This window comes from Actinoallomurus acanthiterrae, assembly GCF_054775715.1.
In genome coordinates, this window is record NZ_BAAHCO010000001.1 from 7080959 (window position 1) to 7138629 (window position 57671).

52 protein-coding genes and 3 pseudogenes (2 of these 55 running past the window's edge) are annotated in these 57671 nt (G+C 67.2%); 44 read left to right on the forward strand and 11 right to left on the reverse strand.

The genetic code is table 11. From position 1 onward, the window contains the following. A protein-coding gene (locus ACYVF7_RS33380) for an ADP-ribosylglycohydrolase family protein (protein WP_460348542.1) crosses the window boundary here: on the forward strand, positions 1-728 show its 3' portion. 88 nt of this gene lie to the left of the window's left edge; 728 of the gene's 816 nt are visible here — the last part of the coding sequence; its start codon lies beyond the left edge, outside the window; the stop codon is at positions 726-728. A gap of 400 nt (positions 729-1128) precedes the next feature. Here the strand turns inward: ACYVF7_RS33380 and ACYVF7_RS33385 are convergent, their stop codons facing one another. The 8 genes and pseudogenes from ACYVF7_RS33385 to ACYVF7_RS33420 form a co-directional block, all read right to left on the reverse strand. After that, on the reverse strand, positions 1129-1863 hold the full coding sequence (locus ACYVF7_RS33385; protein ID WP_460348544.1) for a hypothetical protein: 735 nt from the start codon (positions 1861-1863) through the stop codon (positions 1129-1131). Between the two features lie 43 nt (positions 1864-1906). Continuing rightward, positions 1907-3001 carry a 3-deoxy-7-phosphoheptulonate synthase gene (aroF, locus tag ACYVF7_RS33390; protein ID WP_460348546.1) on the reverse strand — a complete coding sequence of 365 codons (1095 nt, stop codon included), beginning with the start codon at positions 2999-3001 and terminating at the stop codon, positions 1907-1909. A 10-nt stretch (positions 3002-3011) separates the two neighbouring features. Further along, positions 3012-3779, reverse strand: coding sequence for a sulfite exporter TauE/SafE family protein (locus ACYVF7_RS33395; protein WP_460348548.1), 768 nt, complete (start codon positions 3777-3779; stop codon positions 3012-3014). A 436-nt stretch (positions 3780-4215) separates the two neighbouring features. Beyond that, positions 4216-5361 carry an alpha-hydroxy acid oxidase gene (locus tag ACYVF7_RS33400; RefSeq protein ID WP_460348550.1) on the reverse strand — a complete coding sequence of 382 codons (1146 nt, stop codon included), beginning with the start codon at positions 5359-5361 and terminating at the stop codon, positions 4216-4218. Continuing rightward, positions 5358-6491 (reverse strand): VOC family protein, encoded by a 1134-nt coding sequence (locus ACYVF7_RS33405; protein ID WP_460348553.1) that lies wholly within the window; start codon positions 6489-6491, stop codon positions 5358-5360. The genes ACYVF7_RS33400 and ACYVF7_RS33405 overlap by 4 nt, the downstream gene beginning before the upstream one ends. 679 nt (positions 6492-7170) lie before the next feature. After that, positions 7171-7650: pseudogene (locus ACYVF7_RS33410) on the reverse strand (transposase); the annotation flags it as partial. 7 nt (positions 7651-7657) lie between these two features. Further along, entirely contained in the window at positions 7658-9754 is a 2097-nt protein-coding gene (locus ACYVF7_RS33415; protein ID WP_460348114.1) for an ISAzo13 family transposase, read from the reverse strand. A gap of 55 nt (positions 9755-9809) precedes the next feature. Continuing rightward, positions 9810-10406: pseudogene (locus tag ACYVF7_RS33420) on the reverse strand (IS256 family transposase); the annotation flags it as partial. A 28-nt stretch (positions 10407-10434) separates the two neighbouring features. On the opposite strand from ACYVF7_RS33420, the gene ACYVF7_RS33425 reads away from it, so the two are divergent. After that, the gene (locus ACYVF7_RS33425) at positions 10435-12246 is read left to right on the forward strand and encodes a transposase (protein WP_460348116.1); all 1812 of its coding nucleotides are present in this window, start codon (positions 10435-10437) and stop codon (positions 12244-12246) included. 132 nt (positions 12247-12378) lie between these two features. Here ACYVF7_RS33425 and ACYVF7_RS33430 read toward each other — a convergent pair. Next, positions 12379-12615 (reverse strand): annotated as a pseudogene (locus tag ACYVF7_RS33430) (transposase); the annotation flags it as partial. Positions 12616-12960: 345 nt separating this feature from the next. Here ACYVF7_RS33430 and ligA point away from each other — a divergent pair. Both ligA and ACYVF7_RS33440 read left to right on the forward strand, forming a co-directional pair. Continuing rightward, complete coding sequence (gene ligA, locus ACYVF7_RS33435; protein ID WP_460348555.1) at positions 12961-14946, forward strand: NAD-dependent DNA ligase LigA; 1986 nt, start codon at positions 12961-12963, stop codon at positions 14944-14946. 457 nt (positions 14947-15403) lie between these two features. Next, positions 15404-15862 carry a methyltransferase family protein gene (locus tag ACYVF7_RS33440; protein WP_460348557.1) on the forward strand — a complete coding sequence of 153 codons (459 nt, stop codon included), beginning with the start codon at positions 15404-15406 and terminating at the stop codon, positions 15860-15862. Between the two features lie 153 nt (positions 15863-16015). Here the strand turns inward: ACYVF7_RS33440 and ACYVF7_RS33445 are convergent, their stop codons facing one another. Continuing rightward, positions 16016-16546, reverse strand: coding sequence for a hypothetical protein (locus ACYVF7_RS33445; RefSeq protein ID WP_460348559.1), 531 nt, complete (start codon positions 16544-16546; stop codon positions 16016-16018). 756 nt (positions 16547-17302) lie between these two features. On the opposite strand from ACYVF7_RS33445, the gene ACYVF7_RS33450 reads away from it, so the two are divergent. From ACYVF7_RS33450 to ACYVF7_RS33475, 6 genes are all read left to right on the forward strand, one after another. After that, the gene (locus ACYVF7_RS33450; RefSeq protein ID WP_460348561.1) at positions 17303-17641 is read left to right on the forward strand and encodes a hypothetical protein; all 339 of its coding nucleotides are present in this window, start codon (positions 17303-17305) and stop codon (positions 17639-17641) included. Between the two features lie 420 nt (positions 17642-18061). Continuing rightward, entirely contained in the window at positions 18062-18793 is a 732-nt protein-coding gene (locus tag ACYVF7_RS33455) for a hypothetical protein (protein WP_460348563.1), read from the forward strand. A 44-nt stretch (positions 18794-18837) separates the two neighbouring features. Then, positions 18838-19023 (forward strand): hypothetical protein, encoded by a 186-nt coding sequence (locus tag ACYVF7_RS33460; protein WP_460348565.1) that lies wholly within the window; start codon positions 18838-18840, stop codon positions 19021-19023. 527 nt (positions 19024-19550) lie between these two features. Beyond that, a complete protein-coding gene (locus ACYVF7_RS33465; RefSeq protein ID WP_460348567.1) occupies positions 19551-19961 on the forward strand; it encodes a hypothetical protein in 411 nt (136 codons plus the stop codon). Positions 19962-20096: 135 nt separating this feature from the next. Beyond that, a complete protein-coding gene (locus ACYVF7_RS33470; RefSeq protein WP_460348569.1) occupies positions 20097-20576 on the forward strand; it encodes a hypothetical protein in 480 nt (159 codons plus the stop codon). Between the two features lie 278 nt (positions 20577-20854). Continuing rightward, on the forward strand, positions 20855-21181 hold the full coding sequence (locus ACYVF7_RS33475) for a hypothetical protein (protein ID WP_460348571.1): 327 nt from the start codon (positions 20855-20857) through the stop codon (positions 21179-21181). Positions 21182-21270: 89 nt separating this feature from the next. Here the strand turns inward: ACYVF7_RS33475 and ACYVF7_RS33480 are convergent, their stop codons facing one another. Beyond that, complete coding sequence (locus ACYVF7_RS33480; RefSeq protein ID WP_460336188.1) at positions 21271-22419, reverse strand: IS30 family transposase; 1149 nt, start codon at positions 22417-22419, stop codon at positions 21271-21273. 815 nt (positions 22420-23234) lie between these two features. Here ACYVF7_RS33480 and ACYVF7_RS33485 point away from each other — a divergent pair. The 34 genes from ACYVF7_RS33485 to ACYVF7_RS33650 form a co-directional block, all read left to right on the forward strand. Next, on the forward strand, positions 23235-23942 hold the full coding sequence (locus ACYVF7_RS33485; RefSeq protein WP_460348572.1) for a hypothetical protein: 708 nt from the start codon (positions 23235-23237) through the stop codon (positions 23940-23942). After that, positions 23939-24130, forward strand: a complete 192-nt coding sequence (locus ACYVF7_RS33490; protein ID WP_460348574.1) for a hypothetical protein — start codon at positions 23939-23941, stop codon at positions 24128-24130. The genes ACYVF7_RS33485 and ACYVF7_RS33490 overlap by 4 nt, the downstream gene beginning before the upstream one ends. A 143-nt stretch (positions 24131-24273) precedes the next feature. Continuing rightward, a complete protein-coding gene (locus ACYVF7_RS33495) occupies positions 24274-24753 on the forward strand; it encodes a hypothetical protein (RefSeq protein WP_460348576.1) in 480 nt (159 codons plus the stop codon). Between the two features lie 858 nt (positions 24754-25611). After that, the gene (locus ACYVF7_RS33500; RefSeq protein ID WP_460348578.1) at positions 25612-25839 is read left to right on the forward strand and encodes a hypothetical protein; all 228 of its coding nucleotides are present in this window, start codon (positions 25612-25614) and stop codon (positions 25837-25839) included. 909 nt (positions 25840-26748) lie between these two features. After that, positions 26749-27279 carry a hypothetical protein gene (locus tag ACYVF7_RS33505; protein ID WP_460348580.1) on the forward strand — a complete coding sequence of 177 codons (531 nt, stop codon included), beginning with the start codon at positions 26749-26751 and terminating at the stop codon, positions 27277-27279. After that, entirely contained in the window at positions 27243-28163 is a 921-nt protein-coding gene (locus ACYVF7_RS33510; RefSeq protein WP_460348582.1) for a Mom family adenine methylcarbamoylation protein, read from the forward strand. The genes ACYVF7_RS33505 and ACYVF7_RS33510 overlap by 37 nt, the downstream gene beginning before the upstream one ends. A 428-nt stretch (positions 28164-28591) precedes the next feature. Next, positions 28592-29086, forward strand: a complete 495-nt coding sequence (locus ACYVF7_RS33515) for a hypothetical protein (protein ID WP_460348584.1) — start codon at positions 28592-28594, stop codon at positions 29084-29086. A 388-nt stretch (positions 29087-29474) separates the two neighbouring features. Further along, the gene (locus ACYVF7_RS33520; protein WP_460348586.1) at positions 29475-30164 is read left to right on the forward strand and encodes a class I SAM-dependent methyltransferase; all 690 of its coding nucleotides are present in this window, start codon (positions 29475-29477) and stop codon (positions 30162-30164) included. A gap of 371 nt (positions 30165-30535) precedes the next feature. Beyond that, positions 30536-30985 (forward strand): macro domain-containing protein, encoded by a 450-nt coding sequence (locus ACYVF7_RS33525; RefSeq protein ID WP_460348588.1) that lies wholly within the window; start codon positions 30536-30538, stop codon positions 30983-30985. A gap of 527 nt (positions 30986-31512) precedes the next feature. Then, entirely contained in the window at positions 31513-32058 is a 546-nt protein-coding gene (locus ACYVF7_RS33530) for a DNA-processing protein DprA (RefSeq protein WP_460348590.1), read from the forward strand. 427 nt (positions 32059-32485) lie between these two features. Then, complete coding sequence (locus tag ACYVF7_RS33535; RefSeq protein WP_460348592.1) at positions 32486-33802, forward strand: AAA family ATPase; 1317 nt, start codon at positions 32486-32488, stop codon at positions 33800-33802. 19 nt (positions 33803-33821) lie between these two features. Further along, on the forward strand, positions 33822-35423 hold the full coding sequence (locus tag ACYVF7_RS33540) for a VWA domain-containing protein (RefSeq protein WP_460348594.1): 1602 nt from the start codon (positions 33822-33824) through the stop codon (positions 35421-35423). Between the two features lie 110 nt (positions 35424-35533). Further along, on the forward strand, positions 35534-36547 hold the full coding sequence (locus ACYVF7_RS33545; RefSeq protein WP_460348596.1) for a DUF6744 family protein: 1014 nt from the start codon (positions 35534-35536) through the stop codon (positions 36545-36547). 882 nt (positions 36548-37429) lie between these two features. Then, positions 37430-38470, forward strand: coding sequence for a hypothetical protein (locus ACYVF7_RS33550; protein WP_460348598.1), 1041 nt, complete (start codon positions 37430-37432; stop codon positions 38468-38470). 281 nt (positions 38471-38751) lie between these two features. Then, entirely contained in the window at positions 38752-39528 is a 777-nt protein-coding gene (locus ACYVF7_RS33555; RefSeq protein ID WP_460348600.1) for a hypothetical protein, read from the forward strand. A gap of 692 nt (positions 39529-40220) precedes the next feature. Then, entirely contained in the window at positions 40221-42308 is a 2088-nt protein-coding gene (locus ACYVF7_RS33560; RefSeq protein WP_460348602.1) for a ParB/RepB/Spo0J family partition protein, read from the forward strand. Between the two features lie 208 nt (positions 42309-42516). Beyond that, positions 42517-43002 (forward strand): hypothetical protein, encoded by a 486-nt coding sequence (locus ACYVF7_RS33565; protein WP_460348604.1) that lies wholly within the window; start codon positions 42517-42519, stop codon positions 43000-43002. Between the two features lie 117 nt (positions 43003-43119). Beyond that, complete coding sequence (locus ACYVF7_RS33570) at positions 43120-44175, forward strand: YqaJ viral recombinase family nuclease (RefSeq protein WP_460348606.1); 1056 nt, start codon at positions 43120-43122, stop codon at positions 44173-44175. 4 nt (positions 44176-44179) lie between these two features. Beyond that, positions 44180-45097: a recombinase RecT gene (locus ACYVF7_RS33575; RefSeq protein ID WP_460348608.1), complete on the forward strand. Its 918-nt coding sequence runs from the start codon at positions 44180-44182 to the stop codon at positions 45095-45097. 88 nt (positions 45098-45185) lie between these two features. Next, positions 45186-45353, forward strand: a complete 168-nt coding sequence (locus tag ACYVF7_RS33580; RefSeq protein ID WP_460348610.1) for a hypothetical protein — start codon at positions 45186-45188, stop codon at positions 45351-45353. A 2-nt stretch (positions 45354-45355) separates the two neighbouring features. After that, positions 45356-46900, forward strand: a complete 1545-nt coding sequence (locus tag ACYVF7_RS33585) for a YifB family Mg chelatase-like AAA ATPase (protein ID WP_460348612.1) — start codon at positions 45356-45358, stop codon at positions 46898-46900. A gap of 209 nt (positions 46901-47109) precedes the next feature. Then, positions 47110-47709 (forward strand): hypothetical protein, encoded by a 600-nt coding sequence (locus ACYVF7_RS33590; RefSeq protein WP_460348614.1) that lies wholly within the window; start codon positions 47110-47112, stop codon positions 47707-47709. 366 nt (positions 47710-48075) lie between these two features. Continuing rightward, positions 48076-48729, forward strand: a complete 654-nt coding sequence (locus ACYVF7_RS33595) for a hypothetical protein (protein WP_460348616.1) — start codon at positions 48076-48078, stop codon at positions 48727-48729. Positions 48730-49021: 292 nt separating this feature from the next. Further along, complete coding sequence (locus ACYVF7_RS33600) at positions 49022-49924, forward strand: hypothetical protein (RefSeq protein WP_460348618.1); 903 nt, start codon at positions 49022-49024, stop codon at positions 49922-49924. Positions 49925-50054: 130 nt separating this feature from the next. Further along, on the forward strand, positions 50055-50603 hold the full coding sequence (locus ACYVF7_RS33605; protein ID WP_460348620.1) for a hypothetical protein: 549 nt from the start codon (positions 50055-50057) through the stop codon (positions 50601-50603). Positions 50604-50610: 7 nt separating this feature from the next. Then, positions 50611-51501, forward strand: a complete 891-nt coding sequence (locus ACYVF7_RS33610) for a hypothetical protein (protein WP_460348622.1) — start codon at positions 50611-50613, stop codon at positions 51499-51501. Positions 51502-51647: 146 nt separating this feature from the next. After that, a complete protein-coding gene (locus ACYVF7_RS33615; protein WP_460348624.1) occupies positions 51648-52820 on the forward strand; it encodes a hypothetical protein in 1173 nt (390 codons plus the stop codon). Between the two features lie 1247 nt (positions 52821-54067). Next, positions 54068-54382, forward strand: coding sequence for a hypothetical protein (locus ACYVF7_RS33620; RefSeq protein ID WP_460348626.1), 315 nt, complete (start codon positions 54068-54070; stop codon positions 54380-54382). Between the two features lie 70 nt (positions 54383-54452). Further along, positions 54453-54950: a DUF6573 family protein gene (locus tag ACYVF7_RS33625; protein WP_460348628.1), complete on the forward strand. Its 498-nt coding sequence runs from the start codon at positions 54453-54455 to the stop codon at positions 54948-54950. Between the two features lie 19 nt (positions 54951-54969). Then, positions 54970-55437, forward strand: a complete 468-nt coding sequence (locus ACYVF7_RS33630; RefSeq protein WP_460348631.1) for a hypothetical protein — start codon at positions 54970-54972, stop codon at positions 55435-55437. A gap of 374 nt (positions 55438-55811) precedes the next feature. Next, positions 55812-56264 carry an HIT domain-containing protein gene (locus ACYVF7_RS33635; RefSeq protein ID WP_460348633.1) on the forward strand — a complete coding sequence of 151 codons (453 nt, stop codon included), beginning with the start codon at positions 55812-55814 and terminating at the stop codon, positions 56262-56264. 8 nt (positions 56265-56272) lie between these two features. Further along, on the forward strand, positions 56273-56545 hold the full coding sequence (locus tag ACYVF7_RS33640) for a hypothetical protein (protein WP_460348635.1): 273 nt from the start codon (positions 56273-56275) through the stop codon (positions 56543-56545). Positions 56546-57063: 518 nt separating this feature from the next. Beyond that, positions 57064-57330 carry a hypothetical protein gene (locus ACYVF7_RS33645; RefSeq protein WP_460348637.1) on the forward strand — a complete coding sequence of 89 codons (267 nt, stop codon included), beginning with the start codon at positions 57064-57066 and terminating at the stop codon, positions 57328-57330. Positions 57331-57433: 103 nt separating this feature from the next. Beyond that, positions 57434-57671: the beginning of a hypothetical protein gene (locus ACYVF7_RS33650; protein ID WP_460348639.1), read on the forward strand. 326 nt of this gene lie beyond the right edge of the window; only the first 238 of its 564 coding nucleotides appear in the window; it begins with the start codon at positions 57434-57436; its stop codon lies beyond the right edge, outside the window.

A 57671-nucleotide genomic window follows, 5' to 3' on the forward strand; every position in this document is an offset into this window, starting at 1 on the left:
AGAACAACCGCGCGCCGGGGATGACCTGCCTGCGGGCGTGCGAGGCACTGAGCCGTGGCGGTACCTGGCAGGCGGCGAGTGAGGTCGGCTCCAAGGGCTGTGGGGCGAATATGCGGGTCGCGCCGGTAGGGCTCATCCCCGGGCTGGACCGGCAGCAGCGCTCGGGCGCCGCCCAGTTGCAGTCCGCTCTCACCCACGGCCACCCGACCGCGCTGGCGGCCAGCGACCTGACCGCGCACACCATCTGGCTACTGGCCGAGGGCACCGGTCCTGCCGAACTGCTGCCCTTGCTACGCGAGTACGCCTACCAGACCCGCTCCATTTACCGCGCCGATTGGCTGGGAGATCTGGCCGAGCACGCCCACGACCCCGACCGGGCCTCATACACCGCCCGCGGCTGGAATGAATGTCTGGCCCTGCTCGACCGCCTGGAGGCCGCGCTGGCCACTGCCGACCCGGAGATCGACCCGTGCCTGGCCACCGGCGAGGGCTGGATCGCCGAGGAGGCGTTCGCGACCGGCCTGTACTGCTTCCTGCAACTACCCGAGGACCCACCGGCGGTGGTCCGGCGAGCGGCATACTCCTCAGGCGACTCCGACTCCATCGCCGCTTTGGCCGGGGCCTTCGCCGGCGCGTACCACGGCGCCAACGCCTGGCCCAAGGAATGGGTGCGAGACATCGAATACCGCGACCGCCTGCTAGCCCTCGGTGCTACTTGGGACACGTGACTGCCGACCATATCTCCCGGAACCGTCCCAAAACGGTCGATTACGTACGCCCGCGAGCAGTGCTTCCTTGGCGTGCCTTTGTCCACCGGTTCGTAGTGCCGCGTGTTCCTCGTAGGCTAACCCGCACCGAACCCCGCCGCTCCGCTTCACCCACGCAGGAGTTCGTGGCTTTCTGCATGCCGGAATCCACGAACTCGCGCGTTTCCGGAGACACCGATCGCCCCTACACGTTTACCTGTACCTGGCTCTGTGCTGGAAGCCGTACGCCGACACCAGCCTCAGTTTGAACACAAGGACTTGACAGGGAAGATAAGCGCCGACTCAAAACCGTCCGCCAGTAGTGCTTCGCCATCAGTGACCTCGGCCAGCCAATCCCGGATCTCCTCGTGCGGCGGCTCACTCATGGCCGGCCCATGTGCGGGTCATGATGGCCATCGAGGAGCAGTTTGATCCTGCGCAGCCATCCGCGGGGGCTGATGAGACCGCCGGCACGCAGGTACAGCGCGGTACAGCCGCCTGGGCTGGCGGTCGCGGGGCCCGAGGAGGGGATGAATCCGCCGCCGTCGGACGTCATCCCCGCGGGGCCGGTGAGCAGTTCCCACAGCCGCCCTGTCAGATCCGGCTCGGGCGCGAGGATCTGGAGCGCGAAATAGGTCTCATAATCGGCCTGGCGTTCGTCCCGCAACAGGCGTCGGAATCGATCACCTGAACGGACCGGGATCGGGCATAGCACCAGCTCGAGGTCGGTGGCATGGGAGTCGGCGCCAGGCAGCGCAGCGTGCACGATCTGGACGTGCAGATCCGCCTCGGGCAGGCCGTAGCTGCGGGCCAGCCGTCCGCGCACGACGGGGCTCGGCCATGGCGGTCCCGGAGTCAGCCCGAGGGCGGTCAGCTGCGCGGCCACCGATCCCGGCCCGGACGGGAAAACCAGGACCGAGACGTGCGCGACGCGGGTGTGCCGCGCGATCTCAGCGACGACGGGGGCGGGCGTCGTCGCTGGCAGGATCTCGGTAAGCAGGTCGGCCCTGGTCTGGGAGCGGAGGAATTCCACGACCCGCCAGATGCGCTGGACGTCAGCGTCTTCGAGCGCGGTGGCGGCCTTGCCGTCGGCGTTGGGGCCTTCGGGATATTCCATGTGGTCCTCCCAGATTCGGGCTGGGGTGGTGGAGTCAACCTGGTCAGTTGCGGATCGCCGCCATCTCGGTCCGGTCGCCCAGCGCGGCTGGCGTGGCTGTCTGCGGGGAGACCTCAGCGCCGGTCGCGAGTCGTCGGCCGACGACGGGCGGCAGGTCGCGTACGGTCGCGGCCAGCTCTTGGATGTTGCCGTCCACGAGGGCCTGCGGGCCGTCGCACAGGGCGCTCTCCGGGTGCGGGTGCACGTCGATGATGACGCCGTCGGCGCCGATCGCGATGGCCGCGCGGGTCAGCGGCAGGACCAGGTCGCGCCGCCCGCCGGAGTGCGACGGGTCGACGATGACGGGCAGGTGCGACAGCCGCTGGGCGACCGGGACGGCCGAGATGTCCAGGGTGTTGCGGGTCGCCTTCTCGAACGTGCGGATGCCGCGCTCGCACAGCACGATGTCGAGGTTGCCGCGCTGGGCGATGTACTCGGCCGCCATCAGCCACTCCTCGATGGTGGCGTTCATGCCGCGCTTGAGCATGACCGGCTTGCCGGCGCCGCCGACCGCCTGAAGCAGCGCGAAGTTCTGCATGTTCCGGGTGCCGACCTGGAGCATGTCGGCGTAGGAGGCGACGAGCTCGACGTCGCGCGCGTCGACGACCTCGGTCACGATGGGCATGCCGGTCTCGGCGCGCACGTCGGCCAGGATCCGCAGGCCCTTCTCGCCGAGTCCCTGGAAGGCGTAGGGGGAGGTGCGCGGCTTGAAAGCGCCACCGCGCAGGAGGGTCGCGCCGGCCGTCTGGGCCATCCGCGCCGCCCCGAGGGTCTGCTCCGGCGTCTCGACCGCGCAGGGCCCGGCGATGAGCGTCATGGTGCCGGGACCGATCGGGACCCCGCCGACCCGGACGACCGAACGGTCCCGGCTGTGTTCACTGCTGACGAGCTCGTACGGCGCTGCGGTCCGCACGACGTCGGCGACGCCGCGCAGGCGCCGGATGCGGGCTTCAAGGGTGGGCGTGGCGGGGCCGTCGACGCCGATGATGGTTCTGGATTGGCCGTGGCTGACGCGGGCTTTCATGCTGGCCGAGACGGCCACGGTGATGACCGTGTGGATCTGCGGGACGGCCGCGTCGGGATGCATGATGACGATCACGGAGAATTCCTCACAGGTTGGTGGCGATTACCGTGCCGGCGGAGATCACGCCGACGGAGACGATCACGCAGCGCAAGGCAGTGCTCGGCAGACGCTGGCCAATCCAGGCGCCGATCCATCCTCCGAGCAGTGATCCAGTGGCGATGAGTATGGCCGGGGCCCATTCCACCGATCCGGTGATCAGGAAAAGGGTGGCGCCGCTGATGTTGATCGCGGTGGCGGCGACCATTTTGAGGGCATTGGTCTGCTGGAGGTCGGTTCCGGGTGTGAAGGCTCCGAGGACGGCGATGAGGACCACTCCGATGCCGGCCAGGAAGTATCCGCCGTAGACGCCGGCGGCGAAGGTCGCGAGGATGAGAAGCGTTGGCCGGTCGTTTTCGGACTGACGAAGGGCCATCCAGCGACTCATCCGAGGCTGGATGAGTGTCAGACCGCATGCGCCGAGGATCAGTATCGGTGCCGCCGTACGAAAAGAACTGACCGGAAGAAGGAGGAGAAGGGCACCCCCGGCGGCAGCGCCCGCCAGGCCCGCGGCTCCGACCGGCAGCAGATCCATCCGTCGCGCTGGGAGACGACGCCGGTAACCGATGACTCCGCTGACAGATCCCGGGACGAGGCCTACTGTCCCGCAGACGTTCGCGGTGACCGGGGCGTAGCCGGTCGCGAGGAGTGTGATGAATGTGATCAGCGAGCCTGAGCCGATGATCGTGTTGATCGTTCCGGCCGCGATTCCTGCGGACAGGATCGCGGCGAGTTTGAGCACCGTCACGAAGGTCACTCCAGTCAGATGAATGCTTTGGAAAAGCAGCGAGACGCTCTCGGTCTTCGCGGGACGCCCAGTCAGGTGGAGGCCCGTCTCTTAGGCGTAAGCTGAGTCCGTCGCTTTTTCGCCGGACGGAATGGCTTGTCTCGTGGCGCGCGCCCGCGAAATCTGGAGTAATTGTGGCGTTGATTTGGCGGTGGCGGTGGCGGCATTCCGTACCGCGTGCTGGTGCGATCGTCGCAAATTGGACGCGGCGATACAGGCACCTGCCATGCAGAACCCGCTTCGGTGATCGAACCAAGGGGTGCAGGCCTGGAAGCAAATCCTCGAACGCCGTTACTGGAGTATTTGAGTGTTGATACCGTCACGGGTTCTTCGCCGAGCCGTTGATGCTGTGTGGCGTCGACGCTGATACCAGCCTGGTGAATGCCAGGATTGAATCGGTCCATGGTCAGCCGATGCGGGATGGTATTGCGGACTCGCCCCTTATGGCCTCAGGCAGCCGGGTGGAGTCCACCCGATGGGTTGAGGAATGAAGGAATGAGGGCGTTATTTGTGTCGGATGCGATATCCCGGACTGCGCCATCGCCTCGTTCAGCTCGTCGATCAGCAGCGACAGGACCGCGGATACCCCGTTTTCTCCTCCGACGGCCAGCCCCCACAACACCGGCCGGCCGATGAGGACGCCGCGGGCACCGAGGCCCAGGGCGATGGCGATGTCGGCACCGGAGCGGATGCCGCCATCGACCAAGACCGGTACGTCACCGGCGGCGGCGACCACACCGGGAAGCGCTTCCAGAGTCGGAACCACCCGATCGAGCTGGCGCGCGCCGTGGTTGGAGACGATGATCCCCTGCACCCCGGCATCGACGGCGTTCTGGGCATCGTCGCCGGCCAACACTCCTTTCACGAGGACTGGCAGTGCCGTCGAGCTGACGATCTTTGAGATGTCAGCCCAGGTGATGCCCGGGTCGATCGCGTTCCGGCTATGGGCTTCAGGGGATGCGATGTCCGTCGGTGCGCCCAGCGACTTCTCGAGATTGCCGGCTCTCACATCTGCCGGTATCCGGAACTCGCCTCGGATGTTGCGAGGCCGGCGTCCGAGCCAGGGGGTATCGACGGTGACCACGAGCGCCTGAACGCCGCTGGCTTCGGCTCGTGCGGCCAGACTCGCGGTGACGGCCCGATCCCTGAAGACGTACAGCTGCTGCCAGATCAGGCCTGGGTCGGTGCTGGCCGCGGTGACGTCCTCGATCGTGTGCGCGGCGAATGTACTCACCACCATCGGCAGTCCCAGGCGGCTTGCCGCCGCGGCGGTCGCCGACTCCCCGCCGGAATGCACGAGGGTGCTCAGTGCGGTCGGCGCCACCGCGATCGGAGCCGACCAGACGGACCCGAGCAGGTCGACACGCGTATCGATCCGGGAGGCGGTGCCGGTGAGCACGCGAGGGCGGAGCCAGTACTGGTCGAATGCCGCCTCGTTATCGTGCAGGCTGATCTCCTTGCCCGCGCCGCCGGCGATGAAGTCCCACGCGTCCCGGCGCATCGTGACGTGGGCCGTCGCCGCGTAGTCGGCGACGGTGGCCGGCCGCCTCACGGCTGCTCCGTGGCCTGCTGGGTCAGGTCGGCTTCGCGGGCTTCGAACAGCGCCTTGATGTTGTCGGTTCCGAACCCCGACGCGCCGCCCTGGCGCTCGACCAGCTCGTAGAACACGGTGGCGCGCTCGTGCGGGCTTCGGGTGAAGATCTGGTAGAGCAGACCGCCGTGGTCGCTGGTGACCAGTACACCGGTCTGGTGCAGGGCCTCGAGCTCGCGCTGCACCTGCGGATAGTCGGCCAAGCGCTCGGGGATGGAACGGTAGTACGCCGAAGGAGTCGCGCAGAACGCCACTTCGTGGTCGATGTAGTCCGCCACGGTGTCGGTGATGGCCGTGCAGGCGAATGCCAGATGCTGAATACCGGCGGAGGCGTGCTGACGGATGAACTGCTCGATCTGCCCGCCACGGGCTTCGAGCGTCGGCTCGGTGAGGACGAAGGTGATGCTGCCGGTCGCATCGCGCAGGACCCGGGAATCCATCTCGACGTCACCAGGGCGCAGTTCCCGGCTGATCTGCTTCATCCCGAAGACGTGCCGGTAGAGCCAAGCACTGCTCGCCAACGCTCCGAGCGGCAGGCAGGCGGCGACATGGTCGATCAGCTGCAGACGCGTTGATTCGGCTCCGTGAGCGCCGCGGATGGGACGCCAGGCGAACTCCGGCGGCAGGATCGGTTCACTGGCCCTGCCCGGATCGATCAAGGTGTGCTCGACCGAGCCCAGTCCACCGATCGTCCCGTAGACATGTCCGTCAGCACTGTGCCGGACCGGCCGGATGAGCGGCAGACCGGCCAGCGCGGCCCTGGTGACGGCCTCCGGCGCGTCGCGCCGGTACATGGCGATGTCGGCGATCCCATCGCCGTGCTGTGACAGCCACGCGCTGACGGGGCTGTCCGTGGTGGTCGGCGAGGAAATCACCAGATGGATCTCCCCGGCCCGCAAAACGACCGAATCCCGGTCGGACCGATGGGCCTCCGCCACCGGCACAAAGTCCATTCCCCCGGTGAAATAGCTGATCGCGGCGGGTCCATCGGAGACGTACAGCTCGGTGTATGCAATGCCTTGCATCGTCGTCCCTTCCCGGCATGGCTGTAGGCCCCCACGCGATTCGGTGATGGGCTCGCGCCTGGTCATGCCGTCGGGCGGGGACGTTAGGGAAGGCAGATCAGCCGCGCGTCAGGCATCCGTTAGCCGAGCCTGCGGCGGCAGGCTTGACGTGCGGCGAGTTCACTCGCCCGCACACAAATGACGGCACCGACGATCCGGCGCGACCAGGAGAGACAGGCCCGCGAGCATCATGGAACTTCGGTGACGACCCACGATCAGGCAGCGGTCGTGGCGTAGCAGATCGATGTGGTGTTCTCAGTGGTGACGTGCCGGTCGAGATTGGCGCGCGGCTACCCAGGCGCATGAACCGGTTGACGCGGCGGAAGCACTGGGTGAACTCGAGCGTCAAGCGAACTCGAGATCCGAGGCACACGCTCGCTGGCCAAGAGCCCTTGCTCGCATGCCTGCCAGTCAACGGATAGCTCCCCCCTCTATCCGCCAACACCCATCCCGCCGAGTAATAAGTGCTGTCTTTCTCGGCGAAGACCAATCACCGATCTCGGCGCCCTTCCGTTGGGGCCCGGCGATTCAGCCTGCCTCACCAGTCCCGTGGCCGCCACCGGAACAGCGCCGGTGGCGGCCACGGGACTCGGCGAGGCGATCGGCTATCGCCGGGCCCCCACAGAAGCGCAGCCAAGGAGTATCTCGAGGGTCACGTCCAGCGGAGTGGTGTAAGACAGCCTCCGCGTGATCCTGTTTCTGCAGGTTAAGCGGTGATCGCTTGCGGGGTGGTGTTCTCGTCCGGCGTTTCGCCGCTCACGAGTCGCAGGCGGGATTTGGCGAGGAATTCCAGGCCCATGTAGCGGCGGGCTTCGGTCCATTCGTCGGTTTGTTCCATCAGCACCGCGCCGACCAGACGGATGATCGCGCCCCGGTCCGGGAAGATCCCGACCACGTCGGTGCGCCGCCGGATCTCCTTGTTCAACCGTTCCTGGGGATTGTTCGACCAGATCTGCCGCCAGATCTCGCGCGGGAAGCCGGTGAAGGCCAGCAGGTCATCGCGGGCTTCGTCCAGGTGTGCGGCGGCGTCGGGGTACTTGGCCTGCAGGCTGTCGACGACGCGGGCGTGCTGGGCGGCGACTTCTTCGGTGGCGGGCTGGTCGAAGATGGTCCGCACCATGGTCGCCACCCATGGCTGGGCGGACTTGGGCACCTTGGTCAGCAGGTTCCGCAGGTAATGAAGCCGTTAAAAATCAACATGTTGGCTCGGCGGCATCCTGGGGGCTGGAAGCGACAGAGGCCAGGACGCCGGCAGCACTGGTGAATCTTCTGTTGGCGGCCTTGATGGTGGGGCCGTGTTGTTCGAGAAGTGGAACGACGTCGGCGATGGCGTAGCCGATGGTCCTTCGGCTGATATGGAATAGGTCCGCCAGGGCTTCGCGGGTGCAGAGTTTCCGCTGGTAGAGGATGGCGGCGAGGATCCGGTCGGTGTCGGTGATCTTCTGTCTGAACACGCCACCGCGGGTCCCTGGGAGACGGTCACCCCCTCGTTGTTTGTGCCGTCGGCGTTCGATCACGGCTTCGTAGGGGATCGTGAGGCGTTCGATGAGGCCGTGGAGTTCTTGACGGCTCATGCCGGTGAGGTCGGGGTGCGAAAGCTCGTCGGGTAGTGCTGTCCGGTGGCGGGATGAGCCGTGAGCCAGATGATCGAGCAGGTCCTGGGCCCGGCAGAAGCACAGGGTGGTGGAGGTGAGGGTGACCCGGTGCTGCTCCATGACCATCCTGGTGTCGGCGATGGCTTTGCCGATCGAGGTCGGGTTGATCGACAGCAGCTCGCAGAGAACCTTTTGGGAGCAGACGCGCCGCAGGTAGATGACGGTGATCAGGACACGGTCGGCGTTGGTGAGTAGCGGGCGGCCGTGATCGCCTTTGGCTTTGCGGCGTCGTCCGCCTCGTTCTTGGTAGCGGTGCTGCTCAGCCAGCGCGTCCTGGGCGGGCGCCAGTTGAACGGCCAGCTGATCGAGATCGTGTTTGCTCAGTCCGGTCAGCCGGACGTCGGCCAGAAGTGTCAGTGCCCGGGACCGCGTCACAGCCGCCGAAGTCGGGGCGCCGGCGCAGGGGACGTCCGCCGGCCGCGGGTGAATCGTGTAGTTCCAGGCACCGTGATCATCGTGCCGCTCGATCGGCAGCCCGTCCAGATGCGCCTTGCTCACGGTCACACCAGTGGGATAGGTGCCGGTGTCCAGCTCGGCTTCCACTCGCAGGCCTGTGCGAGTCTGCGTCGAAGCGATGCTGTTCACGACGACCTGGTGGCTGGTCAGCGGCCTGCCCCGCCAGTTCGATGTGATGTGGGCGAACAACCGGTGCTCGATCTTGTTCCACTTGGAGGTCCCAGGCGGGAAGTGGCAGACGGTGATGGCCAGCCCGGTCTCGGCGGCCAGGATGGCGAGCTCGGCCTTCCAGACGCGATAGCGATAGCTGTTGGAGCCGCCCGCGTCCGCGGTGATCAGCAGCCGGGTCGCCTGCGGATAGTCCTCCCGGCCACGGGCCTGCCACCAGCGGCGGATGGAAGCGACCGCAAACGTCGCGGTGTCGTGATCGACCCCGACGTTGACCCAGCCGGCATTGGCGGCGATGTCGTAGATCCCATACGGAATGGCCTGCTCGACCTGCGGGCCGGTGAAGAAGAAACTGTGATCCTCGACCTCGATCGGGTCGCCCTTCGGTCGCCACTGGCGGCCCGCGTTGGGCAGTTGCCCGAGCTGCTCCCGCTTCTTGGTATCGACACTGATGACCGGTTCCCCGGCCTCCTGATGCTCCTTGACCTGCTCGTTGATATATCGGAACTGCGCGTCCCGGTCCGGATGCTGCCGTCCCTCAAGGGTCTTGACGTTGCCCTGAAGGCTGAAGCCCGACTCCCGCAACAGCCGACCAACCGTGGGTGCAGAGACAGAATGTCCCTGCCGGGTCAGCTCCTCCGCCAAGTTCCGCAGCGACTTGGTCGTCCACCGCAGCGGAGACTCCGGATCACCTCGCTCGTCCGGCTCGACCAGTGCCAGCAGCGCAGGCAGCAACTGCGGATCCTGTTCCTCCGCGCTCTTGCGTCCCCCGCCCACGCATCTGACACGACCGTCCGGCAGCGGATCCTCGCCGTCCTCGAGCTCGAACACTCCCTTGCGGACGGTCGTTTCGCTGACCCGGGCAATCGTCGCGACGGCGCGCACGCCGCCGTGCCCCAGCAGCCGGGCCTCGGCCGCCAACAGCAACCGCCGCTGACGCTCGTTCAGATGCGGCAACAGCACCTCGAACTTCCGCGCGAGCTGTTCGCGGACCTCGCTGGAGACGGCCATACCATCCCAACGAGCCCAAGATCACAAAGCAACGCCTTATTTCTTGACAGCTTCAATGCGTGCGGCAACGTTGCCAGGCCGCCCCGGGCAGCGTCGCGGCGATCGCCTCGACCAGGCCGCGGTGGGCATCGGAGATGACCAGCTGGACCCCGGACAGACCGCGGGCGACCAGACCCCGGCAGAACGCCAGCCAGCCGGCGCCGTCCTCGGCCGAGGTCACCTCAACCCCGAGGATCTCCCGGTGCCCATCGGCGTTGACCCCGGTCGCCACCATCACGTGGACGTTGACCGTGCGCCCGCCTTCACGGACCTTCTGAGTGAGGGCGTCCATCCAGACGAAGGAGTACGGGCCGGCGTCCAACGATCGGTTCCGGAAGGCCTCCACCTGGACGTCCAGGATCTTGGACATCTCGCTGACCTGGCTCTTGGAGATGTTCTTGATTCCGAGCTGATCGACCAGCTTGTCCACCCGCCGCGTCGACACCCCCAGCAGGTAGGAGGTCGCGACCACCGAGACCAGCGCCTGCTCGGCCCGGCGACGCCGTTCCAGCAGCCACTCGGGAAAGTACGACCCCGAACGCAGCTTCGGGATCGCCAGCTCGATCGTGTGGCTGTTGCTTTTTAGGCACGATCTCCTGGAGGGGCAGGTCTGATGGTCTGGGTGATCGTTGGATGGGCGGGTGGCGAGAGGTTTCCGGCGGGTTGATCGGGATCAGCAGTTTCTGTTGCCGGTGGATATGCGTGAGTGGCTTCCCGGCGATCATGTGGTGTGGGTGCTTCTCGAGGTGGTCGAGCACCTGGACGTCGCGGAGTTGGAGGCCCGGTATGCCCAAGGCGGTCCTGGTCGCCGTGCTTACGATCCGCGGATGCTGCTGGCGCTGCTGATTTATGCGTACTCGGCTGGAATCCGTTCCTCGCGGCAGATCGAGCGGCTGTGCCGGACGGATGTAGCGATGCGGGTGATCTGCGGGCTGCAGGTGCCTGATCACACGGTGATCGCCCGGTTCAGGCAACGGCATCAAGACTCGGTGCGGGCGCTGTTCACTCAGGTACTGATGATTTGCGCGAAGGCCGGCATGGGGCGGCTGGGCGCCATCGCGGTGGACGGGACGAAGATCGCGGCGGACGCATCGAAGAAGGCCACGTGCCGTCGGCAGTGGTTGCAACAGCAGGTCGATGAGATCCTCACGCGGGCCGCAACGGAGGACGCTGCCGAAGACGCCGCGTTCGGACCGGGCGAACGCGGTGATGAGACACCCCAGCAGCTGCGGGGACGGCGTGACCGGGAAGAGCGGCTCAAGCGGGCACTGGCCGATGTGATCGCGGAGGAAGCCGAACGCGGCCTGGACGATGAGGCCGCCGCAGCGAAGGAGCACGCGTTCCTGGAGGCCACCCGTTCCGGCCGCAACGATGTGGGGTCTCGTCCGGTCGGAGCCGACCCCGTGGCGATCGCCGAAGCCCGGCTGCAGGCAGCCCAAAACCGGCTGGCCAAGGAAGTCGCCGCCAAACGAGAACAGATCGCGGTGATGCGCGAGCGGATCCGGCGGTTCGAGGCCGGCGAAGGACCCAAGCCGAATCTCGGGCCGTTCAGTTTCGATGAGAATCGCGGCCAGCAGGTCGCGCGCGCCAAGCGGTGGGTGGCGCGAGCCGAGCGGGAACTGGTGGCCGCCCGGGCGCAGACGGCCTCGCAGCCTTCAGCACGCGAACAGCCCGACCTGACTCCGGTGCCCGGTGGTGGCAGGCACGGGCCGCGCGGAATCAAGACCAAAGATGAGCGCCCGGTCGCACGGCGCAATGTCACCGACCTCGACAGCCGCCTGATGCAAGACCGCAACGGAGGCATGATCCAGGGCTATAACGCCCAGCTCGCGGTCAGCGACGACGGCTTGATCCTCAACCCCCACCTCGTCCAGGACGCCAACGATCGGCGGCAGCTGCAGCCGATGGTCCAAGCAGCCGTCACCGCAGCGCTGCTGATTCACCGCGCACGATGTTCGCGGCAATGCCCGTCCCTGGGCCGGTGCTGCATCGACGCGTCCGCCGAACGCGACGACGGCGGTCACCCGTGGGGCTGCACGGATACGGACTGCCCCTGCCGGGCCGACTGGATCGGCGCCTTGCTGTTCGATGCCGGCTACTGGACCCAGGACAACCTCACCGCTCCCGGCCCTGACCGGCTCATCGCGCCCGGCAAGAACGGAGAGCTGCCCCAGTCCGGCGAGCACCACGACCCACCACCCGAGGACGCCGACCCGGCCACCGTCATGGTCCACCGCCTGGCCACCGAAGAAGGTGCGGCCCTCTACAAACGACGAGGCGCCACCGTGGAGCCCGTCAACGGTCACCTTAAAGACCGCACCGCTCTACGTCGCTTCGCGCGCCGGGGCCTGCGCGCCTGCCAAGCCGAACTCACCTTCGCCGCCATGGTCCTCAACCTCGGCAAGCTCTGCCGCCTGGACTCAGCCCGACGCGCAGCAGCACTCGCCACCTGACCTGGTCAGCACCCCAGCGGACGTATCCGCGTCCCGGCCGCCGCGACCACGTCTATGATCGCCAGGCTGCCCATTCGCCCGGATCCGCCTCCCGAGCGTCCCAGCCGGCCTCGGGGTCAGGCCGCCGGGAGATAAAGCAACAGCCACCGTGCCCGCGCGGGTGTCCCAGTCCCGTTCCCGGTAGCCGTTGCGGCGGTTGACCCGCTCGCCCGAGCGCTGCCCGTACTCCGCGCCGCACACGGCATCGGCTTCGGCGCTCATCAGCGCCTCAGCCATGGTCTTGACCATCTTTCGCAGCAGATCCGGCTCACACGCCCCGATCTGCTCGGCGAACCAGCCCGCGGGGTCCACACTGTCACTGACGGCCATCGCGTTGGTCTCCTTCGATCTTGACTTCGCATCTCGAAGGATCACGCGATGGCCGTCTCAGTTCACGACGCCACGCCTGTCACCAGCGGAAACTCGTACACCACCTCCGTGGACGCAACCATCTCGAGCCGACCCGCGAGGTGGGAGTCGTGCAATCACGCTGCGATCCCAGCCCGAGCCGGACGATCTCCTGACGCGAAGCCCACCACCCCAAGGCACCACACGCGTCGGCACGATCACTCTGTGAAGTTGCCCCGGTTCTGTAGACCCAGCTGTCCACAGACCACGGCACATCACTGGCACGGCGTTGATGTCAGTGGCTTGACGTTTAATCAAGGAGTGGACATGAGAGAGCGCATTGCTGAGCTGACCGCTGAGGTCAAGCGGCTGAACGACCTGTATTACGGCACCGGCGACAGCCCGCTGCCAGACGCCGACTACGACGCGTTGAAGGACGAGCTGGCGGCGCTCGTCGCCGAGCACCCGGAGCTGGAGCCGGCCGACAGCCCGCTCGGCAAGGTCAACGCGCCCGCGGAGCTGACCGGCCCGACGGTGCGGCACGCGCGTCCGATGCTCTCATTGGCGAAGGCGACGGGTGAGGAACAGATCCGCACCTTCTGCGAGCGCTTCGGCGGCCAGGTGTTCCGTGTGTCGGAGAAGCTCGACGGACTCTCGCTCAGCGTGGTCTACCTCGACGGGAGCCTGGACCATGTCGCCACGCGCGGCACGGGCACGGTCGGTGAGCTGGTGACCGAGAAGGTGCGGTACGTGATTCCCGGTCTGCCGGTCGAGATCGACGTGCCGGGGCGTGTGGAGGTCCGCGGTGAGGCGGTGATGCTGCGGTCGGTGTGGGCCGCCTACAACGAGGCACACCCGGACCGTACGCTGACCAACCCGCGGTCGGGCGCGGCCGGGACGCTGGTGCTGAAGGACCCCGCGGCGGCCGCGGCCGCCCAACGGCTGCTGCGGTTCTTCGCGTTCGGTGCCGACCGTGACGGCGCCGCGCTGGAGATCCCGGCGGGCTTCGAGCCGGTCGCCCAGTACGTCTGCGCGAGCGTCGAGGAGGTGCTGGCGGCGATCGAGGAGATCGGCGGCCGCCGCGACGGGCTGGACTACGACATCGACGGCGCGGTCATCCGGTTGCATACGCCGGCGGCGTTCGACGCCGCGGGCTTCAACAGCGCCGAGCCGCGCGGGGCGATCGCGTTCAAGTACCCGCCAGAGGAGAAGCTGACGAGGCTGCTGTCGGTGGAGTGGCCGGTGGGCAAGATCGGCCGGGTTCCGCCGCGCGCGAGGGTCGCGCCGGTGTTCGTCGGCGGCGTGACCGTGGAGAACATCACCCTCCACAACCCCAGGCTGATCCGTGAGCGCGACCTGCGGATCGGGGACATGGTGGCCGTCGTACGGCGCGGCGACGTGATCCCGTTCGCGGGCCGCTCGCTGCCCGAGGAGCGCGACGGCACCGAGGTCGAGATCATCCCGCCGGCGCACTGCCCGTCGTGCGGTTCCGAGCTGGAGGTCCGCGGCACCGGCGAGGAGCGCTGGTGCGTGAACCTGCAGTGCCCGGCGCAGGCGACGCGCCGACTGATGCACTGGGCCTCGCGGCAGGCCGCCGACATGGAGGGCGTCGGCGACGTCTGGATCGAGAAGCTCGCCGAGGACGGCGTGCTCAAGCGCCGTAGCGACTTCTATGACCTGACGGCTGAGCAGCTGCTCGGCTACGAGCGGATGGGCGAGGTCAGCGCCAAGAACATGGTCGACTCGATCGCGTCCTCGAGGGGCATGGGGCTGCGGCGCGCGCTGATCGGCCTGGCGATCCCGATGGCTTCGGAGGGCACGGCCAAGCGCCTGTGCCTGGCCGGCTACGAGCGTATCGAGGACGTCGCCGCGGCGACGGCCGAGGACCTGGTCGCGATCCGCGACATCGGCCCGAGAGTCGCCGCGAGCGTCGTCGCGTTCTTCGCCCGCACGGAGGTCAAGGAGGAGATCGCCAGGCTGCGTGAGCGCGGCGTCGACCTCGACGTGCTGGACGAGGACCGGCCACTCGACGCGGCCGCCGCGGGCGACTCGCCGCTGAAGGGCAGGTCGGCCGTGATCACCGGTGCGTTCACCGACCCGCGCTCCGGCGCGAAGATCAGTCGCCCGGACGTCACGCGCCTGGTCGAGCAGGCGGCGGCGACGACCGCCTCGTCGGTCTCGGCCAACACCGACTACCTGCTCGCCGGCGACAACGTCGGAGCCGCCAAGACCGCCAAGGCCGACAAACTCGGCGTCACGATCGTCCGGCAGGACGAGCTGTGGCAGTGGCTGGCCGAGGCCGGCGTGCTCTAGAGCGCATCGGTTGACCGAGAAGAGCCATATCTGGGGGGAGACTGGCCGCCCGCGATAGCTCGCCACCAACCCGTAGGCGCCCGCTGCGGGACACCAGGCCTCGACGAGAGAATCTGCTTCCGCTCCTACACCTCGTGTGCTCGACGGTCCATGGGCCGGCGCGCAGCCCGGATCGCGAGTCCATCGCGCAACCACTAGGCGAGAAAGCGGAAGGAACGAGATCGGCGGGGCTGAGCATGCCCAGACTCGGGTGACGGCGGCGGGGGTTGTAGAAGCAGTCTGCGACGCTTCTGGTCGAGGTGCGGATGCCCGCTGACCCGATGCTTGGCTCGCTCGCCCTGGATGGTTGGGAGCGTGATCCCTGCCATGGCCACAGCCGGGGCCCCCTCTCCCCCGCAATCTTGGAATCGGCGCCGCGCTACGGCGCGGCGACACTGCGATCTCGAAAGGAACGGCAATGAGCGGTAAGGGTGAGTGGTACGTCGGGGTACAGGCCGTCTTGGTGCTGGTGGCCCTGCTGGCCCCCGTGTTCGGAGCGCGGTCCGGCTCTTGGCCTGGCGCGGTCGCCGGCGGGGGCGTCCTGCTCGCGGCCGTCGGCGTGGGCATCGTTGTGGCTGCTTCGATCGCGCTGGGCCGGCGCAGTCTTTCACCGTTTCCTAAACCGCGGCCTGGCGCCGCGCTGGTCCAGCACGGCATCTTCGCCGTGGTACGTCACCCCATCTACACCGGGCTCACCGTCGTCGTACTCGGCTGGGGCCTGGTCTGGAGCAGCCTCTTCACGGTGGCCTGGGCGCTCGTCCTTCTTGTGTTCTTCGACGTCAAGGCGCGGAGAGAAGAACGCTGGCTGGCGGAGCAGTTCCCGGATTACGCTGCGTACCAGAAGCGGGTGCCCAAGCTAATCCCCTTCGTATACTGACCTCCTCGGGTAGGAACCGTCATCACAGGTTCCACGAGGTCCGCAACGACCTTCAGGCGAGCGTCAAGCGCACTCGGCATTACGGCCGCGGGCGTGCCACAACCGATTAGCCGCCTCCTGGAGGACGTTCCGAGTCGAGTCGATCGCCAGATGTCACGTCGGCCTGTCACCAGCATCGAGGGGCCAGCCGTCGGTGAGCAGGGACGGGTCGGCGTGAACATCGAGCACTGCAGGTGAGTCAAACCGGCGGGGCTGCTCCCACAACGCCTTTTCCCGATGCTCCAGCGAGATCGGGACTCCCAGATATGCCACGCCCGGCCGGTCCCACGTCGGATCCCGTACCTCGCCGGTTTCCGGGTCAATCGTCCAAGCGTGCTCCAGCCCGAACCCGTTGCCGATTCCCGGATCGGCATAACCCTCTACGTACAACAGTCGGGGGACCGCTGCGGCTAGCTCGGGCGCGTTATGGAAGCACGCACCCGCCTGCCCACGCCAGCACCTCAGGTCGGCTGGCAGTGGTGCCGGTTGGCACCAGATACCGAGGTCCAGCACAAGTTGATACTGGGACCGGTAGCGTCTGCCGGTCGCGGGTGCCAGATCGGCCACCACCTGCAAGAAGGTGGCGAGCCGCCGCTCCGGCGCGGTCCGGGGATCTGACCGCATCACGGCGCTCTGCACGTCCAAAGCCCCGAGTCGACCACCAGTTGCACCCCCGAACTCGGACGGCCTTCGCTACCGCTTCGATTATGTTGCCATCTGCAGTGACGATCCCCGTCTGGCACAGCGAGTCAGTGGCTTAGGCTGCGGCCGGTTTGCGATCACTGTCGGTGGGCGGCGTGGTGGCCGTCGACGAGATCGCCTTTGCAGGCGGCGGCCGTAGGCGGCGTCTTGTCACGGGCGCATTCGAGGTGGTCACACGGATGCTGCGCGGGGCGGTGCCCTGGAGAGACGGTCCTATCCCCGGCTGGCCGCCGTCCCGCCGTTCCGAATACGAGGGCCGATGATTTGCGCCTACCCCAGCGTGCTTGGTGTCAGATAGGGCGTCACATTCTTCGAGCGGTTCGCCGCTGCGGCACCCGATCTGAAGGATATGCCCGACCTGACCAGCGCAACATATCGATCCCGTCTGCCGGGTGTGGCGGGATCTCTGCTTTCTGGAGGAGAACAGATGGGTCACGACCTGCTTCACGCTCCGCTGATAGTCCCGCACGACCGGCTCAAGGTGACCAGCATCAGGAACCTGCCGACTTCCGATGGGGAGGCGTTTGTTGCTTTCTTGAAACTGGACGGCAAACCGTTCGGGACGCTGGAGAACAAGGGAGACGGCGGACCGACCGACTTCCATCCCACCAGCGCCGGCAGAACGCCGGCGCACTGTTCCGCGAGCGCAGGGCGACCTGGGAAGCCTACGTACGCGCCTGCGCTTTCTCCGATGAGCGGGTGGCCCGCTGGCACGACAAGCCCCACGTGCAGACCTGGGAGATGCAGGAGGAGTACGTCGCCGAAATGCTCCGCCAGGACTACGACTGCGGCAGGTTTGTAGCCAGACAGGTGGCCGATGAGCGCGTTCCCGTACGGGTCGTCTCCACCACCGGCTTCGCCACCGAATGGTTCGGCATCGACATGCTTCGCCGACCGTATGAGGCCAGCATGCACAACGCGCTGCGCAGCACGGTCACGGACCTGCCTCGAAGCTTCCCGATGGAGGGAGACGTGTGGCAGGTGTGGACCGGCCAGGCGTGGCAGGACCTGGCCCAACCCTGCCCCCGACGAGCCTGAAAACCGCGAGAAGTGCTGAGCATCCATCGGAACTGTGATTCTTGATTCCAGTGATCTGGCTGCGTCGGATCGCCGCTTGGCGACTCCCACCGCGCAGCGTGGCCACGCGCCCGACCGCCGCGTCTGGCTCTCCTGCCCGATGAACGGCGTCCTTACCTCGAGCGGCCACACCGGCTGAGCGCTGCCTTCACCGAACGGGCCGCGGCGGGCCAGGTCCCGCCGCCCGAGCACCGCCGAAAACTGGCCGCTGCCCGTCGAACCTCCTGTTCACCAGCGCAAATCCGTTGAACAGCCACCGGGCCCGGTGCAGTCGCCAGCGGAACGGACGGAACCTCCAAGCAGCCGCAGGCGGTCATCAGCACCCACCATCGCCGCCCGAACCGGCATGCCCGACATCCATCGGTTCTTCGGGAGGACTCTGTGATCCAGAGATGGCACGAAGTGCCCGTCCCTTACATCACCGCCTGGTCCAACGAGATCGACGCCGCCGAAGAGCACGCCACGTTGCTAACGGTCCGCACCGGTATCGCCCACGGCGTGTTCGGGCCATACATCCGCAGCGACCTGGTGTACATCGGAGAGAGACCGAGTGACCGCGACGCACACGGCCTGCTGTGGAACCGGATGCCTGATGAACCCGGGACCGGACGGCCGCTCTTCGGGGCGGTCCACCCCACCCGCCAGCGCACCTGCATGCTGTCGGGGGCCTGCCAGATCTGCGCTGGCCCCGGGTCGGTGTGGATGACCCCGACCGACCGCTGGACCGCCCACGTCCGCAACTACGGCCCTGAGGCCCCATTCACCACATCCGATCCTCCGGTCTGCCGCAGTTGCACCGAACTCGCCGTGCGGCACTGCCCGAAGTTGACCGAAGAGGGCTGGGTCCTGCTCGCCGCCGACCAGTGGGCACCGACCGCCGTGCGTGGACTGAAGGCCGACGCCGATACCGCCACCTTCCCGCCCGAGGAGTCAGGATCACGCTACCGGGCGTCACCCCGCCACCAGACCCGGCAGCGCTTCGCCTGTTCCTTGCGATGGTTCTCATGGCCACCCTCTGGCGGCCTGCCGTCATTGCCGAACCCGCAGACTCTCCTGGTCTCGGCACCAACCTCGCTCCCCTTCACCCCCGACCGGCGCGCGGGTAACGCCTGACTCGCCTCATCCGCGAGCAGGCCAACGACGGCAGAGCCCCCTCAGTGCCGGTTCTGTCCCTGCGCGTCGATCGGGTGTTCATCGTGACCGAGAAGCTCCACAACGTTGAGTTGTCAGAGCGCTGCAAGGGCGTGGCGTGGGCGTGGGCGGCGTGCTGGTCAGAACTGTCCCTGGACAACCCGGCCGAGGCCGACGCCGGCGCCGTGCTGAGCGAAACAGGGCGAAGGTGACAGCGGCCATGGGCCGCCATGCGGCGGGCTGGCCGTAGCCGAGTATGCCTGTGCTGCGGTGCCCGTGGGCTCTCGTCGGTGCCCACAGGGCAGCACGCCGGGGCGGTCGGGGTCAAGCACCCCACAGGGGCCCCGCTTGACCCCGACCGCCCCGGCACGCTGAGCGGAGCTCACCGACGAAGCCCACGGGTCGACGGCCATCGACACGGTGGCTGGCGATCAGCTGAGCACATGGCGACCTTCTCCAGGCGGTACGCCTCACCGCATGCGACAAGTGGATGCGGTCCATGTCACGCGCGTCGCGCAGATCACGCTCCCTGAGAGCGCGTCCTGGCTGGCCGGCTGATGACCCGTCCGTCCCGGCTGAGCAGGAAGCGACCAGACGCCAGGGGACAGCGCGTGGCATTCCACCCGACCTCACCTGACACCGCGAAAGGGAACTCATGCATCGATCGGACCTGATAGTCGGACAGGAATACGTCGTTAGGGACCTCAATCAACGCGCCCACGACCGCATCGTCAGCTGCGTGTACGAGGGACGCCACAACGGTGTCTTGAGGTTGGCCGACGGCGCGACCTTCGAAGGCGGTAAAGGCACCCTTCGGTTCCGCGTAACCGAACAGGGCAAAGATCCGCGAATCGTATTCTTGCGCGACGGCACGGAGGTGATCGAAACCGAAGCAGCCCGACGGGAACGCAGACAGCAAGAAGGCGAGAAAGCCGTACGGCGCGCCAAGATGCGGGAACAGGCCGTGGACTTCCTTAACCGGTACGGAATCGAGCTGGATTCCAGCGACGACCGCGGACCTTTTAAGCCGAGTTATCGCCGGATCGGTCTGGACTTCACCGATGCCGACACGGCCGACGACGTGCTGGTGCGGGGGCTCACGCTCGGCCACCTTCGCCGCATCGCCGCTGGCAACGTCCCCTCTGACTGACTCCGGCCGACGACCGGCTAAGGCCAGGGGTCTTGATTAATTCCCATTCGGCCTTCATCGACGCAACGTGCAAGAGCACGCGATGGCATGCCCGCTGCACCCGTTCCGCATCAACATACGCGGGAAAGGTTCGCTGTGTATCGAGAAAGCCAACTGATGCAGATATTTAGTGATTTCTGGGACACCCTCGCCCGTCAAGCGATCGGCCTGGTCGAGGTCAAAGAGCGGATGGTTCTGGTCGCCGAGCCGGGTCCGGTGCAGTTTGGCCAAGACATCGCGGTGGCGAGGAACCGCGACCTGGTTGAGGTCATCAATGACTCCGGCGTGCCGTTCACCCAGCAATCCGCCAGCTTGATAAAGCAGGCCAGAGCAACGCGACCGCAGGCCGTGCTACTGGGGGGAACTGCACAGCGGACGCGCCGATCCACCCCTGGTCAGACGCAACGGATTCTGGCCGCCCAGATGTTCGCGCCGGCGTTCGGGATCCGGCTCGCGCAGGTCGCCACCGTGCGTCCGGCGCTCCTGTCCCCCATTGCGGCGATCGAGGAGCCCGAGCGTATTCCGTGCCCGCCTTCATGGGCGGAGGAGATCCTGCATCCTGACCCTCGGTATTGATTGAACCTGAATCCCTCGCCCGAACCCGTAGACACCAGCCCTCTTTCTGAAAGGAGGATGTAGGCGCGAATTCCCTGATCGGGCCAAGCGGACGTCGGACCAAACCTCGCGTCTTCCCATCGCAGCCAGTTTCATGCCCCCCGATGCCCACGGCGTCATCCGAAGTCGCCCTGCCCGTACCACCAGAACTCACCTGCCGGCGGTTGGATCATCGGTCTGGAGATGGCACATTGAACACCGCTGACTCCGCCGGGCGACCATCTCTGATCGGACATCGCATGCGGGTGCACTTCAATTTGCATAAACGCCTGTGGTCAGTGACAGCACTCACAGGCTCCCTCAAAAGGCGGGTCGTCGCACACGTCGGCGATATCACGTTGATCGATGTGCAGTTCACCGTGTCGGCCGCCGGCCGGGCGCGGTCAATCCGCCTGGGCTCCCGGATGGTGCACGCCTGGGCGATCGGAACTGTCATCGAGGTCGATACCAACCCTGACCTTTCAGAGTTGATCAAGGTCACCTACAGCCCGAGGGCCGGGCGTCCCGCGACGTTCGTCATGGTTTCAAGGGTGAGAAGTGGCCCCACCTACGGTCTTGGGTTCTAAGGGTGGTCGCAACACCTGACTCTCAGGGGTGTTGCTATGACCAAGGCGCGTCGCGCGGGGCGGATTCCAGAAACTGTCGCAACACGCGATCATTCGACTGTTGCGACGAGCTTAGCGAAGAGCGCAGCGGGGGTTTGCCAGCCGAGGGTCTTGCGGGGGCGACTGTTGAGTTCGGCGGCGACGGCGGCGAGGTCTTCGGCGGTGTAGATGGACAGGTCGGTGCCTTTCGGGAAGTACTGGCGGAGTAGGCCGTTTGTGTTCTCGTTCGATCCGCGTTGCCAGGGGCTGGCCGGCTCGCAGAAGTAGACCGGGATGTTGGTGGCGTGGGTGAACTCGTCGTGTCGGCACATCTCGCTGCCCTGATCCCAGGTCACGGAGCGGGCCAGGTCGGCGGGCAGGCTGGCGAAGGTGCGCACGAGCGCGTCGCGGACTTGGTCGGCGGTGCGGCCGTTGGGCAGGTGCAGCAGCTTGACGTAGCGGGTGGTGCGGTCGACCAGGGTGCCGATGGCGGACCGGTTGCCCTGGCCAACGATGAGATCACCCTCCCAGTGACCGGCCACCTGGCGGTCGGTGACCTCAGCGGGTCGTTGGCTGATCAATGCGCCGGGGTCGATGAAGCGGGTGGCTCGCTGGTCGACGCGCCGCCTGCGTCGCCGGGCCGGGCGGCCGGTGCGCAGGACGCCGGGCTGTCGTTCCAGGCCACCGCGGTGTGGCAGGTAGATCGCCTGGTAGATGGTCTCGTGCGCGAGGTGGCGGTCCGGTTCGTCCGGGAAGGCGGTGCGCAGTGCCTGGCTGATCTGTTCGGGGCTCCAGCGCTGGTCGAGATGGTGCTGGATGAAGTCCTTCAGCTCCGGGTCCCGCCGGATCTTGCCGTCCTTGGACCGCGCCCGCCGCACGGCCGCCCGCCGCTGTGCGTGGAAGGGACGGTACTTGCCGGTGCGTGGGTTGCAGTTGCGGCGCACCTCCCTGCTGATCGTGGAGGGGGCGCGGTCGAGTTCCTTGGCGATCGCGCGCAGGGAACTCCCGGCCTGGAGCATCTCGGCGATGACGATCCGCTCGTCCTCCGACAGGAACCGCGGCGAGATGGCGCCGGTGTTCCGCGGTTCGGTGATCGGTGGGTAGACACGCTCGCGTCCGGCCCGGTCGACGACCTTGCGTCCGTACCTCCAGCGGTTGCCGGTCTTGCGGTTGATCCCGACCTCGCGGCACGCGGCCGAGTTGCTCATTCCCTGCGCCATGAGCTGAAGGTATTGATCACGTTTGGCCGCAAGCGGAGCGGGTCCACGCTTCTTAGCCGCGCGACGCGCCTTGGTCATAGCAACACCCCTGAGAGTCAGGTGTTGCGACCACCCTTAGAACCCAAGCTCGAAGGTGGGGCCAAGACATGTCCGTAGAACCATTCGTCACCATCGGCGGCGAACCGATCCACCACGCCTCTTGGGCGCGGTTCGCCAAACACGCCCAAGACGACCGCTATGGCTACGCGTGGATCCCACCGATGACCGGGCCTCCGCCAGCAGACGCGAGCACCTGCCGAAGGCCGCAGCGCCGCGTGGCCGGGGCCTTGAGCTGTTCACCGGCAGCAGCGAGGTACTGCGAATGAGACAAACGCCCCGTACGTGAGTCGGCCAGTTCATGACATCGTACGTGCCCGTTCCCGACCTGCGGAGAGCCGCTCGGCCGACGTCTCGTGGCGTTCACACGACCGCAGGACCTCCAGCGCGGATTGGTCAGCGAAGCGGCGATGCATCCCAACTGCGCCGCCTACACCGCAGCCGCCTGCCCAATGGTCATCCCCGTCAGTTCGTGATCTCTGAAGCACTGATCCGCCGGAACCCACGTGCCGAGGCGTGCAACGGCCAGCCTAGGGCGTTGGGTTCACGAATCTTAGGTTCCTCCTCCTGGAGCACGGGCGGATGCCCGACTACCACAACGTTCCGGTGCGTTGCAGGCATCAGCACCCGCACCACCACCTGATTCCGGACGTGACCACCGCACCCTGCCCCCCGGCAAGACCGCTCACACCGCTCACCACCGCCCGGAAGGAGAAACCGTGTCGATCGGCCGCCACTTCGGCATGGTCATCAGCCGCATGCCCCGCATGACGTACGTGGCAACGATCGTCGCCTCTCAGGACTGCCGATTCCTGTGCTCAGCCTGCTTCGGCGACTGCTGGGGCATCTGCCGGCGTCACGGCGAGACGGCGTGGCTGTGCGTGCGGTGTACCGCTATGAAAGACAACGGCCTGGTGCCCGGCCCGCGCCTCTTCAACACCCAGCCGGCTCGGCAGCTCCGGATCGGTGAGCAGCTGCGCAGCCCGGAGGGTCTGTGGACCGTCACCAGCTCCGAGCGCGTCGAGACACGCGAAGACGGCACCCTCCAGCACGCATGCGTGTACGTCCTCACCCGCGACGACGGCCACGAGGAGACGTGGCGAGGCCGCGAGATGGCCGACTTCCACCTGCTTCCGGCCGTGTTCGAGCACATCACCCGCGCGCGCTGCACCGAGCTGAGCATGGCTCTCACGGCCGCCGGCCTTTCGTGGGAGGACAACGGCCGCCAAGCCACCCCGGTGCGGCTGACGTACGCCGCCACCGACCCCCGCGGCCGCCAGTGGTCCATCCGGCCCGTCCCCGGAATCGAGTTCATGCCGTCGGAGCCGTCGAGTCTATGGCGGGCCGTGTGCGCCGCCCCGGTCCACCACAGCCACGCGATGTCCGCCGGGCCCCTGGCCGACTACATCCGAGAGTTCCCCGCGTGACCGGCCCGCTGCGCCCATGGCGTCCGGAGGACTTCGACGACTGGTGTGAGACATGCAGCGCACCCGCAGGCCAGTTGTGCGAGCCGTGGTGCGACACCGGCTACACCGCCGAGGACGCCCGCCGTGACGCCGAGCTCCGCGACCAGGCCGCGAGCGGCCCCGGCCGGGCGAGCACACCCACGTCATGAGTCCCCACATCTGTCGCAGGGGCCGTAGGCGACCGATCCCGTTCGACTGCAAGTTGGGCGCCGATCACCCTGGCGCCTGTAGCCCCTTCACCCACCGGCCCAGTCCGCCTGAGAACCCTGACGATCACGCTGCTCTTCTCGCGATGAGCCGGACCCGCATCGTGCCGCTCGACTACCGCTTTCCCGATGAGGATGCGAGCGAACAGGCGAATCGGGACACCACCTTCCACCCGCAGACCGACGACGCCCTTCCGAGCGTCGAGGTCGATGGCGTCCTGGTGTTTGCCTACCTCGACCATGAGGCCGGCGCCGTCCGGGTCTCCGTGCACCTCGACTCCGCAGAAGACCGGCTGGTCCGGCCCGACGGCACCGTGCCGCTGCGGGTGGAAGTCGAGGACACCGTGGTGCTGGATGACAGTGCAGAGGGCGCCCCTAAGCAGGATCTGCTGGACAAGCTGCTCGATGCGGCCGATGACCACCAGAAGCAGACAATCCGCGAGGCGGCGTTCGCGGCCGGCATTCTCTGGTGCTGCCCGACCTGTCAGTGGGACAACCTCGGCGAGGCCGCCTGCTGCGAAGGCCCTGGCCCCTGCCGCATTCCGAAGCCGAAGAAGATCAGCTGACAAAGCAGCCCTGGGGCGCAGCGCTACACGGCCACAGTCGACCATGTCAGCTTCGCCGAACACCATCGAGGACAAGGACGTCCGCCCAAGCCGGTCACGCATCTGATCGGTCGGCGCGTTCGAGCCTTGCAGACGGACCCCAATGAGACGGCCACGGGCCACCTAGCTCTCAGTCACCTCGGCAATGATCCCGATCGCGGGGCGCGGTCGCTCATCGAGTTGAACGCTGCCAGCGATACGCCGATCGAAAGCGTCGCCGCCGAGGAGTCGCTGACGAGCCCGCCAGCTGGCCAATCGGTCAAATGCGACGTCAGTCTCGTCTCCGACTAGATGTGTGGGTGATGTTCGCCCAGATCCTCACCCTCGCCGTGCACGACGGAGGGCCCATAATGGCAGAGGCGCTGCCGCAACTTTTCGTAAGTCGCGCGCCGGGAGACCTCCCGGGACTCGTACGGATCACTGTCGAACGCCTGTTCTCTGCATGGAAGCTGTACACACGAACCGACATTCCAATCCCCGACAAGCCCCTGCATCTTGATACCTGCTACCGGCACGCGAACACAGCGATAAACGACGGTTACGTACTGCATTTCGTGTATGACCACGGTTTCGGTGGCCCATGTCACTACTGCGCCACTGAACGCATGGAATGCGTCCACGAGCTACGGCCCGCTGTATAGGCCACGCAAGTGATGCCTTCGCGGCCGCCAGGCTGCCGTCGAGAGCCGCACCCGGGATGACGCGCTTAGGCGGGCCCACCAACGACAGCCTGGCCATGCTGCGCCCCTCGCCATCGTCACGGACGCCGACGAGAAAGCAGAAGGCGGGCCGCAGCCCAAACCCCTAGGGGGAATACGGATGGCACAGAGCGACGCTGCCGAGAGTTACCTGGCCAAGCTGCGTACTCTCACCGAAAGGATCGAAGCCAGCCAATATCCTCTCCACGATGACGACCTTCTCAGCGCCGACGAAATGGCCGATCTCGCACTTCATATCACGAGTGCTGTGACGCTGCTGGATGCCACACTGACGCTCGGCTACGCGCCCTTGCCACGTGACTGGCAAGCTGCCGCCTCTGACCCGTAAACAGATCACGCGCCCCGGGAAGACCTCACGCCGAGGTGACTGATCGCCACTAGAGCGCCGTGATCGTCCTCCCGGACAGCGACCTTGCCATGCCGCACACCGACGTGCGCGTAACCGCGCTACACCAGGTCGGCCCCTGGACGGCGTCTCCGAACTCGAGCGAGGCCTCGTTGGCGTCGCCGACCGCAACGACGTGCCCACCGCGACGACGACCCATCTCCCTTCGATTGAACCAAAAGACCAATATCCACGTGATCCGCACCGAGAGCGGCCGCAACCTCAGCGGCATCCGCGGCCAGACCGAAGGATTGTTGGAGACCGGCGGTGATCGCCCCGGATGTCACTACAGCGACTTCTGCGCAGCAGTCCCATTCAACCCACCGGGTCGCCTGGATAAATGCGGCTGACTGTTCGCGGGCTGGCCAGCGAATAATTCACCCTATGAGAATCGCCGGCTGACGTCGACCCACCCACCGAACAATTCACCATCACCAGGCTAGCCGTCATACACGCCATGCGAAAGAGAACGTTGAATAACTTCGATGACCAAGAGAACATGTGGACGACTCTCCGGGAAATTCGAAATAGGCGAGAGACGCTAGACGACCACGAGCGTAGAGCTATTGAAATCGGACGAAACGAGCAAGAGATGTCGTGGTCTGATATCGCTAAGGCCCTCGGCCTTGCAGGCGATGATGAAGCGAAGCGTCGATACCAGCATTTGTCCAACCGCTACGTCGGCATTGGGAACGACCCCGAATAACAATGGCGGTGACCCCCGTCATGATGTCCAAGGACCTGCGACTGCGGGGCGACGACGCCCTCCTCGACCTGTCCATCCGGTGCAGCCGGTCCGGCGGAGAGATCAGAGGCGAGTAGCCAGCAGATGTTGCGAATGGGAATCTCCATATGACGGAATCGCACTACCGGCCCGAAGAGGAGCGCGACGACGAGGGCTACAGCATCCCCGCCGAGGAGGCTCGCGCGAGTGCCCCATACAACCGGTACTCCAGCGTTGATGCTGTTGTAGATGCCCCCGGCGACCCGCTGGCACGACTTTTCAACGCAGCCCACCACCACGAGGCCATGAACATCCGCAGCGCCGCTGTCCGCGCCGGGCTGCTGTGGCTGTGCGAATGCAACTGGTACAACCCAAGCACGATGACCGCTTGCGAGCAATGCCATCAGCCCATCACGGCCGCGGTATTGGGGGGGCTGCGAGCGAAAAACGCTCGCTATGAGGAGTTTACGCAAACGGCCGGTGGCATCCTCGGCGAGCGCCCCGGCGACCCGCGCGAAGAAGACGATGAGGTCGACAGCAGGCGGTACTGCCGGTTCTGTCACCGCGATGCCGGCCCCCACGCACACAAGGTCTCCGCTGCCGAGCCTGGCACCAATCCCTGGTGCTGCCCCGGCTGCTGGGACCCCCGGCTCGGATGAAGATCATGGGCGGCAGCGCCGTCGAGTTGTCGCCGTCTTCGGAGGAGTGCCTGCGTTGGCTGCCGGACGGCTGTCACAGCTGGAGACATATCCACGAGGGCGGGTTCAACCCGAACCGGTATGGGGTGAGTGCCGTGCCGAGTCGCGAGGCCGAGTCGTTCACCGTTCGCCTGCACTATTCACGGAGCTGGCCGGCGGCGCGCTTCTGCTACGGGCTGTGGGATCTGCAGCACGAGGCCGGGCTGCCGGAGCTGGTCGGCACAGCGGTGCTGTCCGTGCCGACCAACAGGGCGACGCTCACGAACGTGTTCCCGGACTTGGAGGCGTACCAGGAAAGCCTGGAGCTGGGCCGTTTCGTGCTGACCGACGCCGTCCCCGGAAACGGGGAGACGTGGTTCCTGTCGGAGGTCCTGCGGCTCGCCGGGATGGCCGGGGTGCGCGGCGTAGTGTCGTTCGCTGACCCGGTGCCGCGCACCACGTTGGCCGGCGACGTGGTGTTCCCCGGACACCGGGGCGCGATCTATCAGGCCGCCACGGCGCTGTACCTGGGCCGGGCGACGCCCCGCTCGCTAGTGCTGCTACCGGACGGGACGGTCCTGCACCCACGAACGTTGCAGAAGATCCGCCGCGGCGAACGCGGCTGCCAGTACGCCGAGCGGATTCTGGTCGGCTACGGGGCTACACCCCGCCGCCCGGATGAGGACCGTGCCGCATGGGTCGCCGGTGCCCTGGTGCAGGTCAACGCCCGCAGGCTACGGCACGACGGCCCACATCGGTACGCGTTCCTCGCTGGCAGCCAACGACAGAAGCGGCTGGTCCGTGTGAAGGGCGACCCGCAGGCGTACCCGAAAGATCCGCGCTGGCAGCCGGAGCACCCCGGCTGAAAGAACACGATGAAGATGAGCGGCCTGGTCAAGACGCACGTTGCCGTTTCAGACGGGCCAGCGTACGCGGCCTACCTGGCTTCACTGACCTGCTCCAAAGTACGAGCACCGTCCAGCACGTCACCGCCGCGCAGCAGGCGCTCCCCTGCCGAGTACCGGTCGTGACTGGCGCTACGGAAGAACATCGGCGGACCGCTGACCGGCAACGCCGTCTCGGTCAACACCGCGCACCAACTCGCGGACGGGATCGAGCGGCCTGACCTGCACTCTCCCTCGAACACTCTACCAAGCAGCAAGGACGATTCGCTGTGCCCGCACCCAACCGGCGCTCGCTCCTGACCTACTGCTATTGCACCCATCGCCCGCGACCGGCCCCTATCCGGCCGTCCCCGAACTCGGCCTATCCACTCCACCGTTGTGACGCCCGCTTGAAGGATCCGGCCCTCCAGCGATGGAACATCCCCTGCGGCAAGCAGGCCCGGTGGGAGATCCGAGGAACCACTCCCGGTGGTGACGTCGATGACCGTGACTACCACTGGATCAGCTATGCGTGCGGCCCTCATCTGGCCGCCTATCAAGCTGCCGTGCCGGCCAGGCCCTGGATCACTGACATAGTCGTCACAGCGATCTCCGTACCGACCGATCGGTGGGCAGTACTGCTGATGCTGCGGGCCTGGGTCGACGGACCCGTCCCCGACAGCGTTGCCGCCCGCCTCGCTGACGCAGAAGACCACGCCGCCAGATGCGGGCTCACCGGCGAACGGTACGCCTGGGCGGTCTTTGAGCACTGGTGGGACCACACGCCGGCCCACGAAGAGCGCTACCTGATCGCCGCGTGGCGCGCCGTCGGTGAGGTCGTGGCCGGTGAGCACGGTGCTGCCTGGACACTCCCGCACCTGAGAAACGGCCGAGCCTGTCCATGATGCCCCCGCAGCCCACCCGTGCTGCGACGTCCTTCCCGCCCGATCGCGCCTCGACGGCAAGGAGGACGACGGTCATGACCGCGCCTGAGCCTCGGACGCCGTCGTAGGGCTACCCGATGACCCGCCGTGCGAAGACTGCGAAGCACCCGGCGGCGTCGCCTGTTTCACGAACTGCCCGACCGGCGGTGATCCCCACCTGCCGTTCCCTCTGACCTACGGGGGCAGGCACCTCCCCGTCGCCGACGGCATCGAGGAGATGAGGGACGCACCCGATGAATGAGGATCAACAGCGGTGAGACCGACGCGGCCTGGCGGAGCGGGTCGGTCTCGTCAAGCACAACGCGACCGCCTGACCCGCTCCCGACCAAGACGATCGAGGAGGCCCGCCGTGGCCGAGCCTGACCTCCCGCGCCGCACCCGGCAAGATCTCGCCGATTGCTGGGACCGTTACGCCGCCGGCGTCACCGCAGAAGGACCCGAAGACGCGCTAAAGCACGCATTCGGCTGGACCCAGTACGAAGGGCACGGCCCTGGCGAGGAACTCCTTGGTGAGCCCACCACCGCGTTGGAACTCGGTTCCGGTCGCGGCAACGCGGTCGCGGCCCTCGCCACCAAAGGCATCGACGCCACCGGAATCGACATCTCACCCGTCCAATGCGAGCAGGCGAAACGCCGCTGGAGTCATCTGTCCGGCGCCCGGTACGTACACGGTGACGTCCTGGACTACCTCGCCGGCACCGATCGGCGGTGGGATGCGATCTACTCGATCTGGGGCGCGCTGTGGTTCACCGACCCCGAGCAGCTACTCCCTCTGGTCTTGCAGCGCCTCACGCCCGGCGGGAAGTTGGCGTTCTCGCATGCACCGGCCGTCCCGGGCAGCTACGGCGTCCAGGGCATCTACGCGGCGGGCTTCACCGGCCGGCAGGTATGGGCCTACCGCTGGGCGTACGAGCCGACCACCTGGGCCGAACTCCTCCACCAACACGGCTTCACGAACATCCACGCCCAGGTCGCCCCGGCACCCAACCTCGATCACGTCGGCACCCTCATCGTCGAAGCCGAACGCCCAAACCAGTAGTCGCCGCCTCTCCTGTGACGTCCTCACCCGAGGCGGCGCATCCGCTCTGCTGGGGCCTGTCGCGAGCGTGGATCGAGGTAGTGATTATCGCCTGCTGGGGGGCGAAGCGGGCTGGGATACTCCGCGCCTGACGACTCAGCACCGGCACCGAAACAAACTTGACCGGCGTGGGCGGCCGGGTTGCTCGGTGGCGTGTGCCTCAAGCAACCCGACTGTCACCTCTCCGCACCATACTCGCCTGTGCGCCCACCAATGGTGCCCGCGTCCGTGAATCGGTTACCCGCCGGGACACAAGACGGGACCGCACCAGGTACCTCATCGACTGACATCCCAGGACCGCACGAGGCACCTTCACCGAAAGGATCGATGCGTTGATCAGATCCAAGGGCGGGGACCTGCTCCAGGATGACGCGCAGGCACTCGTCAACACGGTCAACACCGTCGGTGTCATGGGCCGAGGGCTAGCCGCCCAAGTCAAAGACGCCTACCCCAGTGTCTTCGCCGAGTACGTCGCGGCCTGCCGCACCGGAAACGTTCAGCCGGGCCGCATCTTGCCGGTCCAGATCGGCGCGGACCGGTGGATCCTGAACTTTCCGACGAAACGGCACTGGCGTAACCGGTCTCGGCTGACGGACATCGAGGCGGGGCTGGAAGATCTCATCCGTGTCGTGCGCGAACTGCAGATCAGCAGTATCGCCATCCCGCCGCTGGGCTGCGGGCTCGGCGGCCTGGACTGGGCGATCGTCCGGCCGCTCATCGTGGAGCGACTGGCTCCTCTCGATCTGGACGTTCGGCTTTATGAGCCGACGCGCACGGCCTGAGGTCACGGTCCCCTGCGACACCATCGCGCCTGGGCGGAGAATCTGACGTCGTCCACGATCCGTACTCTGGGAGAGGGGATGTCGCGCTGTAGGCCGACCGGCACACGCAACGGAGGTCGTCTCCCAACCACGACCACCCCTCCGAACCGCAAGGTGCCTGCGGGTGGCGTTTTTGCGCCATACGCTCCCGAAGGACACCACACCGTCGTAACGCTCGGCGCATCCCGTGCACCACACCGCTATTGACGTTGGTCACCGCGATCCGCAATCACCGCGACCTGGCCGGGGGCTCACGACCGCGGAGTCTGCGCCACCGCTCGCGGCCACGCAAGCCAGCCCCGTCCCTTCGTGCACCCGACCACGCGGCTGGCTTGCGTGGCCACAGCGCAGCGGCGCGTAACGCCTCCGCACGGGAGCCCCAGCCGGCCCGCTCCCGGCGGGGAACACACGCAGACCGGCCCCGTCCCGCGCACCATCACCTCAACCGTGAAAGGACGTCGTTGGTGAATCGTCACTACCGTTCCTGGTTGGAGACGACCGGGAAGCTGTTCCCTACTCCCGAGCACGCGGCTCGCGCCATCTTGACCGTTCTCGCCGAGCCGGCCAACGCCTGGCTCGGGCGGCGCCTGGCCCACGAGCCAGCCGTCGACGTCGCCTCCGCGCTGCTGGCCAGTCCCGTCGGGTGGGCGAGCGAGCGCGCCGCGCAGGTGTTGTGCGACCCGGCCGTTCCGGACGCTTTCGCCCGCGGTGAAGGACGGTTCGTCATCCCCGGCGATCCGGAGTGGCCAACGCGCGTGGATCTGCTGGGTGCCCGCCGCCCGTACGGGCTGTGGGTCAAATGCCGTCCGGGTCGTCTGGCCGCGCTGGCGCACCGGCCGAGCGTGTCGATCATCGGTTCCCGTGACGCCACTGACTATGGGGTAGACATCACTGCTCGCCTCGTCCGCGAGCTCACCGGTTCGCCGTGGGTCACGGTCGCCGGCGGTGCGCGCGGCATCGACCGGGTCACGGGACCCGCCGACGAACACCGGCGCTCCCCCTCTCAGAGGTCCTCGAGCCCAGTGGGTTCATGAGGAATCGGCGTCAATTCAACGGGCGAGAGACGTCTGGTAATCACCTCGTACTGGCTGAAATTTGCCGGAAGACATCACGTCACCCTTTCCCGTCACCGCCGCCAACAGGCCGATTGCAATGCAACTTCTTAATCCTTGCTTCCGCGTCGAATATCGGCTCTTTCATATTCGATAACCGAGCGCTTTATTTCTGGGATTTCCGCCGGGTTGCCGTGCCGGCGTGGTGAGCCTCGCAGACACCGGCCCGGCGTGTCCGGGGGTCGTTCGGCCTCCCTCGCAAGCTCGGTCGGGCGCTCCACCCCGGACACGCCGGACCGGTGCCCGCGGTATGGCTCCACGCCGGCACGGCAACCCGACGGTTTTCGATGACATTCCCTGCCTGCAACCGGAACCGCGTCCGTACGGAACGGCCACATTGGAGGTCGAAATGACCACGATCACGCCACCGAAGACAGACTCTACTGGCGCCGTCGCAATTTCCACAGTGCCTCAACCGAACGCAGCCGATGCGGCGGCGATCTCCGCGCGGCTTCGCACGATCATCACCGAACTCAGCGGCCGGTTCTACGAGCGCGAATTGGTGATTCGCGTGCTGGTTGTGGCGATGCTGGCCGCCCAGCACAGTCTGCTGATCGGGCCCCCGGGCACGGGCAAGTCGGCGCTGGCACGCGCCCTGACCGCGCGGATCACGGGTGCGAGGTTGTGGGAGACCCTGCTGACGAAGTTCACCGACCCGAAGAAGCTGTTCGGGCCGATCGACGTGGCCGCGCTCACGCAGAAGGGGGAATACACCCAGATGCTCAAAGGGCGGGCCACGGAAGCACATATCGGGTTCATCGACGAGATCTTCAAGTGCTCGCCCGCGGCGTTGAATGAGCTTTTGGCCTTCCTGAACGAGCGTCTCTATCACCCTGAGAACGGTGAGGCACCGATCTCTTGCCCGCTGATCAGCGCCATCGCCGCATCCAATGAGCTGGGGAGCGGTGAGGAGACGGCGGCGATCTACGACCGGCTGCTCGTACGCGTCATGGTCGATTACTTGGCCGACCTCTCCAAATTCGCCGACTTCCTCAACGCGGCCCAAAACGCGCCCGCCCCGGCGTCGGTCGCCGCTCTCCTCGGCTCCGCCTGCGCCGCTCCCTCCGCCTCGACGGTGACCACTGTGGACCTGATGGAGCTGTGCCGGGCCGTCGTGATGTACGTGCCCGCCGTCCACGTGCCGGACGGCATCCGCGACGCGATCAGTCACATACGGACCGCGCTGCAGGACGAAGAGGTAATCGTCTCGGACCGGCGGTGGGAGCAGTCGGTGCGGCTACTGCAGGCCAGCGCATACCTGGCCGGCCGGAAAACGGTCGACGACACCGATCTGGCGATCTTGACGACCGTGCTATGGAACTCGGTCTCCGACCTCCGCATCGTGGAACGCGAAGTGCTGCAGGTGGTGAATCCCCAGGCACGTGAGGCGCTGGACCTGGAGGACGCCATCGACGAGATCGAGGCAGAGCTGGAGGCGCGGAAGGGCCAATCCAAGACGGAGCTGAACAAGTGGGCGACTGATGAGGCCAACGGCAAGCTGACAAGCGCTAAAAAGCGTCTCGAGGCGTTGCGCAAGACCGCTGAGTCGACAGGCCGTTCCACGACGACCCTGGACCGGGTGCTCGCCCGCCGCCACGCCGTGTACGCCCGTGTCTTGGTCGAAGCGCTCAGCGTCGACCCCAGCGCCGTCAATGCCTTTATCTGAGGCCCCAGAGGGATCACCGATGGGCAAGCTGACGAGACTCACGGACCTGGCGCAGCGCGCCGGCCGTTGGCTGGGGCTCTCCGCCCCGCCCGCACTGCACACCCAGGCGATCGAGAGTGACCGGTTCGACCAGAGGAGCTGGCGCGAGACGCTCGCTGCGGCCACCGCGCTGCAGGAGCTGTCCGAGGAACTGGCTCAGGACCACGATTACGCTGGCGAGCTGCTGACCGATGTGTGGACGGCCGCCTACAAGAGCGTCCCTCAACTTCGCGGAGCCGAGGTGATGCAGCCGTCCCGGCGGGTCAATCATCAGGTCATCGCGAGCCTGCTGAAGGCTCCGGAGTTCGAGGAGCTAAGCCGGGAAACGACGGGCGACGCGTTCGCCGCGGCGATGGCCGTCATGGGGCAGCGCGACCGGCTGATCCGGCTGCTGAGGACGGCTGAGGACGCACAAGCCGCTGCTGACAAAGCCGAGCAGGCTCGCCAGGCAGCCGAACAGGCCGCCCAGCAGGTCGAGGCCGCCATGCGGGCCGCCGCCGACCAAGCAAGCCCGGACGGTGCGGTCAAAGAGGATCACGCGCAGGCGGTCGAACAGGCGATCGCCGCGGTGGAACAAGCAGACCATGCCGCCCAGGACACGGCCGACCAGGCACAGCGTGCCCTGGCTCAGATAGCGCCGAGGATACGGACCACGTTGCGGGCCGCCGCCGCTGAGGCCGCCGAACAGGTCAGGCAGCACGCGGAGATGATGGCCGCGTGGGGCGTAGGCCGTGGGGAGCTGCGGCGCATGGACTTCGCCACCCGCCACCGGCTGGCCGAGCGGCTTTCCGGTGGGCGGCTCGGCGAGTTCGCCGATCTGATCGGCCGATTCCGCACCATGGCCTGCGGCGAACGCACCCGCAAGATCGAGAGCACCGCGGGGGAACTGGTCGGCATCACCCTGGGCGACGATGTGTCCCGGCTCATCCCCTCGGAACTGGCGAGTCTCGGTGTGCCTGCCCTGCGCACCACCTTTGCCACCCGGCTTGTCGAGAACCGCCTCATGATCTACGAGAGCCGCTGCGAGCAGGCCACCGGCAAAGGCGCGATCATCGCGTGTGTCGACTGCTCCGGTTCCATGACCGCCGCCGGCCCTGGCGGTGTCACACGTGAGGCGTGGGCCAAGGCCTGCGCGCTTGCTCTGCTGGACCAGGCCCGCGCCGCCCGCAGGGACTTCGCCGGTGTCCTGTTCGCCGGCGCCGATCAGGTGGCCGTGTTCGACTTCCCCGCCACGCAGCCCGTCGCTATCAGCGACGTCGCCGACTTCGCGGAGCATTTCTTCTCCGGTGTTACCGACTACGCCGCGCCCCTGGACATGGCCACGGGCATTCTCGAGAACCAGTACAAGGCGGCCGGTCATCAGCACGGCGACATCGTGTTCATCACCGACGGGATCTGCGACGTCCCCGCCAAGTGGATACGTTCCTGGCAGGAGCGCAAGCGGCGCCTGGGATTCCGCGTCTTCGGCGTCGCGATCGGTCACCACCCCGGCTCGGCCCTGAAGGCGTTGTCCGACGATCTGCGTTCCGTCACTGACCTGGCCGACCCTGGCACCGCCCGTGAGATGTTCCGCGTCATCTAGGGCGCTCGTGCCACGCTTCCCGCCCCGGAAAAGGAACCGCGCACCGCTGGTTTCGCAAAGGAGAGGCCGTTATGAGCCCCTCGTCCTCAACCCAGCACGATCTTCGCCCGATGGAAAGCTTCGACGCCTATGCCGCGAGCGTCAAGGCAGATCAGACACCACTGCTGGGTCACGTGGTCCTGTATTCGATCTTCGATCGGCGCATCCAGCACGAGGAGCTGAAGCGCTGGTTCGCCGAACTTAGCCTCGACCCGGTCTTCCTGCCGCCTCTGATCCGTCCCGACGACGCGTTCGAGAAGGTCACCGGCCCGACCGGTATCCGTGTCTCCTACCCGCTGGACCCCGCCGCCGACAGCGACCGGCACTCACCTCGTCGCAAGGCCGGTGAGGCGACGCTGATGGTGCGGCACGTACGCCGCGACGGTCATGAGATCGTCCGGCACCTGGTACGGGAGGTCCGTGACGAGGCCAAGACGACCCTGTCCTACGACACCCGCCTGGCTGACTGCATCTTCCGCCGAGCCCCGAACCAGGTCACCACGGCTGCGGGCGCCGGCGTCCTGGAGATCAAACCGGTCCACGCCGCGATCAGGGCCCTGCCCGATTTCGAACGCGACAACGTCTATTCCCTGCTCGAGGAGATCCAGGACGCCTATGCCCAGCACTGCATCTACCTGACCGCCGACAAGGTCCGAGCGCTCATCCGCGCCTACGTCGAGCACCTGAACGCGATCAAACTTCGCCCCACCGGAGGCGTGTACTTCGTTCCGCTGGCGCATGAGGAAACCCTCGACAAGCTCCGTGAGCTCACGCTCCGGATGGGAGCCGGCAGCTGCCTGTGGAACATCCCCCTCCTCGACATCGATCAGATGCGGGAGATGGTCGTCAGCGCCTTCACCACCAAGGTCAAGAACGACCTGGAAAAACTCGCCCGTGACCTCGCCGCCGCTCAGGACGAGCATGCCCCGAAAGCCACCGTGCAGGCATTGGCCCGGCGGTTCCAGGCGCTGAAGGCATCGGCCGCCAAGCACTCCGAACTGCTGTCCACCAGCCAGGACGGCACCGACGCGGCCCTTCAGCTGGTCAACATCCAGCTCGTCAGCCTTCTGGCCAGCACCGGCTGAGCCCGCAGGTCGATCACCCGCCGGGTTCAGCCTTCCTCAGGCTCATCGCCGGAAGCTGCCGGCACCGCGACGAACACCACGAGCCCCAGCAATGACCGCTGGGGCTTTTTGCTGCGCGCCTGAAGACCGGTCACCGCTTCCGGCCAGCCAGGCGCATCCCCGGCACCCCCACTGTCTGAAAGCAGGAGGACGTCACCGCATGACCTCTTTCAAATCCCGGCTGATCACGACCGTGATCTGGTGGGCATGGATGCCCACCGGCGCGTATGTGATCTGGCTGGCCCTCCGCTATGGCCTCAGCGGCATGGGCACCTGGTCGCAGTACTGGCGGCTCACCGTCGTGCAGCGCATGTGGCTGCCGGGCGGCACCCTCACCCATCCCACCGGGTTGTTCTGGCTGTGGGTCGCGATCGGTCTCATCGGCACCGCCGCGATCTTCACCATCACCGACGACGACCTGCCGACCGGTGAGGTAGCGGTCGCCATCGTCGCTGTCCTCGCCGCCCTCGGTGTGCTGGCCGTGCCCTTCACCCGGGCGATCTGGGACAACGACAAAGACGAGGGACGCTTCTACAACCAGGCCACGACCTGGCACATCGCCGACGGAGCCAATCCACCGGCGTCATTGACCTACCTGATGCGCGGCGCGCACCGGGGCGTCCACGGCTGCGCTTACCGCAGCCCGGCCGACGTGTACACCTGCGTCCAGGTCGATGCGCTGCCCGGCATCACCTCCTGGGAAGGCCGCACGTCCTCCTACGCCTCCGCTCAGCAGATGATGACGCACGCCGCCTCGATCGCCTCGAACGTCGACGTGTGGGACGCCTCCCTCACCTACCTGTACGGGACACCACCGCAGGCGGGCCGCGCGCCGGCCCGGGCGTGTGGACGGCGATCCTCGACGGTTCGGGGAAGGCGACCCCGACCTACGGCATCGCCTCCTGGGACGGGGCGTCCAACACCGTCAAGGTCGCCTGCCGTTTCGCGCCCGATGCCTTCGACCGGGCCTTCCACGGCGCCCGCGGCAACAGCCTGCCGAACCTGCTCGGGGAGCGGTACCCGAACCTGCTGTGGGACGCCTCGGACGTGTGGGGGTACTGCCGGAACGGCAACCCCGTGATCGTCATCCCGGTCAAACGCCAGGTGCCGTTCAAGAACCACACCGTACTCACCGCCGCGGGTGTCCTGCTGCTCACCGGCGACCACGGCGTCCGCACCTCCTACCACCGCACCATCAAGCCCGGAGATCTGCCCGGCCCCGCCTACCCGGCCAGCCTGACCGAGACCCAGCGTGAGGCGACCCAGTGGGCCGCCGGCCGAAAGTGGAAGTCCCGCGCCTCGTTCGGGTTCGAACCGGCCGCCGACGACGTCCAGGGCAACGACACCAGCGAGTACCTGCTGCGCGGCCCCGACGACCACCTGTACTACGTGACTCCGCTGACCCCGAACGGTTCGAAGTCCCAGGCGTTCATCGCTTACGCCGTCAGCCCAGCCGACAACGCCGCCAACGGCCACCTGAACCGGATGGACCTGTACGTCCTGACCGACGGCGACCCGAACATCACCAACCTCAACACGTTGACGAACAAAGCCACCGACATTGTCCGCGGGATCGATCCGACGTTCTTGAACAGCGGCGGCGGGAAGCTGGAGGAGTTCACGCCGCTCGGCCGCGACATGTGGCGGGTGTACGGGGTCCGCCGTGGTCTGACGAAGTTCTACGTCGACTTGTCCATCACCGGCCGCGTCACACCCCGCACCGTATATGTCAGCGCGGCGCCGGGCGGCGGGTCCGGCACGAAGCCCCCGACGACGCTGCCGGGCTGCCAGCAGCCGCCGGCGACGATGACTACCGGCGAACTGGCGAACTGCCTCGGCACCTTCGCCGACGAACTCCGTCGTCGTAACAAGACGAACCCGTAAACGCCCACAAGCTGGAACAAACCCGCCCGCCGCGTCGACGCACCGAACTCTGACATCGGCGTCGCGTCCCCCGACCACGCCGTGCCTTCCCCGGCGGCCGTGCATCCACGCTGGGGAAGGCCGCGGCGACGCACCTCGCCAATCGGAGTCGACGGGGTCCCGGACGTCCGTCGGCTCCAGCGCACGGCACGCCGCAACGTACGGCATTCGTCACAAACCAGCCACCTACCTGCGGCAACCGGTACCCCAACCACCACATCACCGTTGAACGGAGACGGCCCGTGAGCAGAGAAGTCCGCCGTGTCCCCCTCGACTTCGGCTGGCCCCTGAAAACCATCTGGGACGGCTACCTCCGCCCCGACAATCTGGCCCTGCCTGGATGCCACAGCTGCAACGGCTGGGGCACCAACGCCTCCAGCAACTGGCTGGCCGAAATCGTCTGGCTCCTTGCACGCGTCGGCGACGCCGCCGCCCGCCCCGGCCAGCCCCTGCCCGACCTCCTGCACATGCTCGGGCCGGGAACGCCACCTGGCCCGGACATGGCGGAGCTGACCGGCGGGCTCGCCGGGCGGCCTTCGGACATCATCTTTGGTCACGATGCCTGCGACCACTGGTCCATGACCCGGAAGATCATCAAGGCGGCCGGGCTCGACCCCGACACGTGGGGGAAATGCTCCACGTGCGACGGGCACGGCAACCTCGGCACACCGGAGCAGCGCGCCGCCTTCGAGGCGTGGACGCCGACCCCGCCGCTGGCCGGTGAGGGCTGGCAACTGTGGGAGACCGTCACCGAAGGGTCTCCCCTCACACCGGTGTTCGCCACCGAGGAGCAGTTGGCACGGCACCTGTGCAACAACCTGGGTTACAACCCGACGGCGGCCCGCACCCTCATCGAGGAGGGCTACACGATCGGCTCGTTCGTGGCCACCGGCAGGTCCGTGCTCGACAGCGACAACGACGCCGATGTCATCGCGGCGCTTGCCGATCCCGACAAAGTGTTCACTGAGGAGGACCGCGCCGCCGCCGAGATCGAGCATCATCTGGACAGCGACCGCTGACGAGCGGACTCCTCAGCCTGGGAGAGGACAGCCGCACGCCTGGTTGACAGCGACCGGGACCGATCGGTGTCGCACACCGCTCCCACCGAAGGATCGCTGAACGGGACGTGAGGTGTCAGCGCCCCGTCCTGTCGGGCCGTTATGAAGACCAGCACGACGGGCGGCGCAGCTGCTTGTTGCGTACCTGAGCCGCGCGTCCACGCGTAACGCCCGGCTGCTGACCGCAATGGCCATCGAAGCCGTCCGGCGGCACTCCGCCGAACTGGATCGCGCCCGGACCTCTTGATCACCCACCGCACAACAACGCACCCGTAGACGAAGCACCCTTCCGGACGCACGTTCCGGCGTTCGGATCTTGGCGTGCCCGATGCCGGGCGCTGAGCGCGTGCCCGCACGTTCAGGCTGCGGCATCGCCGCGCGGGCCGCAACCGGGCGGCGCGCGCGTCACCAACCTGCCCGGCTGCTGGTGGCCGACGACAGCCGAGGTTCCCGGGGAGCGTTTGAACGCCCCCCGGGCGCCGCCCGGTGGGCCGGCCCGCCCAGCGATACCGCGGACGCCCACGTGCCGGACACGCGCCCAGCGCCGCCACGGGCCTGACACCGATCGGCCCAAGAGCCCTCGGCCACTCCCCGCCAACGCTGCGCGAAGTCCCGCCCCCGCTGTACCGAATCCCTATCCGAGGAGTATCTGCATGACCGAACATGCCGCACTCGAGACCGATGCTCGCCCGCAGGACGAGCCGACCTCGACCGACCTGGCGGTCCCCGACCCGGACGTCCTTCAGCCGTCGCAGATCATCGACCCGCCCACCGTCACCGACCGGCCGAAGATCGACATCGGCCTGCTGAAGCCCCCGTTCAACCCGCGCGAGAACATGGATCTCAACACCACGTTCCTGCGCTCGATCAAGGCAGCCGGCGTCGACACCGCCATCGAGATCGCTCCTGATCCCGACGAGCCGGGAATGTTCCGGGTGATCGATGGGGAGCGGCGCCGTCTCGCCGCCCTCAAGGTCGGGAACTTCCCCGGCTATCCGATGGTGCCCTATGTCCTGGACGTCGACAGCGCCGACGATGTCGGATGCCAGGCCATACGGCGGATCATCGGTAACAGCCCCGAGCTGCGCAACAACCTGACCCGGTGGGAGCAGGTGACTCTGGTGGCGGCCGCCGCCAGCGCGGGCCAGGACCGGCTCACCCTGCGGCGCGCCGCCGGGATGACGGCGAAGGACCAGCGCGCTGCGCTGAAGGCAGCGAAACTCAACGAAACCGGCCGGGCACGCGCGCTGGAGTTCTGCGAGGAACCGACCATCCCTGAGTACGCCCTGCTGCAGGAGTTCGAGGACGACCCCGAAGCGATCGAGCTGCTGCTTCGCAGGAGGAGCACGCGGGGCGGAATGGCTCACGCCGCAGTGATGATCCGCCAGCAGCGCAAGGACGAGGCCGACGCCGAACGGTTGCATGCCGCGCTCCAGGCGGCCGGCACGCCGATCACCGCCGAGCTTCCCGGCGGTGCGATCGAGCTGAAGGACCTGCGCAATAGAGATGAGGAGTTGAGCGCCGACGCCCACACCGCATGCCCGGGACACGGCGTCTACTTCGGCCAGTGGGAACAGCACCTCCCGTACTACTACTGCACCGACCCGGTCGGCCACGGGCATGTCGTCGCCGATCCCGAGAAGGCCGAACACGCTCGCCTGTGGAAGGAGCTGACAGCGGCCGGCGTCACCGTGCACCAGGGATACCCCACCGGCACCGTGGCCTCGCTGGAAAACCTGCTGCACGACGGGGAACCGCTGACCGCCGAGTCCCACGCGGCCTGCAACGGCCGCGGCGCGTACTTCATGTCGCATACGCCGACGCAGCCGAGGTACTTCTGCTCCGATCCGGACGGCAACGGGCACACCTTCGCGCCCGGGACCTACCAGGCGGCCGCACAGGCACGGGAAGACGCCAAGAAGAACGCACCGTCGACTGCGTTCGTCGCCAGAGCCAACCGGGAGTGGGTGGCGACGGCGACAGTACGCCGGGAATGGCTGACCGAGTTCCTCGCCCAGCCATCGCCGCCCAAGGGCGCGCTGATCATCAAGTTCATGGTGACCGTGATGTCGGAGATGCCCGGTCCGCTCCGGTCCGGGCTCGGCGGCGCGGGTGCCAGCAACACCTACCACAAACTGGTCGGCCGCCACGGTGCCCAGGTCGCCGCATCGGCTGCCAAGACCAAGCCGACCCGGCTGCAGGTCCTGGCCGTAGCCCCGATCATCGCCGCGTACGAGGAGTACATCACCGGAGACTACGACCGGCGGAACACCTGGCGCACCGACGGGAAGACCAACCCTCACTGCACCAGGGAGGAGTGCGCCCAGTACCTGATGTTCCTCGTCTCCTGCGGATACCCGCCGACCGACATCGAGCAGGCCATCATCGACGACAAGCCCTACACCGGAGAGACGCCCGCCGAGACACCGGTCGAGGCGGCCGTCGAGGCGGCCGTCGAGGCGGCCGTCGAGGCGGCCGACGCCGAACCGGCGGACAGCACCAGTACGCCGCTGAAAGCGGAGGCCGGCGAAGCGTCACCGGCCGAGCCCGCTGGCAGCGACAGCGTCACCATTCCCAGCGGATCCGACGACGACATCGCGCCCGACGCGACCACGACGGTGCCTGCCGAGGCCCCTGACGTCGCCTCCGACGCCACGCCGGGCGTCGGAGGCGAGGTCGAACCGATCGACGCGGAGCCAGCCACGACCGACGTCGCGGACACCGTGCCAGCCGCGGCCTGATCCACGCCTCCGCACAGGACGGCGCTCCTCCCGACCGATGTAGCCCCATCCGGCCGGGAGGAGCGCCGTCCCCGGCGCCCTCCATCAAATCTCGCGAGGAAACTTCAAGAAATCAGAGACCAGCCGATGTTCGTCATCGTCAGCGCGCGTGGCCGTGCCATCGGCCGCACGACCGGCTACGGCGACCCGCGCACGGGGAGCCGCTGACATGGACGATCCCATCATCGTGGACCCCGACATGCCCGCCTCGATGCGCGCGCATCGAAAGGCTCAGCTGAGCGAACTCGTTGACGTCCAGGCGTGGGTGCAGGTGAGGAACCCACTCACCGGCGATGTCTGGGAAGGGGTCATTATCGGGTTGGCCGACCATCCCGTGATGCTGCTGCGCGATGCCACCGATGCCACCCGGTGCCTGCCTCAGTACCTCGCCGTCGAGCAGATCGACCCGCCGCTGGCGCCGCCTGGACGCAACCCGGTCGAGATGAGCCGCGAAGAACTCCTCGCCGTTCTCGATCAGATACGCGCCGGAGTCGCGGCCGGGGACTCGCTCGAGGGCGGCATCGAGTACCTGATGCCCGCGCCGGGATCTGCTGCGGAGTTCGCGGTCCGCGGAGGTTACCGAGTCGGCAACACTCACGGCCAGGGTGGCTACGTCCACATCGCTCGGGGCGACGCCAGCGACGCGGCCACCTGAGACGTACGAAGCGATCTCAAAGCGCAAGAAGCCGCCGCACCTCGCCCCTTTCTGCATGCCAGGTGCTGGCCAGTACTTGCGAAACCTCACGTTGCAGAGCGTGTCGAGCGTCCCGAGGTGACCCGGCGATGGTCGCTCGGCGCATGTCCGTACGCCGTCGCCACAACACATTTTTGGAAGGAAGATGTGATCGGTCATTCCCCTGATGTCGATCGGCCCGGTGCACTTATAACGCCGGCCTCCGAGCTGGTCCTGCCGAAGACTGCCTCCCATGCCGAATGGCTGACGGCCCGCCGTGCCGGCATCGGCGGCTCCGACGCGCTGGCGGTGATCGGACTCGACCCGTACAAGACGCGGCTCGAGGTCTACCTGGACAAGGTCGACCGGGCCCCCGTCCGCCCGCAAACCAAGCGGATGCGATGGGGACAGATCGTTGAAGACTCCATTGCCACCTATTTCTCCGAACGAACCGGGATCGGAGTACGGCACTGCGGTCTCCTGCGAAACCTTGAACGCACATGGCAGCTGGCTTCGGTGGACCGGCTCACCAATGACGGCGGTCTGCTCGAGGTGAAGAACACGTCCATCTGGCGAGCCAAGGAGTGGTCAGATGACCAAATCGCCGACGGGGCCGAAGCTCAGGCTCAGCATTATCTGGATGTGACCGGCCTGGATCACGCATGGGTCGCAGTGCAGATCGGCGGTGATCCTCCCGAAATCCGGCTCATAGAGCGCAACGAATCGTTTATCGCTGACATCCGGGCGATGGAAGAGGAGTTCTGGCAGCTCGTCGTGACACGTACGCCACCAGCGCTGGAGGGCGGCGCGGCGGCCGCCGATCTCATCAAGCGAATGTTCCCTTCCGGTGCAGAAGGCAAGCGCGTCGAGGTGGATGAGGAGTTCATGACGCTGCTCGCCGAGCACCGGCGGCACGTCACAGAGCAATCGGCCGCCGAGAAGAACAAGAAGGCGGTCCAGTCCAGGCTCGCTCAGCGGATGGGAACGGCCAGCGTCGCGGTCTATCGGGGTGAGGTCGTCGCCGAGTGGAAGAACGAACGCGGTCGCGAAGTGTGCGACGGCGACGTCCTTCGCGAGAAGTTCCCCGATGCCGCCGGCCTGGTCCTGTCACGAAGGTCTGTCCGAAAGTTCTATAACAAGATGTCCCGGAGATGATCAAATGACCAAAGACCTTCCTGATCGAGCGGCTGCACGCCGGAAGGCCTCCGGTGACCAAAGCCCGGATGAGCGCGGCGCAACCGGTAGCGAGACCAGGTCAGACCCTGGCGAGAACGCGCTCAAAACCCTCCGCGGCCAGATCATGCAAATGCGGGACGAGTTCCAGATGGCCATGCCGCGGGGTATTGAGGCCGCTCAGCTCATCCGCGACGCCATCACCTGCCTGCGAACCACGCGGGGGCTAGCCCGCTGCGACCCCCTCTCGTTGCTGGGCGGGTTGATGACATGCGCGCAGCTCGGTCTGCGCCCGGGCGTCGACGGCCTCGGCCACGCCTGGCTGATCCCCCGATGGGATGAAGCCGCCGGCTGCCAGCGTGCATCGCTGGTCATCGGCTATCAGGGCTTCGTGGAGCTGGCGTACCGGTCACCCAAGGTGCTTATGGTGGCCGCCCGTACGGTCTTTCACGCCGACGACTTCACCATCACCTGGCAGGGGCCCGACGACGAGTTCGCACACCGGCCCTACCTCGACGGCGATCCCGGTGAACCACGGCTTTATTACGCGCTGGCGCGGCTGGCTGGCGGCGGCTACACCTTCACTCGACCGACCAACGTCGCGTCTATGCGAGCTCATCGTGACAAGTACGCGCCGAGGAACAGGTACGGGGAAATCGTCGGCCCGTGGGTCGACTTCGAAGAGCAGATGTCATGGAAAACCGAGTTCTTGCGGCTCAGCAAGTACCTTCCGAAGAGCACCGATTTCAGCCGTGCCCTGGCCATCGACAACGGTATCCGCACCGATCCATCTCCAACGGTCGATCCTGAAGACGTCACCACTCATCCGGCCACGATCCTCGGGCACATTGAAGCGGGCACCCACGATGACGCCGAACACACGTCAGCTCCTGGTGCCTCCTGACCACATCTCATAGGCACCAGCCCGCCGCAACGCCGCCGCTCCCGCCAGGAGACGGCGGCTTTTCCATCCCTGCGACGCAAGGAGAACCATGACCGTCACCACCCCTCCCACGTGGGATAAGCGATCCCCACAATTCGCGCACCGTCAGCCGCCCACCCGGGGCGTTCGCCATGCGAGCGTGCGCATCAACGTCTTCGGCCCGGTCGTCGACGGTGCCTGCCACGTCACGATCGATCAGCTGAAGGGGGTGTCCTGACGATGGCTCTGGCCCGCACACGCGCCGTGGCGCTGCTGGGAGTCGAAGGGATGATTGTCGACGTCGAGGCGGCGGTCACCAGCGGGGTTCCGGGCCTGCATCTGGTCGGGCTACCGGACATGACGGTCGGGGAGGCCCGCGACCGGATTCGGGCGGCGGTCCTTAATAGCAATGAGCGATTTCCCGACCGCCACATCACCGTAAGCCTTTTCCCGGCCAGCATGCCAAAGCGCGGCAGCGGCTTCGACCTGCCTATCGCCGTCGCAATGCTCGCAGCCGACGGTGCGCTGCCGACGGAAGCGTGTGCGGACACCGTAATGATCGGTGAGTTGGGGCTCGACGGTCGGATCCGCTCCGTGGCGGGGGTGCTTCCGGCCGTGCTCGCAGCGGTCGAGGCGGGCGTCGAGACGGTGATCGTGCCGAGGGCAAATCTCCCCGAGGCCTCGCTCGTGCCTGATGTGAAGATCATCGGTGTAGCGTCGCTTCGGATGTTGCTGGCTCGCCTGCGTGACCTGCCGTTCCTGGATGACGACGAGGACGATAACGCGCCAGCCGCTCGGCCCGGCGGCGCGGTGGCGCGGTCCCAGGCCGGGCACCGCGACCTCGATCTGGCCGATGTGCGGGGGCAGGCCGCCGCGCGCAAGGTGCTGGAGATCAGTGCTGCGGGCGGTCATCACATGCTCCTGACCGGTCCACCCGGAAGCGGGAAGACGATGCTAGCCGAGCGGCTGCCCACGCTGCTGCCAGATCTCGATGATGACGTCGCCCTGGAGGTCACGGCAATCCATTCGATCGCGGGTGCTTTGCCCGCCGGGCAGTCGCTGATCACGCGCCCGCCGTTCCGTGCTCCACACCACACGACGTCCCGGGCCACGCTGGTCGGCGGTGGCAGTAGCCGGCTGAACCTGCCGGGGGAGATCTCGCTGGCACACGGCGGTGTGTTGTATCTCGATCAAGGCCCCGAGTTCGCCGGAGGCGTCCTGGACGCGCTGCGCCGGTCGCTGGAGGAAGGCACGGCGACTATCGCCCGGTCCGGCGTCACCGCCCGCTTCCCCGCGCGGTTCACACTGCTGCTGGGGGCGGACCCCTGCCCGTGCGCCGCGGCTACGATCGGCGACTGTACGTGCGCGCCGTCGGTGCGGCAACGCTATCTGGCCCGACTGCCGCTCCTCGATCGGATCGAGCTCAAGTCGGAACTGGAGCAGGTGTCCGCTGCGGGGCTCCGTAACGGCCTGGAACCGGCCGAGTCGAGCGCGACGGTCGCCGAACGGGTGCTGGCCGCCCGTGAGCGCGCTGCCAGGCGGCTGACCGGCCTGCCGTGGCGAACCAACGCCGACGTGCCGGGTCGGGAACTTCGCCGCCGCTTCGCCCCGGCGGCCGGTGCCCTGGCGGTACTGGAGCGCCCGTTGGCCGACGGGCGGCTCAGCGCGCGTGGCTTCGACGGTGTCGTACGCGTCGCCTGGACCCTCGCCGACCTCGCCGGTAAAGACACGCCGACTGCCGGTGAGATCGACGAGGCGTTCGGGCTGTGGCAGGGCCGCCCCTGACCCCGCCGCGTCACACGACGGGCAGTCGCCGTTCGGAACGATCGCCGGAAACCCACTGATCAGACGCTGGCCATCGAGCGCCATCCGCCATTGGACGGCGCGCGTCCTCGCTCGCGCCACTCCTCCCGTTGTCCCGTTTCTCAGGGCCGCACGGCAGCCACGCCACGGCGGCCCCACATGTCGACCGCCTGTGCTGCCTGGAGGCTGTGATGCAGCCCATCAACGACGACTTTCTTCTCCACGCCCGCGAGCTCGCCGACCGGCTCGGCAGCGGCTGGCAAGCCCATCCCACCGCCATCGATCCGCGTGGTTCCGAGCTCACGCACCCGGACGGGCGTTGCCTGTTCGTCGGCTTCACCAGCCCAGACACCCCGATGCAGCTGGTGATACGCGGCATATTCCCCGACAGCGATCACGACCGGCCGCCCGGCCATCGGACCCCACAGATCACGATCGCCTTCAACCGCGGACCCACGGTCTGGGCCGCGGAGATCCGCAGACGTCTGCTCCCGGCCTACGGCGCACAACTGGACAGGGTGCGGGATTACCACGCCGTGTGCGAGCAGCATCATGCAGACCGCGAAGCCGTGGCCGCCCAGATCCTCGAACGACTTCCGGGCAGCTGGCGATTCGATTCGAACACGGGCCGGCTACGTCTCCACTGGAATCCGCCGTGGAAAGCGGGAAGCACCCGTATCACAGTCTCCGCCGACGCCACCCACGTGGACATGGACCTGGACTGGGTTCCCCGTCACGTCGCCGACGCCGTCATCACCGTCTTGGCCGACGTCGACCGTAAACACCGATGAGCCACCGCTGAACGCCGGATCACTGGTCGAGCGGTCCTCGACACTGCTCTGCGACCGGCCCATCGCCGGCACCGAGCCGGGTCGGTCTGCGGGCTCTCCGCCCGTGGAGTCAGGCGCCGTGCCGGCCATGGCGGGGGCGTTCAACACGCCTCCACTCGCCGAACCGCCGTTCCGCGGAGGAGCCAGGACCTGATCGCCAACGACATCGACGGCACCTGCGAAGTCATCAACGACGAAGATGACAAGGATTGATGTCCCGCCCCACGTACTCTTCATCCCCGCCGCGAAGCTTCGCCGCCTGTGACACCCCACGTCCTCCGCCGACTTGCCCGCCCGTCTCGGCGACGGCTTCCCCAAGGAGGCGGCGTGAACCAGCCGACCGCTAAGCGCGGCGATCTCATCGTCGTCCAGACCCGCCGTCGCGCCTACGGCATGGCAAGCTGGGACGAGCTCGGCATCGGCATCGTCACGAACCTCACCCGCGAGGGACGCATCAAGAAGTGGAGGCCCGCTGGCGGCGAGGTCCCGGCGACCCTGAATTCGTCCGCGATCCACCGGTACTACGTGATCCCACAGGACCAGATCGACGTCGAGGCGGCGCTCCAGACGGCAACCGAGCACACTTGGCCGGGTGGGTCACCGGGGATGCCGTATGAGTCTCTCCGCGACGTCCAAGCGGCATTGCTCCCGCACCGCAAACCGCAGGAGGCCCAGCAGCCAGCCGCGGAGCGGTCAGCTGAGGCAAGCGGCGTGGCACTGCTCGATGAGGCCAGCAAGAAGGCCTGGGAGTACCGCAGCAAGGCCAAAGCTATCAACGCGGTCCAGGACATCCTCAACGCCGCCTCGTCTGCGGAGTCCGACACCGCGTTCGCCGCATGGTTCCGCGCCGTCGGCTACGACGGCCCCCGCGAGGACTTCGCCGCGTTCTTGACCGCCAAGTACCGCAACACAGGGGACATCGCGCTGTCACTGGCGCGTGGAGCGCTGCTGGCAGAAGCGGAAGCGAGGGCAGCCTCGTGAACTCCTGCACGCGGCCACCACCGCGAACACACCCGGATCGGAATCCGGGACGAGACGACGAAACTGATCAACCCCGTGTATGGGGCTAACGCCGTCGGGCGAACCGTGACTTCAAAGACACGTCGCCCCGCAGCCGTCGTCTGCGGTGACCTGCCCGCCCGCGAGGAATCGGTGGTGCGCCGGCGCCCGAGGACTCTACGCAAGAACCCGCCATACGCCGCTGTCACCGCCACCGCCCACCCGGTATTGCAGACCGGCTTGCCAGCCAGGAACCCCGTGAGGAGAACGCTTGATGTCCGAAACCCTTGTCCTTTCCCTCCCCGAAACGCTGCTGGCCGAATTCGTCGTCGCCGGCCCGCAGCGGCTACCCCCCGCGGTCTACGATCCGCCCGCCGATGCGCGCGAAGCAACGCGCCTGCGGCTGTGGCGGCCGGACATTCAGCTGCGCCGTACCGGCACCATGCCGATGCGACGACTCCTGCACGATGCTGTCTGCCCGGACTGCCCCAACGGTTTGGCCACCGAGACCCGCCGCCGGATCGAACGCAGCGAACATTTCATCCACGTCTCCTGTACCGGCACGGCGGCCTGGCCTCCCCTGCATGTGCCGCAAGCCGCGCTGTCGGCTGCCGCTCACGCAATCGCCACCGGTGGTGTCGTCCTCGACGCCGCCACCGCCAGGCCGCTTCATCAGGTATGGCAGCAGCCGTCCTCTCACGCCGACCCCTTCGCGATCGGACGGTGGATCTCGGTGACCGCCCGATCAGCAGGTGCGAACTGGGCTATCCGCACCGCGGGCCTGAGCCGGTGCGGCCTGCCGGAGCTGGCCGCGTGTGGCATTCCCACCGACCTGCTCAACGCCTGGGCCCGCATCCTCAACGGTGTGGCCCACCGACTGCTGTTGGATCAGTGGGAAGATCTGGCCGATAACCATGACCGGGCGTTCCGGGAAGCCCCAGCGGTCATCACCGTCACCGTCGCCGACATCGAGACCGCGATGAGCCTTTCCGACATGGGGCCTCCGGCGGCAGCCAACGTCGGACTGCAGCTGGATCCGGAAACCGCACGGCATCCCACCCTCCTGCAGGTCCTGCCCCCCTCGCTGATCGGCACCGGAACCGACCAGGACATTGTGGAGGCCATCGGCTGGCGACGCGCTGTGGCCGCCCGGTTGACGCCTTACGTCCTCCTCTAGACGGTCCGGCGCTCGGCGGGCAGCGGCACATATCACAGCCCCCGTGTCCGGCCCGCCTCGTGGCGTCCCTTCCAGATCTAGTCTCCGTTGCCAGCGCGCAGACCGAACCTCTTGTTGAAAGAAGCACACCATGCGCGACGACACCCACCCAGACGAGCCAGCTGATCCGCGGCCGTCGACGACCGTGTTCTTCGTAGATCGCGGATCGGCGCACGTCACCGATCCCGAAGCGATAAAGGGGATCCAGGCCGTGTTGAACCGTAGCGGCACATCCGCCACCACAACCATGACCGAGATCGAACGTGTTCTGGCCAGCGCAGGACGCATCACCGTGCCAGCGGACAAGGCCCGTCGCATCACGGTGCGTCGAAGCGAGCAGGTAGCCGGTTCGCCGCTTGTTCAGATTGTTCAGATCGACGCCGGACCCGTCACCGTCTTCGTCTATCAGGCCCCGGCGCTGGATTGTCGGCTGGTCATCGATGTGCACGCCGCCAACGCACGTGACCAAGCGTGCGTGTTGCTCAACGGCCTGCCTGCGGCGCTCCCTGATGAGCACCGAAGGGCGGACGCGGCAGGACGCCGCCCTGGCTGGCGGTCGCTGACACACCGCATCGCCGCTCGCTGGCGCCGTGCCCGCCCCGACCGCAAGCACGACACGACCGGCCCGAGGGGAAGGTGAGCCCGGAGTGTCTCATCCAGCGACCCGCGCTGGCATCTCCTCCGCCCAGCGGGCCACTCCACCACCAGACCCCGCACCGGACGCCCCGGCCGCTGCCATCGCCGACGTGCTCGAGCACGCAGCAGACCGGCTGGACCGCAGCACGGACCAGGACGAGGCGTTCACGGCGGGTCCGGCAGTACACGGCGCGATCGGTCAGGCGGGGGCAGAACTCCTGACCGCCACCGCGGAAGAGGTCCTGCTCCGGCATCTCGGCATCCCCCAGATGGCGTCCTACCGGGCCGATAAGGCAACCGCAGTGGAGGCACTGCGGGCCGCCGCTGCCACGATCGCCGCTCCCTATCCGCGCCGACAAGCCGACGCGCTCGCCCATCGCCTGCAGGTTGCCCGGGATCGCCTGTGCACGGCAGCGAATGTCTCACCGGCCTGCCCTCAGACCCTGGAGGATCTGCTCGAGCATGTCATCAGCCGTGTCCGCCGGCTGGAAGCCGGCCTGGCCAGCCGGTCCGCGGAGTTGGAACAACAGCGGGCGCGCGCGGACGGCTACGCCTGGCAGGCCCTCCGCAATCCCCGGCGCGATCCGCGGGAACCGGCCGGACGTCGCGCCGCACCGGGCGTGCCCGAAGCGACCGCCGGGTCCTTGCGGGCAAAGATCCGGCACCTGGAACAGCAGCTGACCTGGCTACGTGCCGCAGCCGCATACCGCGCCGCCATTCCGATCATCTCCGTCGCCCTCCACGACGCCTGGCCGGCGGTCTTCGCCGGCGGGTTCGAGCATGACGTTGCACGGTTCATCGCCGACCGGCTCCGTGAACACGCCCGCGAGCGTCATGCTCGCGCCCGGGCCAACGGGCTGGACCTGCCGGATCTGGACGAACTCATTCCCGACGCCGCCTGACGGCGGACACATCACGGATCTGGCGACACTCCTGCCCTTGCCATTAACGCCATCACCGATACGGCGATGACGGCCCGCATCTCTGAAACGAGATGCGGGCCTTTTGTGCTTTCGTCGCCGTTCCACGAAAGGTGGGAACACCACCCGTGGGCACGAAAATCCTTCTGTCGCTCGGAATGGGCGTCGACTCGGTTGGGATCCTCACCCGCTGGCTCACCGAACCATCCAGCAGAGATTTCGATCTCAGCGACCTGATCTGTGTCACCGCCATGACCGGCGACGAGTTCGACGCCACCCGGCGGCTCATGGAGACCCATGTGCTGCCCCTCATGCGCGAATTCTCCATCCGCTACGTGCAAATAGCACGCGCCGGTCAGGCCGATGAGGCCGGTTATGACGTCCTGGACGACTCGACACAGCCGCAGCGCATGCACATGGCCGGGCGGTGGCGGCTGTCAGACGAACTACGCGCGGCGGGGACGGTACCGACCTATGCTCATGGAAAACGGCTGTGTTCCTGGCGCGCGAAGGGCAGTGTGCTGGACCGATGGCGTGCCGACCATCTTCCTGGTGAACACTTTATTCACGTCATTGGTTTTTCAGCTGAAGAAACCTGGTGTATGGAGCGCGACATCGCCTCCTACACCAGCAGCAACCGCGAGCCATGGTTTCCTCTGGCCGATTGGGCGTGGACACGAGATGTCACCGCAGGCTACCTTCACGAACGGTTCGGTGAATGGTGGAGCCGATCCTGCTGCGTATACTGCCCATTCCAGAACAACAAAGCCAGCGTCCCTGAATTGGTCACCCGCTGGCGGGTCGAACCCCAGGCCGCAGCCGCGGCGCTCGTCATCGAGCATCGCGCGCTGGCGTTGAATCCCCGGACCCCGTTGTTCAGTTCCGGCACCGCCGCTGAACTCGCCGTCGCCAACCACCTGGACGAGGCGATCAGCCTTTTCCACGACCGGCTCGCGAGCACCGCGTGGGCGGTGTACGACGTCCGCCGGGTCTACCATGCCCGAAAGGGCGATCCAGCCCGTAAAGGACCGGCATGGCGCAGCGTCGTCCAATGCACACGCGGAACCCGCAAACGCGTCCACGTCGACCTGGCCCGGCTCGCCGCGCGTATGGGCGCCCGCACGGTGACCGACCGGCACGGCATCACTCGCGCGGAACTGATTCCGTTGACGCAGCGCTACCCGGCGCCGGAGCGGATGCTGGTAGCCGGCCCCTCCGGCGTCGTGGACAAAGAGCGGCCTGGTTTCGCGGCCGCGTGGAACGCTCTGGTCACCGCGCCCCAGCTCGACCTGTTCGCGTGAACAACGGCAGCAGTGCACGCGGCAATGCCAGCGCATCCGCGAGACCGACCGGTCGGCTACGAAGTTCCACCGCGCACCCGTATCCGCAGGCCCGGCCGAAGACCTGACAGGGCCGACGGGCGCACAGGCACAGCCCGGGAGAGGGACCTACCGGCCAGGCCGTGTCCCGTGCGACGTTTCGAAGGAGATCCCTGTCGTGAACGACGATCCCGCCACCCCGACGAGCACGAACGACCCGGCTGGCAGCATCTTCTCCCCGCACTCCAGCCGACGCCGGAAGGGAACGGGGAATACGTGCCGGACGATTACTGCGTACGGTACGGGCCCGGCTGGTGGCCGTTCTACCGCGAGGTCGCCGAGGCCGGTCTCCCCCCAGCACCGCGTTCCAGTCCTGGGGCAACGAGTACGTGATCCTCTGCCCGGATGAGCGCGATGCCGCGATCGTCCCGGCGGACGTGCACCTGTACCTACGACCCCAGGGCATAGGAGCGATCGTCGTTCCCGCCGAACTCACCCTCAATCTCCGGCAAGGCAGAACCGCCATCGGCGAACGCTGCCCAGCATCGTTGCGTGGACAATCGGAGATGAAGGCCGCCCGGTTTGCTGGACTTTGTCCTGGCGCACCGCAAGTTCCGCCGCGCAGGAGTAGCACGCCCGGTCACCGCGCACGACCTGTGGGCCGCCGAAGAACAGCAACGCCGCCCAGCAACCTGACCACGTGCCGCACGTGCGGAGCGCGGGCGCAGGGCAAGCCTCGCATACCGGCCCCGCCCCGCGCCGTCGTCCCCAAGTGCCCGCCGACCGTCCCCTGGGGGCGGGGCCGGTATGCCGGACGGCAGCCCTGCGCCCGCGCTCCGCACGCGCAGCCCGACGTCTCACCAGCGCAGTGGGAGCCCCGGAGGACCGATTCGCAGAAAGGGCGATGTGGTGAACCCGGAACGCACTCGACCTCGAGCACCTCAATGAGGTGATCACTGACCCGAGCCGTTCGCCGATCTCCTCGACGCCGCGACGGACTACACGGTGTTCCAGGGCCAACTCCAGGACGCAATCGACTACGTGCTCCGCGGTTTCGGACTCACCTTCGACGAGCACCGGCGACCAGTTTCCCGACAGCGAGGCGTGGCGGCAGGCAGAGACGCGAAGACCTTGCCGATCGGATCGCTGTCCACCCGTGTGCAGGGCTGGCTCCGCAGATGGAGCAGCACAACCATCGAACAGTCCTCGGTGTGATTGAGCTCAACAAAATGACAGCGAGCTGCGGAGGAACAGGACGCGGAGCCGACCTGACCAGCGAGGACCAACCGGCCATCGACGACACGATCGACGCCGCCCAGCTCTCGGACACTGACATGGCCCGTGCGTGGCCGAGCACCGCCGCCCGCGTCGTCCTGGCCGCGCACACCAGCGGATCCAGCATCCGTGACACCTGGAACATCCTCGTCGGCACCGTCGGTCGTACCGAGGCCTTCCGCTGCCTCGCCGAGGAGATCGCGACAGCCGACGGCAGCGCCCTCGAGGACGGGACGAACCCCACCGTGGCGATCAACGCAAGCTACTGACCTTGGCTTCGGGGCGGGACTCCCGGCCCCTGCCACTCCAGGACCATGCCGCACGAACGGGAGACTCACCATGGCAGAAGGCACCGACCGGGTCCTGCGCAAGATCGACAACGTCGTGGATTCGTTCATCACCCACGACTTTTCGGTCAGCCTCGACGCGATGAGGTCCATGCCTGTCCCGGCCGACAAGGGCGTTACGCGCGCTGACCTGTTCCATTCCGGGGATCTCATCGAAGCTCCGAGCGCGATGGTCTGCGAGGCCGGGCTGTCCTGCCCGGTCGCGTGTACCCGCGCGGCCTGGGAGGACTGCGTTGCGTGGACCGGCGCGGACACCGACCGGACGGGCGTCCCGCAGGACCAGGACGGCCGCCTGTGGGATGTGCTGCGGATGACGCGGGTTGCGATCAACCAGGAGGGCCAAAACGCCAGCGACGTGACCGTCGAGTTGTACCGCGTCCCGCGAACCGGACGCAGCACCGAACGCTGCCAGACGTTCCTGAGCGCCAGCATCGGTCCAGACGACTTCGGCGACCTCGTCATCACGATCAAGCTGCCGGACGAGAACTAGCGAACCGCCGAGGACCGCCATGAACGACCGCGACCGCACGAACCGAGACGAACTCCTGGAACTCCTTGACAATCTGCGCGCACATATCGCGTCTGAAGACTCCTGCGAAGGATCCGTCCTGTACCGCGTACCCGACACCGGACAGTTCGAACTCCATGCGGTCTTCCGGACGGGTGGCTCGGCAGGTCCGGGCCGGATGAGCATCACCCGGGCCGAACCACGAATATTTCAAAGCTACGAGATCGAGAACGATCCACGGTCTTTCGTCGGTAAGACCGTCACCCTGGCTGGCAAGGACCCCATCCGGTGGGACCGGACCACCATCACCGGCTATGACGCTTCATCCGGCCACCTCATCCTGGCCGGCGGGTACCGCATGACGCGGGTGTTCGACCCAAAGCCCGATCGCACGCCCGTCGTCGAGGACCGCGTCTACCCCTATGACATCGCCCGAGGGACCGTGCATCACTGCATCGAGCGCCTGTAGCAGCATCACGTCCCGCACGGCTCCACCGACGAACCCGGCCCCCTGGCGGTGAGCAACCCCCTGCGGGAGGTCCGGCGCCGAATCCCCCACGTTCGATGCCTTCACCGGACTCGCCTGGTGCGAGCACGGCCATGCGGCGCGGTCAGTTCTCGTCGCGGTGATCAGAGAGGACACCGGCCCAAGGACGTCGACGGGCCATGGAGCGCCGAGTGCCTTCCGACGGCGGAACGGCTCCGCACCGAACGGGAGAACGAACCCGACATCACCGCGGCCTATCTCGTCTGGATCCCCCGGACAGCTGCAACACCGAGAACAACCCAGGATGACCGGCAACCGCCCTGCCCGGTGGCGGGCCTCACTTCAGGAAGGACGCGATGAGCAACAAGCCCCACCCACGAGCGGCAACGCCGCCCGCAGCAGACCGAGACGGCGGACAGGCGGCCTGCCCGTTCTGCTCCCCACCCGCGGACCGGATCGTCACGAAGAACAGCGCGGCGCTCGCGATCACCGACTCTTATCCAGCGACACAAGGACACGTCCTGGTCGTGCCGCGGCGGCACAAGCGGTCGGTGGCCGACATGACCTGGTGGGAGATCTTCTGCGCGATCCGGCTTCTGCGCAAGCTCTACCGAGCAGCGCAGGGCGAGGTCGACGGCTTCAATTTCGGTGTCAACGATCGCGAGGCGGCCGGCCAGTCTGAGGAGCACGCCCACATCCATTCCGTCCCGCGCCGGTACGGCGACCAACCGGACTCGCGCTTCGGGATCCGCCGTGGCCTTCCCGGCCTGGACAAGCTCGCCGCCCCCCGTCCCTCCGACGACGACTGAGGGGCCACATGACCGAGCGCCCCAAGCGCGAGTATCGCGAGATCGTCGAGACGTGCCGCACCCGCATCGAGGTCTCGGGGATTCTCAGCCACAGCAAGCAGCCCGAGTGGCGCGTGACGCTGTACCGCGAAGGCATGCACGAAGAGATGACCGAGGATCAGACCATCACCATGGCGTGCGCGGTGATCTCCGCCGCCGCCGGCTCCGCCGAGGCCGGACAGCGAATCCGCCCGCTGATCGAGGAGCTCCTGCACGGTGACGATGAGGAGCCGAGGCAGTGACCGGGACCTCCCAGCGTGAGCCGTACACCAACCTGTTCGCCGTCATCGCGAACAGCATCGACTACGCCCCGCGGTAGATGGGTGGCCATCGCACGATCCACGGCGACGGGCCCGCCGACCCCGATGCGTGAACATCCCACAACCGTGCCGACATGATCCCCGCGATCCCCAACTGTGCGGGGCCCTGCCCGGCTCAGTGAGCTGCCGCTTTGGCCGGGAATCGAAGCAACCCGGGTCGGCATGTACGACCCGGCCGGGGACTACGCGATCGTCCCAGGCAAACCGTTCCGCGCGCTGTACGCCTGGGCCAGCGAAGACAAGCTGCGCTGGGAACAGATGCTGCTGCGCGAGTTGCAGCCCCCAATGCGAGCTGCGCGGCCGAAGGGCGCGACCCGGGCGGCTGGCGCACCCGGAGGGAACGCGTGGGCAGTGACCCTGGACCGCCCGACGACCGATGCTGCCACGTACTCGTCTGGGTCGACGGCCCCCCGAATGAGCCGGAGGACTCCGGCACCGAGGTGCTGCTGCTTCCGGACGGGACGGCGCCGGTGGCTCTGCGGGAAATCAACGCCGCCGGCCGACCCGTGACCGGCGATGTCGAGGTCGACGCTGCCGGGATCATCCAGGCCGCGGCTGTGCGCGGCATGCGGAGCCTCCAGCCGATCAGCGAGGCGGCGATGGACACGGTCGCCGAGCGGGCGCTGGAGGATCTGGACCGGGTGTGTGAAGCGATCCAACGGATCGTGACAGCGCGCCCATTCGACGGCGACAACAAGGACCCGTGAGCGCGGCCGTCGACGCGGCGGAGGAGTCGTTATGCGCGGCCTTCGGCTTCCGCATGGCGCCCTCACCTGAAGAGACACACGAGTGGAAGGAACAGACCATCCAATGGAGATCGACAGCAGCGGCGCGGGACGCCGCACCGCCCGGCTGGAAGTTGCGCACCGGCTCAGCTTCGAGGATCTGGTGAACGCGCTCGCGTTCTACTCCACCATCACCGATGACCTACACGACGAGTCGCTGCCGCAGTTGGACCAGCAGGACCCCTGCGACGCGATCCACACCGCGCTGCAGTGCCGAGGCCAGAACGGCATCGCCGGATGGGGAGACGACCAGCCCAGCGACC

Coding starts and splice junctions, on each gene's coding strand:
- ACYVF7_RS33480 (WP_460336188.1), bottom strand. CDS start 22,419: ATGGCGCAGGGAATGAGCAACTCGGCCGCGTGCCGCGAGGTCGGGATC.
- ACYVF7_RS33535 (WP_460348592.1), top strand. CDS start 32,486: ATGACCACGATCACGCCACCGAAGACAGACTCTACTGGCGCCGTCGCA.
- ACYVF7_RS33505 (WP_460348580.1), top strand. CDS start 26,749: ATGACGGAATCGCACTACCGGCCCGAAGAGGAGCGCGACGACGAGGGC.
- ligA (WP_460348555.1), top strand. CDS start 12,961: ATGAGAGAGCGCATTGCTGAGCTGACCGCTGAGGTCAAGCGGCTGAAC.
- ACYVF7_RS33475 (WP_460348571.1), top strand. CDS start 20,855: ATGCGGGTGCACTTCAATTTGCATAAACGCCTGTGGTCAGTGACAGCA.
- ACYVF7_RS33405 (WP_460348553.1), bottom strand. CDS start 6,491: ATGACCAGGCGCGAGCCCATCACCGAATCGCGTGGGGGCCTACAGCCA.
- ACYVF7_RS33630 (WP_460348631.1), top strand. CDS start 54,970: ATGAACGACCGCGACCGCACGAACCGAGACGAACTCCTGGAACTCCTT.
- ACYVF7_RS33440 (WP_460348557.1), top strand. CDS start 15,404: ATGAGCGGTAAGGGTGAGTGGTACGTCGGGGTACAGGCCGTCTTGGTG.
- ACYVF7_RS33605 (WP_460348620.1), top strand. CDS start 50,055: ATGCGCGACGACACCCACCCAGACGAGCCAGCTGATCCGCGGCCGTCG.
- ACYVF7_RS33545 (WP_460348596.1), top strand. CDS start 35,534: ATGGAAAGCTTCGACGCCTATGCCGCGAGCGTCAAGGCAGATCAGACA.
- ACYVF7_RS33640 (WP_460348635.1), top strand. CDS start 56,273: ATGACCGAGCGCCCCAAGCGCGAGTATCGCGAGATCGTCGAGACGTGC.
- ACYVF7_RS33500 (WP_460348578.1), top strand. CDS start 25,612: ATGGCACAGAGCGACGCTGCCGAGAGTTACCTGGCCAAGCTGCGTACT.
- ACYVF7_RS33620 (WP_460348626.1), top strand. CDS start 54,068: ATGACAGCGAGCTGCGGAGGAACAGGACGCGGAGCCGACCTGACCAGC.
- ACYVF7_RS33495 (WP_460348576.1), top strand. CDS start 24,274: ATGAGCCGGACCCGCATCGTGCCGCTCGACTACCGCTTTCCCGATGAG.
- ACYVF7_RS33585 (WP_460348612.1), top strand. CDS start 45,356: ATGGCTCTGGCCCGCACACGCGCCGTGGCGCTGCTGGGAGTCGAAGGG.
- ACYVF7_RS33560 (WP_460348602.1), top strand. CDS start 40,221: ATGACCGAACATGCCGCACTCGAGACCGATGCTCGCCCGCAGGACGAG.
- ACYVF7_RS33575 (WP_460348608.1), top strand. CDS start 44,180: ATGACCAAAGACCTTCCTGATCGAGCGGCTGCACGCCGGAAGGCCTCC.
- ACYVF7_RS33580 (WP_460348610.1), top strand. CDS start 45,186: ATGACCGTCACCACCCCTCCCACGTGGGATAAGCGATCCCCACAATTC.
- ACYVF7_RS33415 (WP_460348114.1), bottom strand. CDS start 9,754: ATGGCCGTCTCCAGCGAGGTCCGCGAACAGCTCGCGCGGAAGTTCGAG.
- ACYVF7_RS33625 (WP_460348628.1), top strand. CDS start 54,453: ATGGCAGAAGGCACCGACCGGGTCCTGCGCAAGATCGACAACGTCGTG.
- ACYVF7_RS33385 (WP_460348544.1), bottom strand. CDS start 1,863: ATGGAATATCCCGAAGGCCCCAACGCCGACGGCAAGGCCGCCACCGCG.
- ACYVF7_RS33600 (WP_460348618.1), top strand. CDS start 49,022: ATGTCCGAAACCCTTGTCCTTTCCCTCCCCGAAACGCTGCTGGCCGAA.
- ACYVF7_RS33590 (WP_460348614.1), top strand. CDS start 47,110: ATGCAGCCCATCAACGACGACTTTCTTCTCCACGCCCGCGAGCTCGCC.
- ACYVF7_RS33565 (WP_460348604.1), top strand. CDS start 42,517: ATGGACGATCCCATCATCGTGGACCCCGACATGCCCGCCTCGATGCGC.
- ACYVF7_RS33635 (WP_460348633.1), top strand. CDS start 55,812: ATGAGCAACAAGCCCCACCCACGAGCGGCAACGCCGCCCGCAGCAGAC.
- ACYVF7_RS33540 (WP_460348594.1), top strand. CDS start 33,822: ATGGGCAAGCTGACGAGACTCACGGACCTGGCGCAGCGCGCCGGCCGT.